Origin of the sequence: Sorangium sp. So ce887, from assembly GCF_051521455.1 — a bacterium.
GTDB lineage: Bacteria > Myxococcota_A > Polyangia > Polyangiales > Polyangiaceae > Sorangium.
The window spans coordinates 1,268,774-1,326,444 of the sequence record NZ_CP150354.1; the positions used below are offsets into that span (position 1 = coordinate 1,268,774).

The following is a 57,671-nucleotide window of genomic DNA, read 5'->3' on the forward strand; positions in this document are numbered from 1 at the left end:
GGCGCGTCCGCCGGTCGAGCTCGCACCGGTCGTCATATCGCCCTACTCGGACGCCGAGCTCGCGGCGGAGTTCGAACGGGCGCGCGCGCTGCTCCTGGCTGACAAGGCGCGCGAGGCGGCGCCTCTGTTCGATCGACTGGTCCGTCTCGCGCCTGACGGCGAGGTCGCGCCGCCGAGCCTGTTCAACGCCGGGCTCGCGCACGAGGCGCTCGGCGACCGCGCGCTCGCGGCCGAGCGCTACCGCGAGGTCGCGCGGCGCTTCCCGGACCACGCGGTCGCGCGCGGCGCCCTCTTCCGGCTCGCGCGCGCGGCGGCCGCCCTCGAGCGGTGGCCCGAGCTCGTCGAGGTCTCGCGCCGCCTGCTCCGCCTCGGCGATCTGAGCGTGTTCGAGGCGATCGAGGTGCGCGGCGCCCTCGCGCTCGGCCTCGTCGAGCAGGATCTCGTGGATGAAGCGGCGCGTCAGGTCGGGCTCGCGCGCGATCTCATCGAGGCGCACCGGCTGGGCGAGTCGGGCAAGCCGCCGATCGAGCTCGCGCAGGTGAGCTTTGCGCTCGGCGAGGTGCGGCGGCGCCGGAGCGAGGCCATCACCTTCGTGCCGGTGCCGGCGAGCTTCGCCGAGGCGCTGGAGCGGCGCTGCCAGGGGCTGCTCGATGCGCAGGGCGCCTACACCGAGGCCATGCGGAGCCTCGACGCCCACTGGTCGGCGATGGCGGGCTACCGCATCGGGCAGCTCTACAAGGAGCTCCACCGTGACGTGATGCGGGTCCCGCCGCCGCCGAGCGCCGACACCCCGCGGAAGAAGCAGCTCTTCGAGGGCGCGATGCGCCTGCGCTACCGCGTGCTCCTGGAGAAGGGGCAGAAGATGCTCGCCGGCACCGTCCGCCTCGGCGATCGCACCGGGGAGTCGTCGGGGTGGATCCTCCGGGCCCGCGACGCGCAGCGCGAGATCGATCTCGCGCTCGCGGACGAGCAGGCGGCGCTCGCGCGGCTCCCGTTCACCGAGGCCGAGCTCCTGGCCGCGCTCGACGCCTTGAAGACGGCGGCGCCGCGGCGGCCGTGAGCCCCGCGCCGACGGCCGGACGCGAGGCGCTCAGTTCAGCGTCGGTTCGCACCCGAAGAGCACGTCGAGCTTCGCCTGCACCTCGCCTTGCACGGTCGAGCAGGAGGCGGGGCAGAGGATGATCTTCTTCGGGAGCAGCTCGTCGTCGTAATACCACCCAGGCCCCCGGCCGCAGTCGGCCTCGTCGTCCGCCTTCGGGATCTCCAGCGCGCTGGAGCTCCCCGCCGCGAACCTGACCGCGACCCGGCTCGTGTCGAGGGTCGCGCCCGCGGGCGGCTCGGGGATGAGGAGCTCGCACGGGAGCGCCGACGCGCGGATCTCGGCCATCTTCGCCGAGAACGCGGCGACGTCCGCGGTGACGTCGAACGCGCGCGCCGTCCCGCCGGCGGCGGCGATCTGGTCCAGGTTGGCCAGGGTCGAGCCTTCCACGGCGATGACGTAGGTCTGAACACCGTTGTAGTTGAGCGCCCGCTGCGCGATCTCCGCGGTGCTCGCGACCGTGTTTCCGGCGCACCCGGACGGATCGCCGTCGGTCGCGAGCACGACGATGACCTTGTGGGACGGGTTCGCGTCCTTGTAGGCGGTCGCGTTTGAGAGCACCCCCTGGAGGGCCGGACGCATGGGCGTCCCGCCGCCCGGCGAGGTGCCCCGGATGGAGCCGGTGATCTCGGGCGTGTGCAGCGGCAGCTCGCCGATGGTGACCGCGAGCTGGTCGTAGGCCGTGTGGTCGCAGTCGTTCATTCCGTTGTTGCCCCGCGGGAAGTAGGTCAGCCCCACGTTCATCCCCGCGGAGGCGGCGTCGTTCACGAAGGTCGAGAGCGCGCTCGTGACGCCGCTCCATTTCGAGCCGAGCATGCTGCCGGAGCGGTCGAGCAAGATGAGCATATCGAGCGGCATCAGCGCGGCCGCTGCGCTCGTCTGTGCGCAGGAGGCCCCCTCGTCGAAGCCGCCCGCGCCGGTCGCGCCGAACCCTCCCGCGCCGAGCGACGCGCCTCCGCCCGTGCTGCTCGCCCCGAAGGCGAAGGCGCCGCCTCCGCCGCTCTCGGCGTCTTCCGGCGGGTTGGCGCGCGCGGGCCTCCTGTCCTCGGTGGCCGCGCAGCCGCCCGATAGAGCGGCCAGCGCGGCGGCGACGAGGAAAGGGGCAAACACGGAATGACGTCGGAAGGACATCTCTGCGCTCCTCTGCAAATGGATGCGACGTGGCTCGCGGCCGCGAGGGCTCCACGCGCGAAGTAGTCTGTCTATCGAGGGGTGGCCGAGCTCCGAGACGATCTCGTCAGCATACTGCATCTCTCGAACGCGGGGCGATAGGGGCTCTCCGGTTTGTGGGCCTTGCTTGTCTCGTGATGTCTTCGCTCTCGTCGCTGTCTTTGCTTTCACGGCTTCTCACGGCTTCTCACGGCTCCTCGCAGCTCTCTTGTCCTCGCCCGCGCCGCCGGCGCTGCGCTCCTCGCCGCCGTCGTTTGTCGTCGTTCGTCGCCCTTCGTCGCCCTTCGTCGTCGCTGACCGTTCCGGGTGCTCGCGCGTCGGAACATCATGTTTCCTTGCGCAGCCGCGAAGGACGCGTAATTCCCACGAGGTGCGTCACGATTGCTGGAAAGAGGCGAACATGACTAGGTGGATTCCCTGGGTAATTGCCGCTGTCGCCCTGACGGATCTTGGCTGTTCGACCGCGACGTCCGCTGGCAGCTCGGGCGCGGCGGGGGGCGGCGGCGGCGCTGCCGGGCCGGATGTCTCGAGCGGTGGGGGCGGCGGCGGGGCCGGCGCTCCGTGCCAGATAGACTGCTCGCTCGTCCCGACCTCGCAGTGCATGACGGCCGTGTGCAACGAGGCGACGCGCGCGTGCGAGCTCGTCCCCAGCGCGGGCGGGGAGCCCTGCGACGACAGGGACGCCTGCACGGTCGGCGAGACGTGCGAGGACGGCGTCTGTCAGGGCGGCGCGCAGGAGGACTGCGGCATCGCGCCGGACGGCTGTCACCTCGTCACGTGCGTCGACGCGGGCGGCGAGCCCCGCTGCGGGGTGGAGCCGAGGGAGAACGGGGCGTCGTGCGCGACGGAAGACCGCTGCGTGCTCAACGCGGCGTGCATGGACGGCGCCTGCGTCGGGACCCAGCGGGATTGCTTCTTCTTCCAAGTACCGGACTCCTGTCATGTCGGCGCGTGCAACCCGGCCACCGGTGCGTGCGAGGCGGTCCCGGGGAACGAGGGGACGCCGTGCGCGGACTCCGGCGACCTGTGCAGGGTCGGCAAGACCTGCCAGAGCGGCCGCTGCGAGGGGGGCGTCCCCAAGGACTGCAGCGCGCTGAGCGTCGGGTGCAACGGTGGTGCCTGTGATCCGGGCTCTGGCAATTGCTATGCTGAGCCGATCGCGCCGGGCGGCGCCTGTCTCTCCGGGACCGACGAGTGCAAACGTGGCGTCTGCGACGAGCACGGCGCCTGTATTTCCATCCCTACCCCCGGGGAATCGTGCTCCTCACAGACGGTCGGCTGCACGCGCGGCGTCTGCAGCGACGCCGGGGTGTGCACGCCGCGCTCGGTCCCCGACGGGGGCGTCTGCGTCGACAGCGACTGGTGCACCGTGGGGGAGTCCTGCCTGGCCGGGGTCTGCCAGGGCGGCGGCGACGCGGCGGCGCCGGCGGTCTACTTCCGGGATACGTTCGAGAGCAACGCGGCCGGGTGGGAGCTCGGTCCGACCTGGCAGATCGGCGCGGCGGCGGCCTCCGTCGGGCAGACCTACGGGCACGCCGATCCGGCGCTCGATCACACGGCGACCCCGGACAACGGGCTGGCCGGCGTGGTCATCGGAGGGAACGCCCCCCCCGGCGTTCACCCGTATTTCTACCTGACGAGCCCTGTCATCAACGCCGATGTCACGGGCGGCGTGTACCTGACGTTCTGGCGCTTCCTGAACAGCGATGAGGCGCCCCACATGACGAACCGGGTCGAGGTCTACGACGGCGTCCGGTGGAAGGTGCTCTTCGAGTCGGGGCCCTACCCCGGCGTCCGCGACTCGGCCTGGACGAAGATGCGCTACGACCTGACCCCCCACAAGAACGCGAGCCTGCGGATCCGCTTCGGCTACGAGGTCGGGCGGGATTCCTTCGTCGACACCGTGTCGAGCTGGAGCATCGACGACGTGGAGATCGCGAACGCGGCCTGTCCGTAGAGCGCGACTCGAGGGCTCGGACGACCGAGGCGCAGAGAGCACGGAGAGACACGGACGCGCCGCGTCCTCCGCAGCTCCTCTCGGAGGTTCGATGAGCCGCCGCCCCGGCTCAACGCTCCACGAACGGCCCGAGCGCGGCGGTGATCGCGCGGGAGACCTCCTCGACCGGGCCACCCCCGTCGATGTGGATGACGCGGTCGCCCGGCACGAGCTCCTCCGCCCGCCGGTACGCCTCCGCGAGCCGCGCCTGCAGCTCGGTCCTCTCGAACAGCTCCTCTGCCCCCCCGCGGCCGCGGCGCCGCTTCTCGGCGATCTCGGGCGCCACGTCGATCACCACCGTGGCGTCGGGCCGCCGCGCGTGGCGGTTAAGTGTTCGGATCCATTCCAGAATTTCCTCTGGATCCCCGCCGTCGGCCGCCGTCGTGGACTGGTAGGCCAGGCTCGACAGGTCGTAGCGATCCGAGATCACGATGTACCCGTCGCGGAGGAGCGGCTCGACCTCGGCGCCGAGGTGATCGAGGCGGTCGGCCGAGAAGAGGAGCGCCATCACCTCGGCCTGGCGGGCGCTGGGCAGCGAGATCCGGCGGGTCAGCACCTGCCGGAGCAGCGCGCCCACCGGCCCGGCGCTCGGCTCGCGGGTGACGTGGACGAGGCGCCGCGCGGCCCTGAGGTGCGCCGCGTAGCGCTCGGCCTGCGTGCTCGTGCCGGCGCCGTCGATGCCCTCGAAGACGATGAAGACGCCGCGGCCGGTCTCTCCGGCCGGGCGCGGGGAGGGCGCGGGGCCCTCCTGCTCGGAGCTCCTCTTCACCATCTAGCTGGCCTCCTCGCCCGCTACCGCGACGGGCGGCGCGTCCTCCCCGAGGACGACGTTGTCGATGAGGCGCGCCGTCCCGAGGCGGATGGCGACCGCGAGCAGGGCCCGGTCGCCGATCGCCGCTTCCTCGCTCCAGATCGTCAGCGACTCCGGGTCGGCGAGGTCCACGTAGTCGACGCTCGTCGCGACGGCCGCGAGGCGCGCGCGCGCGGGTCCGAGGAGCGCGGCGGGGCGCCGCTCGCCGCGGGCGAAGGCGCGGCACGCCTCGGCGAGGGCGAGCGGGATGGCGCGCGCCGCGCTCCGCTGCTCGGGCGACAGGTAGGCGTTCCGCGACGACATGGCGAGACCATCGGGCTCGCGCACCGTCGTCGCCCCGACGACCTCGACCGGCAAGAACAGATCGGCGACGACCCGCCGGATCACCTGGAGCTGCTGGTAGTCCTTCCGGCCGAAGACGGCGACGCACGGGCCGGCGAGCGCGAGCAGCTTCGTGACCACGGTGGCGACGCCCTCGAAGTGCACGGGCCGGTGGACGCCGCAGAGCGGGGCCGCGGTCGCGCCGACGCGCACGCGCGTCTCCTCGCCGGGCGGGTACATCGCCGCGGCCTCCGGCGCGAACATGCCCGAGGCGCCGGCCTCGGCGCAGGCGGCGCGGTCGCGCTCGAGCGGCCGCGGGTAGCGCGCGAGATCCTCGCCGGCGCCGAACTGCGTCGGATTGACGAAGAGGGTCACCGCCACGAAGTCCGCTCTCCGCCGCGCCTCCGCGATCAACGCGAGGTGGCCTGCGTGGAGCGCGCCCATCGTCGGAACGAGGCCGACGCGGCGTCCCGCCGCGCGCGCTCGCTCGCAGGCGTGCCTCAGCTCGCCCGGATGTCGCCAGAATTCCATAGGCGGACCCTATCAGACCTGGGCTAAAATCGGAGCTTCGACCATGGTTGACCTTCCCTCCTCCACGGATACCACCCTCGCCTCCGGCTCCGGCGGCGACACGGATGCTGACCAGACCGACAGGCCCGGAGCGGGCTCCAGCGACCCGACCGGAGCGAGGTCTGGAGGGAGCGCCGCCCCGGCGAGCGGTCCGGTGTCGATCCCTGTCCCCTCGGGGCCGATCCCGATCGAGGGCGACCCGGCGCACTACCTGAACCGGGAGCTCTCGTGGCTCGAGTTCAACGCGCGGGTGCTGGCGGAGGCGAGATCGCACGAGGTGCCGCTGTTCGAGCGCCTCAAGTTCCTGAGCATCTTCTTCGCCAACCTCGACGAGTTCTTCATGGTGCGCGTCGCCGGCCTCCAGGCGCAGACGCAGCGCACGATCGCGGAGGTCCCGCCGGACGGGCTCACGGCCCACGAGCAGCTCGTGGCGATCGGCGCGCGGGTCCACGCGCTCGTCGACGACGCCTACCAGCTGTGGAACTCGGACCTGATCCCGGCGCTCCGGCGCGCCGGCATCGTGATCGTCCGGCCGGACGAGCTCGGCCCGACCGAGCTCAGCGCGCTCGACGATCGGTTCCGCACGGACATCTTCCCGATCCTCACGCCCATCGCGATCGATCCGGGGCACCCGTTCCCGCACCTGCGCAACAAGATGATCAACCTCGGGATCATGTTCTCCCGAGAGCATGAAGCGCAGGAGCCCGGCTTCGCGGTCATCCAGGTGCCGCCGATGCTGAGCCGGCTGATGAAGGTCCGCCTGGAGGGCGCGACGCGCGCCTTCGTCCTGCTCGAGGACGTGATCGCCCGGCACGTGAAGGACTTCTTCCCCTCGGGCAGGCTGCGCGGGACGTACGCCTTCCGCGTCACCCGGAACTGGGACCTCGAGATCGACGAGGAGGAGGGCGAGGACCTCCTGGAGACGATCCAGGCCGAGCTCCGCCGGCGCGATCGCGGCAACGCCGTGCGCCTGGAGATCGGCATCGGCGAGGGCGCCGGCACCTCGGTCCAGCGGCTCTGCCGCGCCCTCAAGGTCGACGCGTCGCTCGCCGTCTACAGGGTGCCGGGGCCGCTCCACATCGCCGACCTCATGGGCATCGTCGCGGACGACGAGCGCCGTGAGTACCGCGACGAGCCGTTCTCGCCGCAGGTCCCGCCGGTCTTCCGGGACGTCGAGGACATCTTCGCCGTCATCCGGGAGCAGGACGTGCTCCTGCACCATCCGTACGAGTCGTTCGATCCGATCGCCGAGTTCGTCTCCCGCGCGGCGGATGATCCGAACGTCCTCGCGATCAAGCAGACGCTCTACCGGACCGGCGGCGACTCGCCGATCCTGAAGGCGCTCGCCCGCGCGGCCGAGAGCGGCAAGCAGGTGACGGCCATCGTCGAGCTGAAGGCGCGCTTCGACGAGGCGAGCAACATCCAGTGGGCGAGGATGCTCGAGCAGAGCGGCGTGCAGGTGATCTACGGCCTGCTCGGGCTGAAGACGCACGCGAAGGCGCTGCTCGTCGTGCGGCGCGAGAAGGACAAGCTGCGCCGCTACGTGCACCTCTCGACGGGCAACTACAACCCGCAGACGGCGCGGCTCTACACCGACATCGGCCTGTTCACGGCGAACCGGGAGATCGGCGAGGACATGACGTCGCTCTTCAACCTCCTGACGGGCTACAGCGCGCCGCCCAAGTGGAACCGCCTCCTCGTGGCGCCGCTCGGCCTGCACGCGGCGGTGCTGGGCCTCATCGCGCGCGAGACGGCGCACGCGCGGGCCGGGCGCAAGGCGGAGATCGTGGCGCAGATGAATGCGCTCGTGGACGTCGACGTCATCGACGCGCTCTACGCGGCGTCGCAGGCCGGGGTCGACATCAAGCTCGCGGTGCGCGGCATCTGCTGCCTCCGGCCTGGGATCCCTGGGCTCTCGGAGCGGATCCAGGTGCGCGCGATCATCGATCGCTTCCTCGAGCACAAGCGCCTGTTCCGGTTCGCGAACGGCGGCAATGAGGAGATCTACATGTCGAGCGCCGACTGGATGCCGCGCAACTTCCATCGCCGCGTCGAGCTGATGGTCCCGATCATCGAGCCTGCCATCCGCGCGCGCGTGGAGGACATGCTGAGCACCGCGACCTCCGACACGGCGAAGACCTGGGAGCTCGCGAGCGACGGCAGCTACCACAAGCTCCAGGTGCCCTCCGGCACCCCCGCGCTGCGGTCGCAGCAGCGCTTCATCGAGATCGCGCGCGAGCGGGTGAAGCTCAGCGATCCGCTGGCGCGCGGCGGCGGGCGTTTCCACATCCTCCGCATGCCTGTGAACGCGTCGGACGGAGAGTCGCGGCACCGCAAGGGCGGCAAGAAGAAGAAGGGCCTCTCCTGAGCGACGGGCGCCCTGGCGGCCTCGAGCGCGGGCAGGCGGTGAAGCGGGCGAGGGGAGCAGCTCGGGGCGCCGGGAGCGGGCGAGGGGGCGCTATCAGAACCGCGTCTGCAGCGCGGCGGACCCGGGGCCGAGCGAGAGCGTCGTCTGGGCGGGCGCCTCGGGGGCATCGGCGGTGGCCGGCACCTTCTTGCCGCCGATGATCCAGAGCGGGATGCCCACGGCGAGCATGATGCCGCCTCCGATCGAGACGAGCGCGCCGGCGACCTGACGGGGGCCGTCGGTGCGCGTGTCGCAGATGCCGGTGTAGCCCCCGAAATCGCAATAGATCTCGTAGCGCTCGCTCGCCGAGGCGAGCAGGCCGGTCCCGGCGAAGAACGCGATCGTGCCGCCGGCGGTGAGCGCGATGCCGCCCAGCATCAGGCTCGGGCTCTTTCGACGCAGCGGAGCCGGGGGCGGCGCAGGCGGGATCTCCGCCGCGCGCGACGGATAGCCCGGCGGCAGCGGAGGGTAGGCACCGCCATAGGGAGCGTAGCCGCCCTGGTAGCCGGGGGGCGGGTAGCCCGGCGGCGGGTAGCCAGGCGATGCTCCCGGCGCGGCCTGAGGGCCCCCCTGCGGCGGCGCGGCGCCCGGAGCCGCGGGGTAGGGCGCCGCGGGGTGGGGCGCCGCGGGGTAGGGCGCCGCGGGGTAGGGCGGCCCGGCGGGAGCTGGCGGAACGGCCTGTGGCGTCGCGGCGCCAGGCGGCGCGGGGGGAGCGCTGCCGGGCTGCGGCGCCGTGGCCGGCGGCGCCGCAGCCGGCGGAGCCGCGGCCGCGCCGGGCTGCCGCGGAGTCGCCCCAGGCTGCGCCGGCGATGCCGCAGGGGGTTGTCGTTGCGGCGCCGGTTGCGCGACCGCCGTCGTCGCGGCGAGGAGGCCGGACAGCGCGACGCCGAGCGGCAGGGCGAACGTCCGCCCGCAGGAGAGCGGCGAGCGGCGCGGCGTTCGGGCGGCGTCGGGCAAGGCATTCAAGCGAAGCATCTCGGACGTCCTTTCATCGCGGCGTTTTTGACCCTTCGAGGGGAGCCTCGGCGGGCCGTGGCGCCGCGGCCGGCGGCGTTGTCCCCGCTGGCGGCGTCGCCGCGGCCGGCGGCGTCGCACCCGCTGGCGGCGTTGTCCCCGCTGGCGGCGTTGTCCCCGCTGGCGGCGTCGCACTGCTCGGCGTCGCGCCGGTCGGCGTCGCACTGCTCGGCGTCGCGCCGGTCGGCGTCGCACCGGTTGGCGGCGTCGCACCGGTCGGCGTCGCACCGCTCGGCACGGCGGCCGGCTTCGTCGCGCCTGCTCGCTTCTTCGGCGTTGCTGCTGCCGCGGACGCGGCGCCGGTCGCTGCTCCCTGCGGGCCGGCGCTGGCCGCTGCGTGCTGCGAGGCCGCGGCGCTCGCCGGCGCCCCTGCGGCCGCCTCGGCCGTGACGATGGTCGGCGGCGACGAGTCGACGGGAGGTCGCGCCGGCAGCTCGCCCGCTTCGGTCGGCGCAGCGGGGGCCGCGCTGGAGGGCTCCGGCGCCTCGCGCTCCTGCGGCGTCCGAGCCGTGCTCACGGGCTCCTCCCTGGCGCGCTCCGGCGCGCGGGGCGACTGCGCGGCGAACACGATCACCGCGGCGAGCGCCACGAGGCCCAGGAAGACCAGGAGCACGCGATCTCTCCCCGCCTTCGTGCGCGTGCCTCCGCCGCGCGCTCGCGCCGGTTGCTCGCCCTTCGCAGCGGCGCCGCCGCGCGCTGTCGCGCGGAGCGCGTCGTCCCCCTGGCGGCTCGTCGTGCGATCGAGGCGCGCCGCGGCCGGCCCTCTCTCCGTCGCGTTGTCGCCCGGGTCGCTTCGCGACGAGGGCCCCACGACCCTCGTGTCCAAGCGGGACGCAGCCCCCGACGCGGCGCCGCTCTGAGGCGCCTTCCGCCGGCTTTCTCTACGCTGAGAGCGTGAAAGCTTCTTCGCCACGCAGCGACCGTACCGAACCGCCGCCGGGCCGCCAAGAGCCGCCGGCGCGTGTCAGCGTCCGCCTCGTGCCGCGCGCGGGCGCGACGCGCAGCCCCACGAGCGCCCTGGAGCGCCGTCGGCGCGCGTCAGCCACCGCTCCGGCGATGCGCTCCGCGACGCGCCCGACCCCCGCGCGCAGCGCCGAAGACCCGGGCGCGGACGCATCCAGCACGAACGGGTCTCGTACCGCTTGACATGGTTTGGCTCCTGGGTATCCTGCGCGTCCCCATCCCTCAGGTGGAAATCCGCGTCCCTATGCCGACCATCAGCCAGCTCATTCGCCAAGGCCGCGAGGCCGCCCGCTACAAGACGGCCTCTCCTGCGCTCAAGTCCTGCCCGCAGCGCCGAGGTGTGTGCGTACGTGTTTATACCACGACGCCGAAGAAGCCCAACTCGGCGCTCCGCAAGGTCTGCCGCGTCAGGCTGAGCAACCAGATGGAAGTGACGAGCTACATCCCGGGCGAAGGCCACAACCTGCAGGAACACTCGGTCGTCCTCATCCGTGGCGGCCGTGTAAAGGACCTGCCGGGCGTGCGCTACCACGTCGTCCGCGGCACGCTCGACGCGTCCGGTGCCGCCGGGCCGAGCTCCACCAACAAGGCAACCCGCAACCGCAAGCGCTCGAAGTACGGCGTGAAGCGCCCGAAGGCCTGATCTGGCGAAAGCCGAGCAGAGGAACGAAGAATGCCCCGTCGTCGCGAAGTCCCGAAGCGGAAGATCATTCCGGACCCGAAGTACAAGGACAAGCTCGTCGCCAAGTTCACGAACTCCCTGATGCAGTCGGGCAAGAAGGCGACAGCCGAGGGGATCCTCTACGGCGCGTTCGACATCGTGCGCGAGCGCTTCAAGGAGGAGCCGATCGACGTCTTCCGCAAGGCGCTCGACAACGTGAAGCCGAAGCTCGAGGTGAAGAGCCGGCGCGTCGGCGGCGCGACCTACCAGGTCCCCGTCGAGGTCCGCCCGGAGCGCCGCGTCGCGCTGGCGATGCGGTGGCTCGTGACCTACTCCCGCGGGCGTGGCGAGAAGACGATGCGCGAGCGGCTCGCCGCCGAGCTCGTCGACGCAGCGCAGAACCGCGGCAACGCGGTCAAGAAGCGCGACGACACGCACAAGATGGCGGAGGCCAACAAGGCGTTCGCCCACTACCGGTGGTAGGTCCGCGAGGCGGCCAGCGCAGATCCAGGGTCTGCGCTGGTTCGTCCATTTCACGTATGTCACGTCGCATTTCCAGGCGAGGAGACGCGTAGAGCGAGATGGCACAGTCGACATAAGGATCGGGTTACAGAGCCGGTCTTCTCGAGGGAGCGCGACAGCGCTCGCCTTGGCGAGACCTATAAAAGCTGCTGCTGTACCCCGACACCCTCTCCAGGTTCAAGTGCCCGCCACAATGGCGGTGGGCCGGGCTGGAGAGGGTGTTTTGCATCCTGAGTCCTAACCCCTCACCCCACGCATCACACGACGGAGAAGGAAAAGTGGCACGCGAGTACAGCCTGGAACGGACGCGCAACATCGGGATCATGGCCCACATCGATGCGGGCAAGACCACGGTCACCGAGCGCATCCTCTATTACTCGGGTGTCAACTACAAGATCGGCGAGGTCCACGAGGGCGCCGCCACGATGGACTGGATGGTTCAGGAGCAGGAGCGCGGCATCACCATCACGTCCGCCGCGACGAACTGTTTCTGGACGCCGGAGCAGGGATCTCAGAAGGGCGTCCCTCACCGGATCAACATCATCGACACTCCCGGTCACGTCGACTTCACCATCGAGGTCGAGCGGAGCCTGCGGGTGCTCGACGGCGCGGTCGCGGTGTTCGACGGCGGCAACGGCGTCGAGCCGCAGAGCGAGACGGTGTGGCGGCAGGCGGACAAGTACGAGGTCCCGCGCATCGCGTTCATCAACAAGATGGACAAGGTCGGCGCAGACTTCGACATGTGCGTCGACTCCATCCGGGAGCGCCTCGGCGCGAATCCGGTGGCGATCCACTACCCGCTCGGCTCCGAGGACTCGTTCCGCGGCGTCATCGACCTCGTGACCCTCCGGGCCGCCGTCTTCGACGACGAGACGAAGGGCCAGCAGTACGAGTGGAAAGACATCCCGGGCGATCTCCTGCCGCGGTGCAAGGAGCTCCGGGAGAGGCTCATCGAGGCGTGCGCCGACTCGAGCGACAAGGTGATGGAGAAGTTCATCGCCGGCGAGCTCGACAAGGTCACCGAGGAGGAGATCCACGCGGCGATCCGCGCGGGCACCCTCGGCTTCAAGATCGTCCCCGTCCTGTGCGGCTCGGCCTTCAAGAACAAGGGGGTCCAGCTCCTGCTCGACAGCGTGGTGAACTACCTGCCTTCGCCGGTCGACATCCCGGCCGTCGAGGGGACGCTGCCCGACAAGAAGGACAAGACCGTCCTGCGCAAGGCGAGCGACGACGAGCCGTTCGCGGCCCTGGCGTTCAAGGTCATGAACGACCAGTTCGGCAACCTCACCTTCTTCCGTGTCTACTCCGGCACGACGAAGAGCGGTGTCAGCGTGCTCAACTCGACCCGCGGCAAGCGGGAGCGGTTCGGGCGCATCCTCCGGATGCACGCGAACAAGCGCGAGGAGATCGACGTCTGCTACGCGGGTAACATCTACGCCGCCGTCGGGCTCCGCGACACCCGCACCGGGGACACGCTCTGCGACGAGAAGCAGCCGCTCGTCCTGGAGCGGATGGAGTTCCCCGACCCCGTGATCTCGATCGCCATCGAGCCGAAGACCAAGGTCGATCTCGACAAGCTCGGGCTCAGCCTGCAGAAGCTCGCCTACGAGGATCCCTCGTTCCGCACCTTCACGAACGAGGACACCGGGCAGACGATCATCGCCGGGATGGGCGAGCTCCACCTCGAGATCATCGTCGACCGCCTGAAGCGCGAGTTCAAGGTCGACGCCAACGTCGGCAAGCCCGAGGTCGCCTACCGCGAGACCATCTCGAAGAAGGCGACCGACGTCGAGGGGCGCTTCATCCGGCAGTCGGGCGGGCACGGCCAGTTCGGTCACGTCCGGATCGACATCGAGCCGGCCGAGCGTGGCGCGGGCTTCGTGTTCGAGAACGACATCGTCGGCGGCATCATCCCGAAGGAGTTCATCCCCTCGATCGAGAAGGGCATCCGGGACGCGATGGGCCGCGGCGTGCTCGCGGGCTACCCGGTCGTCGACATCAAGGTGCGGCTCCACTTCGGCAGCTACCACGAGGTCGACTCCTCGGGCCCCGCGTTCGAGGTCGCCGCGTCGATGGCCTTCCAGGAGGGCGCCAAGAGGGCGGGCCTCGTGCTCCTCGAGCCGATGATGTCCGTCGAGGTCGTGTCTCCCGAGAATTACCTCGGGGACGTCATCGGAGATCTCAACTCGCGACGTGGCCGCATCCTCGATATGGGGCAACGCGCGAACACCCGGGTGATCCGCGCGGAGGTCCCGCTCGCCACAATGTTCGGTTACGCGACCGACGTCCGTTCAAAGACGCAGGGCCGCGCGACTCATTCGATGCAGTTTTCCCATTACGCACCGGTTCCAGCCGCGATCCAGGAAGAGATCGTCGCCAAGCAGCGAGGTTAAAGAGACGCCATGGCCAAGGAGAAGTTCGCTCGTACGAAGCCGCACGTGAACGTGGGCACCATCGGTCACATCGACCACGGCAAGACCACGCTCACGGCCGCGCTCGTGAAGGTGCAGTCGAAGCGCAACCTGGCGAAGGCGATCTCGTACGCCGACATCGCGAAGGGCGGGACGGTCCGTGACGACACCAAGACGGTGACCATCGCGGCGGCGCACGTCGAGTACGAGTCGGTGAATCGCCACTACGCGCACGTCGACTGCCCCGGACACGCCGACTACATCAAGAACATGATCACCGGCGCGGCGCAGATGGACGGGGCGATCCTCGTCGTGTCGGCGCTCGACAGCGTGATGCCGCAGACGCGCGAGCACGTGCTGCTCGCCCGACAGGTCGGCCTGAACCACATCGTCGTGTTCCTCAACAAGTGCGACGCCGTGGACGACCCGGAGATGCTGGACCTGGTCGAGATGGAGGTCCGCGAGCTCCTGTCGAAGTACAAGTTCGACGGCGACAACGCGCCGGTCATCCGGGGCGCGTCGCTGCCGGCGCTGCAGGGCGACCCCAAGTGGGAGGAGACGATCCAGCAGCTGCTCGGCGCGCTGGACAGCTACATCCCCGAGCCGGTGCGCGACATCGACAAGCCGTTCCTGATGGCGATCGAGGACGTGTTCTCGATCAAGGGCCGCGGCACCGTGGCCACGGGCCGCATCGAGCGCGGCATCATCAAGGTCGGCGACGAGGTGCAGATCATCGGCTTCAAGGACACGAAGAAGTCGATCGTCACCGGCGTCGAGATGTTCCGGAAGCTGCTCGACCAGGGGCAGGCGGGCGACAACGTCGGATGTCTGCTCCGCGGCGTGGAGAAGGAAGAGATCGAGCGCGGCCAGGTGCTCGCGAAGCCCGGGTCGATCACGCCGCACACGAAGTTCACCGGTGAGGTGTACGTCCTCAAGAAGGAGGAGGGCGGGCGCCACACGCCGTTCTTCACCAACTACCGGCCGCAGTTCTACATCCGGACGACGGACGTGACCGGCACGGTGAACCTCCCCGAGGGGGTGAAGATGGTGATGCCGGGCGACAACATCACGATGACGATCGAGCTCATCGCCCCGGTCGCGCTGGAGGAGCAGATGCGCTTCGCCATCCGCGAGGGCGGCAAGACGGTGGGCGCCGGCGTCGTCACCAAGATCCTCGCGTAGGAAGAGCACCATGGCTGATACAACGAAGATCCGGATTCGCCTCAAGGCGTTCGACCACCAGCTGCTCGACAAGTCGACGAGCGATATCGTCGAGACGGCGAAGCGGACCGGCGCGCACGTCGCGGGACCCATCCCGCTGCCCACCGAGATCCGCCGCTACACGGTGCTCCGGGGGCCCCACGTCGATAAGAAGTCGCGCGAGCAGTTCGAGATCCGGACTCACAAGCGGCTTCTCGACATCATCGAGCCGACTCAACAGACCCTCGACGCGCTGATGAAGCTCGACCTTTCGGCCGGCGTCGACGTCGAGATCAAGAGCTAGGAGTCCAGGTACCATGAAGGTTACCGTCTACAACCTCAAGCGGGAGCAGGTCGGCGAGCTCGACCTCTCGGACGAGGTCTTCGGGACCGAGGTGAAAGAGCACCTCTTCTACGAGGTCGTGAAGGCGCAGCTCGCCTCCCGTCGCTCGGGCACCAAGGCCACCAAGGAGCGGAGCGCGGTCTCCGGCTCCTCGAAGAAGCTCTATCGCCAGAAGGGCACCGGTCGCGCTCGCCAGGGCTCGATCCGCGCGCCGCACCACGCGGGCGGCGGTATGGCGCACGCCCTGGAGCCGAAGGACTGGTCGTATCGTCCGCCCCGCAAGGTGCGGATCGGCGCCCTGAAGAGCGCGCTCTCCCTCTTCGCGAAGGAGGGTCGGCTCATCGTGCTCGACAGCCTGGAGGTCCCCGAGATCAAGACCCAGGCGATCGCTGCCACGCTCTTGACGCTGCAAGCGGATCGCAAGTCGCTGGTCGTCGACACGGCCGGGAACGACAAGCTGGTGAAGAGCCTCCGCAACCTGGAGAATCACCAGTATCTGCCGCCGGAGGGGGTCAACGTTTACGACCTCCTCAGGCACGACCACCTCATCGTCTCGAGGGACGCCGCCAAGGCGCTCGAGGCGCGTTGCCTTCGCTAGTCAGGGGAGTCCGCCATGCAGCCCGAGCAGATCATCCGCCGGCCGATCATCCTCACGGAGAAGTCGAGCCGGCTCCGCGACCAAGGCAACAAGGTCATCTTTGAGGTCCGCCGCGAGGCGAACAAGATCCAGATCAAGGACGCTATCCAGACGCTCTTCAAGGTGGGCGTGGTGGACGTCAACACCATGATCATGCGCGGCAAGGAAAAGCGCATGGGGCGCGGCTACGCGAAGCTGCGCAATTGGAAGAAGGCGATCGTCACCCTCAAGGAAGGCGACGAGATCCAGTTCTTCGACGAGAAGGCGGAATAGCCATGGGAATCAGATCCTTCAAGCCGACCTCGCCGGCGCGGCGTTACTACTCGGTCAGTGACTTCAAGGAGCTCACGAAGGTCGAGCCCGAGCGGTCGCTGCTCGAGCAGCAGACGTCCAGCGGCGGCCGGAACAACAACGGCCGGATCACGTCGCGGTTCCGCGGCGGCGGTCACAAGCAGCGCTACCGGATCGTCGATTTCCGGCGCGACAAGATCGGCGTTCCGGCGAAGGTCGCCTCCATCGAGTACGACCCGAACCGGACGGCGCGGATCGCGCTCCTGCACTACGTGGACGGCGAGAAGCGCTACATCCTGGCGCCCGACGGCCTCGCGGTCGGGGCGACGCTGCTCGCGAGCCGTAACGCGGACATCAAGCCTGGCAACAGCCTGACGCTCCGCTTCATCCCGCCCGGCACCTCCATCCACAACGTGGAGGTCAAGAAGGGCAAGGGCGGCCAGCTCGTGCGCTCGGCCGGCGTCGCCGCGCAGCTCATGGCGAAGGACGGCGACTACGCGCAGGTCCGCCTCCCGAGCGGTGAGATCCGCAAGGTGCACCTCGACTGCCGCGCCACGATCGGGCAGGTGTCGAACTCCGACCACGCGAACATCAGCCTCGGCAAGGCGGGGCGGTCGCGCTGGCTCGGACGCCGGCCGCACAACCGCGGTGTTACGATGAACCCCGTCGATCACCCGATGGGCGGCGGTGAGGGCCGGACGAGCGGTGGGCGCCACCCGTGCTCGCCCTGGGGTCAGCTCGCCAAGGGGCTCAAGACGCGGAACAACAAGCGCACCGACGGCATGATTGTCCGGCGGCGCGGGACCAAGGGTTAGTCATGCCGAGGAGCGTTAAGAAAGGGCCCTTCATTGACGGTCACCTGCTGGAGAAGATCCAGGCGGCCCAGGCGACCAATGCCAAGAAGGTGATCAAGACATGGTCGCGCCGCTCGACGATCCTGCCCGAGTCGGTCGGTCTGACCTTCGCCGTGCACAACGGGAGGAAGTTCGTCCCCGTGTTCGTGACGGAGAACATGGTCGGCCACAAGCTGGGTGAGTTCGCCCCGACGCGCACGTTCCACGGCCACTCCGGGGACAAGAAGTCCAAGGTCGGCAAGGGCCCTGGCGGTCGCTGATCGCTCCGCGGCCACGCGAGAGCATTGACGACAGGCGGGCGGGGTCGCAGAAGCGATCCCGCCCGTTCGTTTTTTCGGTCGAGCTCGGGCAGCCGGCCCGCGCGAGGGCGCGGATCGAGCGATCGCCATGACGCCAAGGGCGCGAAAAGGCTCAGGAATTTATGTTCCTGACGCGCCTTTCGCCCCGGCGGCCCGCCCCCTCCTCGATGGAGCGGCGGTCTAGAACGTGCCGCGCAGGCCGGCGAAGCCGGGACCGACGAGCAGCTGCGTCGAGGCGGTGGTGCGCTGGGGTTCGCCAGCGCTGCCGCCGGTGAAGCTCAGGACGAGCAGCGTCGTGCCGGCGACGAGCCCGATCGCACCGACCACCACGCCGACGTTCGCGACCGTCTTCTGGGCCTTGCCCGTGTCGACGTCGTCCTTGCGGTCGACGGGGCAGGGGCCCCGGCAGGTCTCGGCGAGATCGCCGTAGGTGCTGTTCGCCATCAGCCCGGCGACGGTGAACACGGCGAGCCCTGCCACGCCGACGCCGCCGGCGGCATAGGCGTAGGGACGCAGGTGCGCCCTCGCCGAGGGCGCCTCCGACTCGGGCAGGCCCGCGCCCTCGTCGAGGAGCACCGGATCGCCGACGGGGTCGGTCTGATCGGCGTCGAGCGCGACGGTCTTCGCGTCGCCCGCCGAGAGATCGAGGGTCTGCGGGATCGAGGTGGTCCTCGTGCGCAGGACGACCTCGGTCTTGCCGGGCTTGACCGGGAACGGCTTGCCCCACCGCTCGCGCGGGACGTCCTTGCCGGCGATCGCGAGCGAGGTCGCGGCCTCCGGGTGCGCCACCGTGACCGTCACGAGCGCGATCTTGCGCGCGAGGTCGTCTCGCTCCAGCTGCGCCGTCTGCTCCGTCTGGACGTAGCGCGGCTCGTCCTTGGCCCGGGACGCGGCCTCCGCCGCGACCTGATCGAACTCGAGGTACGCCTCGGTGTGCTCGCCCAGATCCGCGAGGCAGCGCGCGATGTAGAGATGGGAGTTCGGGCTCGCCACCGCGGCGTACGAGGCCCGGAACTGCTCCAGCGCGAGCGCGTAGCGCTTGCTCTCGTAGAGGGCAGCGCCCTTCTTGAAGAGGCTCTGCGCCTTCTCCACCGCGTCCGGCGCCGGCGTGGCCGCGGCGTCGTCCGCGCCCGCTGCGGGCCCGGGGAGCGTGCACAGGCAGAGACAAGAGACCGCACCGAAGAGCAGCGCACGGAGCCAGGGTCGAGATCGCACGGTGGTCAGATACCCGAAGGGTTGTACTTCTTTTGGGTGGTCGATTTGGCGGTCGATGCCGGCTTGGGCGCGGGCTTCGTCGACGTGGACGTCGTCCGAGGGCGCGCGGTCGACGCTGGGCGCCCCGTCGACGTCGGGCGCGCAGGCTGCTGCGTCGCAGCGGGAGCCTTGGCCGTCTGGGGAGGCGGCGCCGTCTGGGGAGGCGCCTCCTCGGGAAGCGGGGCCGAAGGCGTCGGCGCCTCCTCGGGAGGCGGCGGCGAGGGTGGCTGCGCCGCCTGCGGAGGCTCCGCTGTCGCCGGGGGCACCGCGGGGATGGCCTCCGCCGCGCCCGTGGCCGTGACCGTGGGCGCGGCGGTGCCCGCCGTCGCGGGCGCGGGCAGCGCGTCGACGCGCGCCTTGCCGATCTCCGAGGGAGAGCGCTCGTCGCCGCTGCGCACGACCAGCGCGGCGGCGCCGAGCGCCACGCAGAACATCGCCGCGCCGGCCACGATCAGCTGGAGCCGCTTGCGTCGTTCCCCGGTCTCGAACGACCTGTCGACGACCGTGACCTCGCCGGTGTCGTTGGCCAGGTTGCGGGAGCCGCCCCTCGCGAAGCGCGCAGCGAGCGCCGCCGCCCTGGAGGCGGGCGGGTCCGCCGCGGCGAGCACCTTCGTGGCAGGGCTGCCGGCCGCCGGGAGGACCCGCGGCACGGACGAGCCGAGCGGCTTGCCGTCGCGGGAGGAGGGCCGCGGGCTCGCCGGCTCGACCGGCTCGACGGGCGGGATGTTGGCCTGCAGCGAGGGCGCGATGATGAGCCGCGGCGCTCCCTCGGCAGGCTTCGCCGGCACGGCGATCTCCTCGAACGAGATCGGCTCCAGGCTGACGGGGCCCTCCTCTTCGTGCGCTGCCGCCGAGGACGTCACCGCGGCCTTCGAGGCCGGCTTGACGCCGGCCGGCCCCGTTGTCGCGAGGGCCGCTGCGCCGGCAGCGAACGCGCTCCCGCGGGCGCCCGCGCCCGCGTCGGCCGGCGCGGTGTGGGGCTCCGGGGCGGCGCCGGAGCGCGGCTCCGAGTTCACGGCCGCGCCGGCGTCGACGGCTGCGATCGCATCGCGGAGCTCCTGCGCGCGCTTCGACTGGATCTCGCCGATCGCTTGCCGCACGAAGGCCGCCACGTCCTCGTCGGTCGTGGGATCGCCGAGCGTCGACGCCACCTGATCGATGGCCCGCTGCATCTCGGCGCACGTCGAGAAGCGGTTCTCGCGATCCTTCTCGAGCGCCTTGAGGATGATCCTGTCGAGCTCGGGGTGGATCGCGCCGTTCAGCTCGCGCGGGGGGAGCGGGTTCTTGATCGTGATGTTCTCCACGGTCGAGAGCTCGGTCTCGGCGCGGAACGGGTGCAGCCCCGTGGTGAGCACGTACAGCAGCGCGCCGAGCGAGAAGATGTCGCTCCGGCGATCGATGGAGAGCCCGCCCAGCTGCTCGGGCGAGAGGTACGGCGTCTTCCCCTTGATGATGCCGCCGGCGCGCGTGACGTGCAGGCGCCCCTTCGACTTCGCCACGCCGAAGTCGACGATCTTCACGAAGCCGGCGGTCGAGATGAGCACGTTCGCCGGCGAGATGTCGCGGTGGACGAGGTCGAGCAGCGCGCCGCTGTCGTCGCGGAGCTCGTGCGCGTTGTGGAGGCCAGCGCAGATCTGGGAGGCGATGCGGAGCACGATCCGCTGCGGGATGCCGCCGAGCCGCTTCGCGGCCTTCTGCAGCGTGCCGGCCGTCTCGCCGTCGACCCACTCCATGACGATGTAGAGGACGTCGTCCTCCTCGCCGAGGTCGAGGATCTCGACCACGTTGGGGTGCCGGATGCGCGCGGCGACCCGCGCCTCGTCGAGGAACATCGACTCGAAGTCGGGGTCGTCGGAGACGTCGGGCAGCATCGTCTTGATCGCGACGATCTTCCTGAAGCCGCGGGTGCCCTGCAGGCGCGCGGCCCAGACGGCCGCCATGCCTCCCTTGGCGACCGGCATGAGGATCTCGTACCGGCCGAGGGTGCTCCCCGGCCCGAGCCGGTCCACGGCCGATGCCGCGCGACCCCACAGCTTCATCGGGCCCTGGGCGCCGGTCGGCGTGAGGAGCGTCCTGCCGGAGGTCGATGCCGGACCGCCGCCGAGCGCGATCTCCTGCGTGGCAGCCGCCGCCCCACCGCCCGCGGAGGCGGCCGCCGACGGGAGCGGTGGACCCTTCAGCACGGCGGCGATCGCAGGCGCGGTGGCCGACGCCGGCGCAGGAGGGATCGGCGTCTGACGAGGGCCACGCGCCGCGGCGGGCACCACGGGGACGCGATGCGCGGCCGGGGCCAGCGGCGCCGCGGGCGACACAGGGGCTCGCGGCGTCACCGGGCTGGACGCGGTCGCAGGCCCGGCAGCCACGGACGCCGCGGCGCCGACAGCCGTGGACGCCGCAGCGGAGGTCTTGCCGGGGACCTCGGGCGGCGACGGCTGCACCACCCGGGGCGGCGGCGGGCGCGGCGGCCTCGCGTGCGGCCCGGCCGGGATGGGCGTCGGCCGCTTCGGCACCGTGCCCTCGGCCGGCGTCGGCGTTACCCGTACCGCCACGAGGCTGTCGCCCGGATCCCCGGGCCGCGGCACGGCTGGCCGCGCAGGAGGCTGCTCCTTCCGCAAGGCCGCCGCCGGCGTCGCCGACGCCGCGGGGACCTCGGGTCTCGCCACGGCGGCGTCGCGGTTCTCCGTCCTCTCGCTCGACGGCTCGATCTGCGGCAGCGTGTCCGCAGGAGGGCGCGGCGCGGGCAGGCCGCGCGCGGCGACGTCCTCCGCCGAGCCCCATTCGGCGTCGATGCCGGCGTGCGCCGCCGGCACGGCGCCGTTCGACGCGCCGGCCCCCGTCTTGGCCGCCAGGCCGTTCTTCAGCGCCGCGGCCTCCTTCGGCGCGGTCGCGCCGCTCGACGGGCGGAGCTGGCTCGCGGTGACCGCGGCCGGCGGCGGGCCCGGAGTCCCGCGCGGGCGCGGAGACGGCGCGGTGATCGCGTGACGCGGGCCGTCTCCCTGGGGGGAGAGCGCGCCGTCGGGGATCGCCAAGCCCACCAGCGTCGCGCCGCGCGCGCGCGGCGGCGGCCGCGAGCTCGCCGCATCGGCGAGGCCCGCCATCGCCGCCGCGACCATGGTCCTGCGCGGCTCGATCGTCTTGCCGGCCAGCCTGCTGAGCGCCGCGGTCACGTCCGCCGCCCCGGCGATCCGCCCCGCGCCCGCGGCCTCCAGGGCCGCGAGCATCGCCGACGCGCTCTCGAACCGGCGCGCGGGATCGCGCTCGAGCGCCGTCCGGATCACCTCGCCGACCTCGGCCGGGACGGCGCTGCCGGCGGCGCCTGCGAGCGGCGGGATGGGCGCCGTCAGCACCTTCTGGATGACCGCGGACTCCAGCTTCGACGAGAACAGCCGCTGCCGCACGAGCAGCTCCCAGAGGAGCACGCCGACCGAGAAGAGATCGGCGAGCGGATCGAGCGGGGCCGCCGTGTGCGTCGCCATCGCCTTGACCCGCTCCGGCGCGGCGTAGGCCAGACGATCGGGGTTCCTCGTCCCCATGGGCGCGAGCCCGGCGATGGCCCGCGCGACGCCGAGCCCGCTCACCCGCGTGACCCCGTCGACGCCGACGGTGACGTGGGTCGGGTTCAGCTCGCCATGCACGAGCGGCGCCGGCTCCGCCGCGTGCGCGGACGCGAGCGCGCGCAGCACGTCGGCCCCGATCCGGAGGGCGACGGGCAGCGGCAGCCCCTCGGCGCCGGCGGCCGAGACGAGCGCGCCGAGCGGCTCGCCCTCCACGTACTCCGAGACGATGAAGACCTCGCCGTCGGCGACGCGGGCATCGAGCACCGAGAGCACGCTGGGGAAGCGGACCTGCTGCGCCATCGCGGCCTCGCGCAGGATGCTGTCCGTGATCTCGGCCCTCTTCGTGAGATGCCGGTAGATGCGCAGGATCGTGACAGGCGACGCGCTCGTCGCCTCGCCCTCGTCGGACGCCGTCCGCGCGAGCCACGTGGACCCGATCCCGCCGCCGGAGAGCTCTTTCAGCAGCTCATAATTGCCGAGTCGCGAAGCAGAGCCCGCACCGGGCGGCCTGTCGAGCGCCATGGGACTTGCATGCTATCAGGACGTCAGAAGCTGGATCCAGCGTTCACGCCCGATAAAACGCGAGCTTGGCCGTGTCCGGAGCGCCCTGTCAGGCGAGCTGCCAGCGCGGTCCGAGCGGACGCCCGGCGACCTGGCCAGCGCCGCGCTCGCCTCGAAATGCCCTGGTTTCGGCGCGATCTCGCCAGCGCGCCGCGGGCGCTCTCGCGGCTTGACACACGTCCGCGACGAGCTCCAGGCCGCGACGAGCTCGCTCCCGAGGCGATCGTGGCCACGGCGCGCCCGTGCTCGCAGCGAGGGGTGCGAGCTCCTCCGCGCGCACACACGTGCTCGAGTGTGGGGGGGGCCGACGTGGGCCGTCCCGGCCGACGCCGCGCGCGGCGGAGCGCGAAGCGCCGGCGCACGCCCGGAGAGGAGAGCGGTCCGTCATGGATGCTCCAGAGATCGACGGCCCGGCCAGCTCAGGGGCGCGGCGCGCCGATCGGGCGCGGCACGCCGATCGAGACGGGGTGAACGGTCAGCGTCACGAACCTCGTGCGGCGCTCGTGGCTCGAGAACGCGCTCGCGGCGACCGGGATCCCGTGCCGGAGCGCCACGGCCACGTGCGGACCCGGATCGACCCGGATCGCCCGCGACGACGGCGCCACCTCGCCGTCGAGCAGCAGCGTCACGCCGTCGGTCGCGCCGGCGAGGTTCAGCACGATCCGGGGCATGCGCCCCTCGAGGTCCTGGAGGCGCGCGTCGATCTCGGCGAGCACCGCCGGCGCCGCGGCCCGCGCCGTCGCGCGCGCATCCTGGTACGTCCGCTCGGCCGTCCGCAGCCGGCCGAGCCGCTCGTGGCAGAGACCGATGTGGAACGCCACGTTCGCCGTCGGCCGCTGGCGGGCGATCGCCTCGAACCGATCGAGCGCGTCGGCCCAGCGTCCGGCGACTTCAAGGGTCAGCCCCTGCGCGAACTGGAGCCGCAGCGCGCGCGTCGGGCCGTCGTCCTGCGCATGTCCCCAGGACGGCGAGAGCAGCGCCCAGCCGGCGAGCGCGAGCGCAGCGGCGCGCCGGCGAGCGCGCCTGCGCAGGGCGGAGATCGGTGCGGCGCTGCTCATCAGAACCCGGGGCTCGTGATGCGGGATCGCGAGGGACCGCGCGGCGCCGGCGCGCGCGGGGGCTTGTCCTCCGGGGCCGCGGTGATCTCGGGCCTGCCTGGCTCCGCCGAGGCGAGCTCGGGCGAGCCCGGCGCGCCGTCGCGGCTCGCCGACTTGCCGGCCGGCGCGTGCGGTGCGTGCGGTGCGTCGAAGCCCGCCGGCTCGGGCGCGCCCGCGCCGCGTCGCCACGCGGCGCCGCTGTCGGCGAAGGCCGCGGCCAGCACGGGGCGGAGGCTCTCGCGCGCCGCGTCCCCGGCCTCGGCGTCCGTCTGCTCCCGCAGCGCGCCCGAGCCGAGCGCCGCCGCGAGCACCGCCGCGCCCGCGAGCTGGAGCGCCGTGATCGCCCGCACGCGCCGCCGCGCCTCCGGCGGCGACCCGGCGCCCTGCATGCGCCCGAGCGTCGTCGCCTCGCGCCACCGAGGCGCCCGCGACCCCGCGGTCCAGAGCCGCCCGAGGGCGCGAAGGGCGAGCCGCGGGGGCGCGGCGAGCGCGCCGCGGGGGCGCGTCGTCGCGAGCGACCGCGGGCCCGTGGCAGCCGGCGAGAGGATCACGATCGGCGCGGGCGCGCTCGCGCCGAGATCGCCGAGCGCGGCCTGGAGATCCGCGCGCAGCGAGGCCGCGTCCGGGTAGCGCCGCGCCGGTTCCTTCTCGAGGCAGCGGCCGACGATCTTCCGGAGGCGCTGCGGGATCGAGGGCGGGAGCGGCGCGGGCTCGGTCTCGAGGATGCGCCGGAGGATCGCGTGGTGGTTGCCCCCGCTGAACGGCTGCGCGCCGCTGAGCGCCTCGTAGAGCATCACGCCGACCGCCCAGAGGTCGGCGCGCGCGTCGATGGTGCGCTTGCCCAGGGCCTGCTCGGGGCTCATGTACGAGGGCGTCCCGAGCAGCTGTCCGTCGATGGTGATCGCGTCGCCCGCGTCGGTGAGCTGGCTGATGCCGAAGTCGACGATCTTCGGCACGATCCCCTCGCCGGGGACCATGGCCATCACGATGTTCTCGGGCTTGATGTCGCGGTGCACGACGCCCTCGGCGTGGGCGGCGGAGAGCCCGCTGCAGACTTCGATGAGGACGGGCACGACCTCCTCGGGCGGCAGCGGCCGGTTCGGGATGAGGCGATCCGCGAACGGCGCGCCCCGCAGGAGCTCCAGGGCCAGGAAGAGGTAGCCCTCCTCCGGGAGCTCGCCGGCGTCGACCACGCCGACGATGTTCCGGTGCTGGAACTTGCCGATGATCTTCGCTTCGCGGATGAACCGCCCGACGACCTGCTCGTCCCGGTGCGCCGGGGACAGCTTGAGCGCAACGTCCCGGCCGATGAGCTCGTGGCGCGCCCACCAGACGCTCGCCATCCCGCCCGAGCCGATCGGCCGAATCAGTCGGAAGCGACCTCCTGCGACGTCCCCGGCATGCAGCATGTGCCCCCTTCGCCCATCGCGCGTGAGAAGCCTTCACGCCGATCGAGCACCGAGAGCCGAAAAGCACGAGCAAGGCCACGGGCTCGGCGATCCGCCGTCGCCGTCGAACGGAGCCGCTGGGTCGATCCGCTCGTCAGGGGCGATAGCGCTCGAGGAGGTCGTTCGAGAGCTTCACGCCGAGCTCCCGGTAGCCGCGGAAGGTCAGGTGGACGCCGTCGCGCGACGCGCGCGGCGGGCGCTCGCGGTACCAGGTCTCGATGGAGCCCCTCCCGCCCATCGCCTCGTACGTGTCCCAGAACGCGCAGCCGCCCTCCCGGGCGGCGTCGCGCAGCACGTCTCGGACGACGGGCGTGCGCTCCGCCGTGTCCTTGCGATCCGTGGGCGCGAGGACCAGGCAGTCGGCGTCGGGCTCGACCCTGCGGGTGCGGGCGAGCAGCTCGGCCAGCTGCTTCGCGTAGAGGGACGGATCCGTGGTGACGTCGCCCGCCTCGTTCGTGCCGTACTCCAGCACGACGAGCTCGGGCGAGCGCCGCGCGAGCTCGGCAGCCCATGCGAGCTCGTTCCACCGCAGCGCCGTCGCCAGGCGGGCGCCGTTGATGCCGAGCGTGTCGAGCACCACCCCGGGCTGGACCTCCGGATCGGTCTCGACGACGAGCCCGCAGAGCTCGGGCGCGCCCGACGGCACGACGCCGAGCTTCGTCGCGCCCACGCTCGCGAGCTTCGCGTGCTCGAGCGCGCCGGGGGCGTCGCCCGCGGCCCCGCGGAGGACCTCGCTCGGGCCGCCCTCGATCGTCACCGCGAGCTCGTCGGTCGGCGCGCTCGATCGGAAGCACACGTCCCAGAGCAGCCGCGTGGAGGGCCCGGCCCCGGTGACCGTGATCTCCGCGCGCGCGGGGCCCTTGTGCGCGCTGAAGAGGATCCCCCCGAGCCCGAAGACGCCGTCGTCGATCGGCGTTGAGCCGCCCGGCGTCTTCGGGCGGGTCCGCCACTTGCCGTCGGCCGTGAGCCGCGCGCCGTCGTGGCGGTAGGCGGCATAGCCGAGGTGCACGAAGCCGACGCCGCCGTCGCCGAAGCGCCGCTGCAGCGCCGAGCGGACCGCGCCGCTCCAGAAGTCCGCCGCGGCGTGCGAGTCGCCGAGCCAGGCGATGCGCACGTGATCCTTGCGGCGCCCCTGCTCGAGGGCGCGGAGCGCCGCGAAGAAGTGCGCGTAGGGCCCGTCCTCCGGGCGCAGCAGCGCGAGCTCCGGCGGGGGCTCAGGAAGGCGCGGCGCGGCCGCGCGATCGCCGCCGGGCGCGGCGACCTCCGCCGGGCGCGACGGGGGCGCCCCGGCCGGCGTGGGCGGCGAGGCCCCCACCTCGGGCGACGGAGGCGCGACGTGCTCGCGCGTCGAGCTGCAGCCGAGCGCCGCGGCCGCGAGCAGCGCCGCGACGAGGCGCCGAGGAGGCGCGGAGCTGCTGCGCTCCGGGGTCTCCGCGCGAGCCGCGGAGCGGGCTGCGCCGCTCACGAGAGCGGATCCTCGATGTCGAGCTCGGCGTCCGCGCTGGCCTCGAGCTCCTGGCGCTCGCGCCGCTCGCGGACACGCTCCTGCACGGCGCCGACGAGCACGTCGACGTACGACTCGAAGGGGGGGCAGGCGAGCCCGGCGCCGCTCAGTACGAGGTCCGCGTTCCGGGCGTCGTAGCGCACGGGGGTCATCAGCTGCTCGACGAACGCGCGCGGGCTGCGGAGGAAGCGCTCGATCCCGGGCGTGCGGAGCAGCGCCTTGGCGAGGTTCGACGGGATGTGACCGCGCGCGGCGCGGCGGCCGCTCGCCCGCGCGATGAGGTCGAAGACCCGCCGCGCCGACAGCGGGTGCGGGTCGGCGATGTGGAACGTGCGGCGCGGCGCGAGCCGGTGCAGGCCAATCGCGTGCGTCGCGCGGACCACGAAGTCGATGGGGACGATGTTGAGCGGCACGTCGCCGCGGCCGGGCATCGGGATCGCCATGTCGGCCGGCGCCGCCATGATGAGCAGCACGAGGAGGTACAGGCCGTCGAGCCGGTCGATCTCCCCGGTCACCGAGTCGCCCACCACCGTGGTCGGCCGGACGACCGCCACCGGTACCTGGCGCATCGCCCGCCGCACGAGCACCTCCGCGCGCATCCGCGTCTCCTCCACAGGGTTGCGGAACGCCTGACCCGCCTCGAGATCCTCCTCGTACACCGTCCCTGTACGATCTCCGGCCACGAACGCGGTCGATTGATGCACGAGGCACTGGAGCGAGGCGCAGGCGCGGGCGAGCTCGAGCACCTCGGCGGTCCCGACGACGTTCAGGGCGTGGGCGGCGCTCCGGTCGGCGCCGGCTTTGCTCACGTACGCGAGGTGATGGATCCGGTCGACCTCGCGGGCGAGCTGCCGGAACTCGGCGCCCGACAGCCCGAGATCCATCGCCGCGACGTCCCCCTCGAGCAGCACGACGCGCTCGCGGTCCGCCGCCGGGAGCGCGTCGCGCTCCGTGGTCGCCTGCGCCGACGAGTTCGCGAGCACCACGGCATACACGAGCGTGCGCGGCTCCGAAGCGAGGATGTGCTGCAGCATCCTGCGCGCGATGAACGAGGGGAAGCCGGTGATGAGCACCACGCTGTCGTGGCCGGGGCGAGGCATCGATCGAAGCTTACCGCAGCAGTGTGCCTGCTCCGCAGCTTTCCGCTGACGCCGCCTCGGACGAGCGCGGAGCGATGGGGGCATATGCGGCAGCGCGCGCCGCGCTCCGGCGGGGGGGGCGCGCGGCCGAGGGCTGCCCCTATCCGCGACCGCGGCCCCACGTATAATCGCCCGGTTGATGCGCCCGGGAGTCACGGTCGCGGACCGGTTCAGGATCGAGGGCCTGGCGGGATCGGGCGGGATGGGCTCGGTGTACCGGGCCACCGACCTGACCGACAGCAGCCGGGTCGCGCTGAAGATCCTGCACCGCGGGGCCGAGCATCAGGAGAGGCGGCTCGAGCGCGAGGCGCAGCTCCTCTCCGTGCTGCGCCACCCGGGGATCGTCCGCTATGTCGCGCACGGGGTCACCGCGGATCAGCAGCGGTACCTCGCGCTCGAGTGGCTCGACGGCGAGGACCTCGCCGCCCACGTGGCGCGCGCGCGGCTCAGCGTGGACGGCGCGGTGACGCTGCTGCAGCGCCTCGCGGGCGCGCTCGGCGCGGCGCACGAGCGGGGCATCGTCCACCGCGACGTCACGCCCGGGAACATCTTCCTGCCGGGCGGCGCGCTGGGGGGCGCCAAGATCGTCGATTTCGGGATCGCTCGCGCCGGCGCGGACGCCGGGGCTCCCGTGGGCCTGCCCGCGCGCGGGCACGACGCCGGCGTCCTCCGGGACGGCGAGGTCGCGCGCGACGGGGTGACGCTCGGGACGCCGGGGTACATGGCGCCCGAGCAGGCGCGCGGCGACGCGCACGTCGACGCCCGCGCCGACGTGTTCTCGCTCGGGTGCGTGATCTGGAACTGCCTCACCGGCCGGCCTCCCTTCGCCGGCGATCAGGTGATGGCGATCCTCGCGAAGGCCGCGCTCGTGGGCCCGCGCCGGCTCTCGGAGCTGCGACCCGACGTGCCCGCTGCGCTCGACGATCTGGTCGCGTGGATGCTCGAGAAGGATCCGGACGGCCGGCCGCGGGACGGGAACGAGGTCCTCGCGAGCGCGGCGCAGCTCCGCGTCGCCCGGGAGCAGGCCAGGGACACCGGCGAGAGCGGGACGCCGAGCACGCGGCCCGCCCGGGCGCTTGCCGAGAGCGCCGCGGGCGAGCCGCGGCTCATCAGCGTGGTGCTCATCCACGGCGCGCTCCCGGGCGACGCCGCGGCGGCGGCGCCCGCCGCGGGCGCCGGGCCCGGCGCGCCGGGCGCCGCTCTGCAGCCGGCGCACCCCCAGGAGCCCGCGCCGAGGGCCGCGATGGAGGCGGCGGTCCGGGCCGCGGTCGCGCCCTTCGGCGGGCGCGTCGACCGGCTCGCTGCCAGGTGGCTCCTCGTCACGATCGCCGGCGGCGGCGAGGCCAACCTGCAGGCGGAGCCGCCGCGCCCCGCCGGAGCGCAGGCGAGGACGCCGACGGACCAGGCCGCCCACGCGGCGCGCTGCGCGCTCGCGCTGCGCTCGCTGCTGCCCGCGGACGTCTCCATCGCGCTCGCGACCGGCCAGGACGTCGCCTCCGGCCGCTGGCCTGCGCGGCAGGTGATCGATCGCGCCGCGGCGCTGCTCGGCGCCCGGTCGCGTGCGGAGTCGCGCGCGGAGGGTGAGCGCCCCGCCGGCGCCGGGAGCGACGGCGCGCCGCCGCACGGCGGTGTCCTGATCGACGACGTGACGGCCGGCCTGCTCGCGATCGGCCGTCACGAGATGGAGCGCCTCTTCCCCGAGCTCTGGGCCGCGGGCGCCCCCCTCGATCCTCGGCCCGGCGAGCGCGCTCCCCGTGCCCCGGGGCAGCTCGCCCGCGAGGTGATGGGGCCGGGCGCCGCCGCGGAGGCGCGCGCCGACGGCGGCGCGGCGGTGCGCGCGTTCTACCTCGAGGAGCTGATCCGGTCGGTGGCCCGCGGCGACGCCGAGGGCTCGCCCGAGACGGTGCTCGCGATGGCGCACGCCCGCCTCGACGACCTGCACCCGGCGGTGCGCCGCATCCTCCGCGCGGCGAGCATCTTCGGCGAGGCGTTCTGGCGCGGCGGCGTGGCCGCCCTGCTCGGCGGGGCGCAGGGCGCGCCGGACCTGGACAGGTGGCTCCTCGAGCTCGTCGCGCGCGCGCTCGTCGAGCGGCGCCCCGCGTGCAGGCTCGCCGGCGAGGAGGAGTACGCGTTCCGGCACGCGCGCCTCCGCGAGGCCGCGTACGCGACGCTCACCCGGGGCGACCGGCTCCTCGGCCACCGGCTCGCGGGCGCGTGGCTCGAGCAGTCCGGGGAGCTCGACCCGATCGTGCTCGCGGAGCACTTCGACCACGGCGGAGAGCACGGCCGGGCGATGCAGTGGTTCCTGCGCGGCGCCGAGCACGCGCTCGATCGCGGCGATCTCGGCGCGGCCATCGCGCACGCGGAGCGGGGCGCGCGGCACGGAGATCTCTGCGATCGCCTCGCGGACGAGGACCTCGCCGGGGAGCGCGGCGCCTCGGCCGACCCGCACGGCCTGCGCGAGGGCGAGACGCTGAGCGCGCTGCGCCTGGTCCAGGCGGAGGCGCACCGCTGGCGCGGCGAGTTCGAGCAGGCCCAGCGCTGCGCCGCCCAGGCGGCGCGGCGCCTGCCTCGCGGCACGCCGCCCTGGTTCCGCGCCGCCGACGAGCTGATGAGCGCGAGCGGCCGGAGGGGCGACTACATGCTCACGACCGCCTGGGCGAAGGAGGTCGCCGCGTGCGGCGATGCCGGGGCCACGGCGGGCGGTCCAGGCGACGCGGGCGCGCCCCGGAGCGAGCCGTCCGGGGCCCGGGCCGCGGCCGACCTCCGCTCGGCGCGCGTCATCGCCCTGTGCTCGGCGGCCCGCCAGCTCTTCCCCGCGGGGCGCTACGCCGAGGCGGACGCGCTGATCGCGCGGGTGCGCGCCCTCGCGGGGGATCTCGCGTCCCTCGCGCCGCGCGCCGCCGCCGAGGTGCACCGGCTGCGCGGCGCGCGGGCGCGGCACCTCGGCGATCCCGCGGGCGACATGGCGGGCTACGCGGCCGCGGTCGACGCGTTCGAGCGGGCCGGCGACGTCCGCGACGCGTGCAACGCCCGCGTCAGCCTCGGCTGCGCGCTCCTCGAGCTCGGCGATTTCGAGCGGGCCGGCGAGGAGCTCACCGCCGCGCTCGCGGCCGCCGAGCGCATGGGGCTGCGCACCGTCGCCACGCGCGCCCGGCAGAACCTCGGCCGTGTGCTCGCGGCCAGCGGTCGGCTCGACGACGCGCTCGCGCTCTCGCGGCAGGTCATCCTGGAGGCCCGCGCACAGGGCAACCTGCGCCTCGAGGGCGGCACCCGCATTTACGCCGCCCTCATCGCCCACGCCGCCGGGGACTTCGCCGCGGCGGAGTCCGACGCCCGCGACGCCGCGGAGCTCCTCCAGGTGGTGCCGCCCTCCCGCGCCGGGGCGCTCGCCGCGCTCGCGCGCGCCCTGTCCGCCCAGGGGCGCGCCGACGACGCGCTCTCGGCGGCGCGCGAGGCCGAAGGCATCCTCGCGCGCCACGGCGGCCTCGAGGCGTTCGAGTCGCTGGTCCTCGTCGCCGCCGTCGAGGCGGCGCGCGCCGCGGGGGACCTCGAGGGCGCCCGCGCCGCCGCTGCCCGGGGCCGCGACAGGCTCCTCGCCCGGGCCGCGGAGATCCCGGAGCCCGCCCTGCGCGAGAGCTTCCTGCACCGCGTCCGCGAGAACGCGATGCTGCTCTCGCTCGCGCGCATCTGCCTCGGGGAGTCCGCCGTGGTCGTCGCCGCCCGCCGCTCCCCGAGGTCCTGACGCGCCGCTGCGCCGCGGCGCGGCGGCGCCTCGGGAACCCCAGCGCGCGGCGGTTTGCAGGTTCGTGGTCGACCGCGGCAGGAAGGCGCTACCGTGCGGTCGTGATCGTACGACCGACCTCCGCCGTGCACCGCCGCGCCGCCGCGCTCCTGGCCCTCGTCCTCGGCCTCGGCCTGAGCGCGGGCGCCCTCGGCTGCAAATCGCCGGGCGCGCCGGCCGACGCCGGCGTCGCGGGCCTGAGCCCCGTGCCCGCGCCGGCGGGGCTCATCGCCGAGGCGTTCCTCCCGACGCCCGACGCCACGTGGGCCAAGGTGCGCGCCCTCCTCGGCGGCCCGGCGGCGCTCCTCCCGGGCAGCGCCGGCGCCCTCGCCGCCTCGCTGCTCGGCCTGCCCATCGCCGTCGCGTCCGAGATCGACGGCAACGTGCCGTTGCTCGGCGCGGCCGTGGAGTCCCCCGACCGGCCGCGCCCCCGGGCCGCGCTCGGCATCCACGTGAAGGACGGCGGGCGTCTGATCGACCAGCTCACGCGTGGCGAGGGCGCGCGCTTCCGCGTGAAGCCCGACGCGGCGACCTCGATCGCGCTGCTCGAGCCGCTGCAGGGCGCGAGCCCGGTGGCCCTCGGCGTCCTCGGCAACTACCTGCTCGTCGCGGAGAGCCCGGGCGACCTGACCACCCTGGGCCCGTACGTCGCGCGGACGATGCCGCAGGCGCAGGTGCCGAAGGAGGATCTCGCGATCGAGATCCCGCGGCCCGCGATCGAGGGCCCGGTGCTCAGGGCGGCGCGGAGCGCCTGGGACAAGGCGCGCGGGCCGGACGGCGCGCCGGCCGCCACCGCGGTCCCGCTCGCCCCGATGATCGAGGGCGGGCTCGCGGTGCTCGGCGATCTCGAGCGGGCGCGCCTCACGCTGGTGCTGGACGAGAGCGCGCACCTGCGCGTCTCCGGGACGCCGAAGGCCGGGGGTGGCCCGGCGTCGAAGGCGTCGACCGAGCTCGCGGTCGGCGACGTGAAGCCGCTGCTCGAGCTGCCCGCCGACGCGCTCGCCGGGATCCTGGTCCGCGACCGGGCCGCGTCGCGCGCCGAGAACGTCCCCAAGCTCGTCGACGCCCTCGCGGGGCTCATCGAGGGCGGCCTCCCGCCCGCCGAGCGGGAGCGGCTCGGCGCCGCGATCCGCGCGGCGTCCGACGCGCGCGGCGACTGGTTCGCCGGCGGGCTCCGCTTCAACGGTGGGGGCCCCACGGCGTTCGTGCGCGCCGCCGTGGGCGACCGGGCCAAGCTCGAGGCCGCGATCCAGGACCTGCTCGGCGCCGCGGAGCTCCCGCCGATCAAGGCCGCGCTGCAGCGGGAGGGGATCCGGGCCTCCACGGGCAAGGCCGAGCTCCCGCAGCTCGAGGGCGAGGTGCGGCGCGTGCGCTTCGAGCAGACCGCCGCGGCGAGCCAGCCCGGCGGCGCGGGCGCGTCGGCGGCGCGGCCGGCGCGGAAGGGAGCGTCGGGCGCGGCGCTGCCGCCGGCCACGATCGAGCTGCTCTACCTGATCCGCGACGATGGCCTCTTCGCGTCGGTCGGCAACGATCCGGGCGCGGGGCTCCGCAGCGCCGTCGCCGCGGCCCAGGGGGAGAGCCTCGGCGACGTGCCGGCCATGAAGGCCGCGCTGGCCCCGCTCGGCGCGGACATCGCGTTCGCGCTGGTGGTCGAGCCGCTGCGGCTCGTCGCGAGCCGCCTCGGCCAGCCGGGCGCGGGCGATCCGGCGCCCGTGGTGGTCGCCGCCGGCGCCGCGCCGGCCGGCGCCGGCGCTCCCGCCGCGATCTGGGCGCGCGCCGACATCGCAGCCGCGGCGATCCGGGAGCTCGCCCGCCTCGGAGGCGCCTTTTGACGAGCGTGGCGCGCGCGGGCGCGCCCGTCGTCCGCGGGCTCGGTGCGTTGCTGCTGGCGCTCGCCGCGGGGTGCGCGGCGAAGGGGGGCGCGGACTGGGCCGAGGACGGCTCGAGCGCGCCGCAGATCGCGCGCGGAGGCGCCGGCTGGCTCCATGCGCCCCTGCCGGAGGACGGCGATCGCGGCCCGACCGCCGGCGCCGCCCGCGGCCCCGAGGGCCGCCGCGCCGCCGGCGCGCCGGACGGGGCGGCCGACGCGGCGCATGCCGACCGGCGCGGCGCCGCGGGCGAGGTCCCCGGGCACGACGAGCCCGCGATCCTCGTCCGCGAGCACGGCCGGCCCGCGCGCGCTGCCGACGCGGCGCGCGCGCCCGCGGCGCCGGGGCTCGCGCCCGGGCTGTTCCGGAACACCTACTACGACTTCCCGAGCGAGGGCGGAGGGTCGAAGGATGCGGTCCTCTACGACGCTGCGTGCGCGCCGCTCGCGAGCGTCCCGCGCGCGTTCCACGACCAGGTCTGCGTCCAGGGGAGCGGCCGCCTCGCTTCGGGCGACACGGTGAGCTTCGCGCGTCGCGGCTGCGCGTGCGCCGACGCCTGCCCGCGCACCGGCCAGCAGGTCTGCTTCGAGCGGCTCGACCCGCGGCGCTTCCCGTACGGCCGCGGCGCCACCGGGCGCGCCATCACGCCGCTGCGCACGGTCGCGGTCGACTCGAGCGTCATTCCGCTCGGCACGGCCCTTTACGTGCCCGAGCTCGTCGGGCTGCCGCTCCCGGGCGGGGGCCGCCACGACGGCTGCTTCGTCGCCGAGGACCGCGGCATCAAGGTCGTCGGCCGCCAGATCGACGTCTTCACCGGCGATCCCGCGGTCACCGCGCGCCTCAACGCGCTCTTCCCGTCGAACCGCGGCGTGCGCCCCGTGCTCGATGACGCGCGCTGTCGCACGATCGTCGCCGCGCGGGGGCCGTCCTGACGGCGCTCCACCCGCGGAAACGCCGGGAAGCCGAGGGAAACCGAGGGAGGGCGCGCGACGGACCGTAAGCCCGGCCGCGCTCCCGCGTGAAATCCGGAACCTGGCGAGGGCGCGGAGGTGATACGATTTCCCGCCTTCTGGTGGCCGAATGACCTCACGTGGCGTCATCCCCGAGTCCGTCCTTCCTCCTCCCTCGGAGGTCTCGGACGCCCCGGACGAGAAGCAGCGGGCGCGCGCGCGCGTCGGGATGACCCTCAAGAACAAGTGGCGGATCGACGCGCTCCTCGGCGTGGGGGGCATGGCGTCCGTGTACGCCGCGACCCACCGGAACGGCTCGCGCGCCGCGCTGAAGATCCTCCACGCCGAGTTCGCGCGGGACGTCGGCATCCGCGACCGGTTCCTGCGCGAGGGGTACGTCGCCAACAAGATCGATCACCCTGGCCGGGTCGCGATCCTCGACGACGACATCACCGAGCAGGACGAGCCGTTCCTCGTGATGGAGCTGCTCGACGGCGAGACCGTGCAGCAGCTCTGGAAGCGCAAGAGCCGGAAGCTCCCCGCCGCGGAGGCGCTCTGGATCGCCGGGGAGGTGCTCGAGACGCTGGAGAGCTTCCACGGGGAAGGCATCGTCCACCGCGACCTGAAGCCCGCGAACATCTTCGTCACGAAGGACAACGTGGTGAAGCTGCTCGACTTCGGCGTGGCGAGGCTGCGCGGCGCGCCCGGCGACAAGACCAAGGCGGGCACCGCGCTCGGCACCCCCTCGTTCATGGCGCCGGAGCAGGCGATGGGGCTGACCGAGGGGGTCGACGGGCGGGCGGATCTCTTCTCGATCGGCGCGACCCTGTACGCCGTGCTCAGCGGCCAGCGCCTCCACCAGGGGCGCTCGGACAACGAGGCGTTCATCCTCGCCGCGACGACGCCGGCGCCGTCGCTCGCGCGGATCGCGCCCGAGCTGCCCGCCTCGGTCATCGGCCTCGTCGACAAGGCGCTCGCCTGGGACCGGCGCAACCGCTACGACTCGGCCGCGCAGATGCGGCAGGAGGTGCTGCGCGTCCTCGAGGAGACCGGCGCGTCCGCCCCGCGCCGCCCGGAGCCGCAGAGCACGCGGCGCCCCCCGCCGGACGACTCGCCCACGGCCGTCGGGATGCGGCCGCCGGAGGAGCCCGCGCCCCAGGAGGAGCCGGGCGACGCGGAGCCGGACGATCCCGCGGTCACGCGGCTCACCGAGGTGTTCCGCCGCGTGGAGCGGCTGCTCCCGGCGGTGCGCCACTACGGCTTTCGCCATCCGGACGCGGACAACAAGCTCCGCGCGACCTTCCAGGCCATCGTGGAGGCGCTGCGCGCGGACGGGAGCCTCGTCCACTGGGCGCTGACGCCGTACGCCTTCGAGCACCGCGGGCGGACGGTGTGGGAGCCGCCGCACCCGCTCGACCTGGTCCCGTACAACCTCTTCGCGGCCGGCGTGCGGCGCGTCCAGCTGCTGCCGGGCATCACGGAGGAAGAGCTGCGCTCGTTCTGCGAGGTGCTGCTGCTCGACCCGCTGCGCGACCTCGCCCCCGAGGACGACGTCGCGGCCGCGCTGTGGGAGCGCCGCCTCGAGCACGTGCGCTACGACGTGGTGAGCGTCTTCGCCGAGGGGGACGCGGCCGATCGCGAGCAGTTCTGGCACGAGGCCGACGACCTCGAGGGCATGGCCCGGCGCGCCGCCGAGGAGAAGGCGAACCGCGCCGAGGCGGCCGCGATGGTGATCGACACCGACGCGGCCGCGCTGCGTGCGGCGCGCCGCGCCGCGAGCGCGCTCGCCCTCGACCCGGTCGCGCAGCGCGCGCTCGGCACGCAGCTCGTGCTCAGCCCGGACCGCTGGAGCGAGCGCTTCGTCGAGATCGTGGCGGACGCCTTCCTGAACGCGAAGCGCTACCAGGACGTCGCGCTCGTGACCGAGCCGATGGCCGCCTCGGCGCGCGATCTCATCCTCGCGCGCCGCTTCGACATGCTCTTCGGGATGCACGATGCGGTCGAGAAGGCGCTCGACTCGCTCGCGCCCAGGCAGCAGGGCGGCGCGCTCGCGACGGAGCTCGCCCGGGGCATGTTCCCGCCCGACACGATGCGGCTGCTCCTCCGCGAGGCGACGCGCGTCGTCATGACGGGCACCCCCGGCGCCGCGGCGCAGCCCGCCTCCGTGGATCTCGATCTCGTCGCGCAGCGCCTCGCGCCCATCCTGCACAAGCTCGGCAGCGACTACTTGCCCGTCGCCATGGAGGTCGTCGGGCACATCGGCCACGAGCCCCTGCGCCGCGCGCTCCTCGGCTACTTCGAGCGGACGCTGCCCGGGCACGAGGAGGGGGTCGTCGACGCGCTCATGACGCTGGATCTCGACGTCGCCCGTCCGATCCTCAAGATGTTCGCCGCGTCGCGGACGCAGGGCGCCCTCGGCGCGCTGAAGCGGCTCTCCGGGTGCGCGAACGCGGCGCTCCGCTGCGAGGCGATCGCCCACCTCGCGGCGAGCCCCGAGCAGATCCGGGACGAGCTGCTCTCGCTCGCCGAGGCGGCGCCGCCCGAGGTGCGCGTCGCGGCGCTCCGCACGCTGGCGCACCACCAGGTCCGCGCGGCCGGCCCGCTGCTCGTCCGCCGCGTGCAGGACGGCTCGTTCCACCAGCTCGCCCTCGACGAGCGGCGCGAGTTCCTCGGCGCGCTCTACACGCTGAACCCGGCGCGCGGCGAGTCGATCGCCGTCGAGCTGCTCCAGCGGCACGGCCTGCTCGCCGACGACGCCGCGGAGCAGACCCGCTGCCTCTCGGCGGAGCTGCTCGGCCGCGAGGCGAGCTCGCAGGAGGCGCTCGACGCCGCGCTCGCGGCCTCGAAGCGGCGGCCCTGGAACAGCCAGGCGCTGCGCGACGCCGCGAGCGCCGCCGCCGAGGCGATCGCCGCGCGCCTCGGCAAGCGGATCTCGACGGCCGGAGATCTCCCGTGACCGCTCCCCAGGTCGACGTCATCAGCCAGAACGTGTCCGAGAACATCCGGCGCGAGCAGGCGCGCGATCTCGCCGCCAGCGTCGTGCAGGCCCTCTTCCGGCTGGTGAAGCTCTCGACGCTGCACGCCATCGACAACCAGGCGATGGTGCGGCAGGTCGAGGAGACGGTCTCGCTGATCCAGGACTTCGGCCAGCGCTCCGGCCACAACGTCTCCATCCTGTTCACCCGCGGCTCGGTCTTCGTCTCCGGGCAGCTCCTCAAGGCGAACCGCGCCGTCTACGAGGGCGCGCTCGAGCTCGGCGACGTCCTGAGCCGCTGCGGCTACTCCGAGATCGGGGTCGCGAAGGACGTCCGCGCGAGCGATCTCTACGCGCTCGCCTCCGCGCTCGCCGAGGCCCTCCGGAGCGGCAAGCCGGCGCTCGCGGACCGCCCGGCGCCGCGCGTCCGCCTGCGCGCCGTGGACGAGGCGGTCCTCCGCCGCGAGGTGGCGGCCGATCGCGAGGGCGACGAGACCTCGGCGATCGTGCGGACCTACGCGACGGCGATCGTGATCCTCCGCCGGTTCTATGACGACCTCCGGCACGGCCGTTACACCCTGCGGCAGGGCGTCAAGCGCATCACGCAGCGCCTCGTCGACCTCTCCGCGAACGAGACGCCGGCGTTCCTGGGCGTCACCGCGCTCCGCAACCAGAACCACGACGACGCCGGGCGCGCGGTGAACACCGCGATCCTGAGCCTCGCGATGGCCCGGCAGATCACGGGCGACGTCGTCCTCCTGCAGCGGCTCTCGATGGCGGCGCTGCTCTTCGACATCGCGCGGCCGCGGCTCACCGGCGCCGCGGCGAGCGGCGCGGGCGGGCTCGTCCCGCAGCTGAGCGAGCAGCAGGAGGCGGACGTACCGGCGGGTACGGCGGTCGTGCTGACCGCGCTCGGCCTCGTCAACGAGCCCAGCGTCATGCGCACCGTGGTGGCCTACGAGGCGCACTGGGTGCGCCGCCAGGCGGCGCTCGGCCCGGTGTACCGCGGCCTCCGCCAGCCGACGCTGCAGGCGCGCATCCTCGCGACCGCCCGCGCCTTCAACGATCTCCTGACGCCCGCGCCGGGCGAGACGCCGCTCTCCGCCGACGAGGCGATCGCCAAGCTCGAGCAGGAGGCGACCGATCCGGCGGACCGCACGGTGCTGCGGCTGCTCGTTGGCGCGCTCGGGATCTTTCCGACCGGCACGCTCGTGGAGCTCTCGACCGGCGAGGTCGCGCTGGTGGTGCAGACGCCGGCGCACCCGGCCCGCTACTCGCAGCCGCGCGTCCGCCTGGTCCTCGACGCCTCGGGCGGTCCTATCGCCGCGCGCGCGCTCGAGGTCGATCTCGCCGAGCGGCCCCGCCAGGGCGAGCCGACGCGGCACATCCGCCGGATCGTCGCGACCAGCGACGACCCCGCCGCCGCGTCGATGCGCGCCCACGCGGCCGTCCAGGAGGCGCCGCAGGCGTCGCTCCGGTCGCCGGCGATCGCGGCGGAGCCGCCCATCCGCTCCGCGCCGGCGCCGGCGTCGCCGCTCGCGAGCCTGCGCATGCCGCCGCCGCAGCAGATCACGCGGCCCTCGTCGCCCACGCTGCCGATGACCAGCTCGCCGGGGAGCCGGAGGACGCAGCCGCGGTCCAGCGACGCCGGCCGCGGCCCAGCCTCGCCGGCCGAGGCTGCGCCGGCGGCGCTGGCCGACGACGGCGGCGAAGAGGCCAGGATGCTCGCGGACCTGCCGCCGGCGCCGTCCGGCAAGCGCTCGCCGACCTTGCGGCCCGGGCGCACCACGGCGCGCTGGCCGGATCCACCGCAGCAGCAGGAGCCCGCCGCGGCGGCGGACCGGTACTCGCCCCCGCCGGGCGCTCACGGAGAGGAGTCGTGGTCGGTGCAGACAGACAGCGATCCAGACGAGGTTCCCGAGGAGAGCGCGCGGCCGCTCGCGCTGCGCGCCCGCGGCTGGGGAGAGCAGTCACCGCGGCGCGAGCGCACCCCGGTGTCGGACCTGCCTCCCTCGGCCATGGCGGGCCCCATCGCGGTGCTGTCGCTGCCGGGCGAGACGCCGACCGCGGAGGGCGCGCTCGCGCGCACGCCGCTCGTCCACCTGCTCGTGTACATGCTCGACCGGCGCCTCACCGGCACCACGTGCTTCACCGACCCCGGGGGCGTCCGCCACGGCATCTTCTTCAGCGACGGCGTGCCGGCCAAGATCTGGACCGGGACGATCATCGCCCCGCTCGACCGGGTGATCCTCGATCTCGGCCTCCTCGACGAGGCGACGCTCCGGGAGACGCTCCGGGACATCACGAAGCGGAGGGTGCTGCACGGCCGGCTGCTCGTCTCCCGGGGCCTGCTCGACAGGGAGACGGTCTACGCCGTGCTGCGCGAGCAGCTCGTGCGCAAGCTTGTCGCGCTCTACGACCTCTCGCCCGAGACGCGGTACGCCTACTACGACGGCCAGAACCTGCTGTCGTCCTACGGCGGTCCGGAGCTCATCGGATGCGAGCCGCTCGCGGTGATCGTGGCGGGCGTCCGGCTCCACGCCGACGATCCGCTGATCGATGCGACCCTCGACCGGATCCAGAGCCGGCAGCTCGGCCTCCACGTCGAGGCCGAGATGAAGCGGTTCCAGCTCCACCGCGACGAGGCGGCCGTCGTCGACCTGCTGCGGACGCGGCGCATGACGCTCGCCGAGCTCCTCGGGGCCGGCGTTGCGCAGGAGCGCGTCGTGCGGCTGACGATCTACGCGCTCGCGATCACGCGGCACCTCGATCTCGGCGCGCCGGGCCGTCGCCCTGTGGGGCTCGGCGGGTCCGGTGGATCTGGCCGGGAGCGGGCCGCCGGCGCCGTCCCGGCCGACGCGGGCCAGGCCCCCCAGCGCGAGCCGGCCGGCGCGGCGGCGCGCTCGCCGCGCCCCACCTCGGGCTCGACGATGCCCGGGCCGCGCCCGGCGCGCGGCGAGGCCGACGGCCGCGCCTCGCCGCGGCAGACCGAGGCCCCCCCGGCGCCGTCCAGCAGGCGGCCGGGATCACCGTTCGCCGAGCCGCTCGTCCCGCGCCGCTCGACCGTGCCGCCCCCGTCCGGGGCGCTGGACGGCCGCGGCGCGTCGATCCCGGGTCCCGCGGCGCCGTTCGATCCGCGCGCGTCCGGCGGCGATCCGGGCGGCGCGCTCCGCGGCGCGGATCCGAAGGGGCCGAAGCAGCCCCCTGTGCCGTCCTTTGCCGGCGCCCGCGCGCAGCCGCCGCAGCCGCAGGCGCCCACCGTCAAGATGGCGGCCGTCGGCCAGGAGGGCAGGGCCGCGCGGGCGGCGGGGCGCGCCGAGTCGGCGTCGCCTCCGCCGGCGCGCGCCCCGGAGCCCGCGGCGCCCCCGCCCGATCTCCCGCCGCTGCCGCGCGCGGCGCCGAGCCCCGAGCTCGCCGCGCGCCGCGCCGAGATCGAGGCGCGCGCCGCCGCGATCGACGGCGAGAGCTTCTTCCAGATGCTCGGCGTCGCGGAGGACACCCCTCCTGAGCGCGTGCAGGGCGTCTATTTCGCGCTCGCCAAGCAGTGGCACCCCGACCGGACGCCGGCGGAGCTCCACGACGTCAAGCCGCTCGTCGCGCGCGTGTTCGCCCGCATCAGCGAGGCCTACCAGACGCTGAGCGATCCGAAGCGGCGCGCCGAGTACATGCAGGCGCCGAAGGAGGCCGCGGCCCCCGCGGAGGACGACGAGAAGATCGCCCGCGTCGTCGACGCCGCGCTCGATTTCCAGAAGGCCGAGATCCTGCTCAAGAAGAACGACCTCGTGGGCGCCGAGATCCGCGCGCGGCGCGCGCTGAGCGCCGACCCGGAGCAGCCCGAGTACATGACGCTGCTCGTCTGGATCCAGGCGCAGCGGCGCGGCGAGCCGCCCGCGTTCGCGGAGGGGGCCACGAGCGCGCACTACGACGACCTGATCGAGACGCTGGACGTCGTCCTGGGGAAGGAGCCCCGCTACGAGCGGGCGCTCTTCTACCGCGGCATGCTCCTCAAGCGCACGGGGCGGGTCGATCGGGCGAGCCGCGATTTCCGCCTGGCGGCCGAGATCAACCCGAAGAACCTCGACGCCATCCGCGAGGTGCGCGTGCAGGAGATGCGCAGCCGCGCGAGCAACGACCCGACGCCCGCGGGCGGCCTCCTCGGCAAGTTCTGGAAGCGCTGACGCGCGTCAGAGCGCCGCCGCCCGGACTGCGCCGAGCGACCGCAGCGCGCGGCAGACCGTCTCGTCGCGGCAGGGCCCCACGCGCCCCGCGTGCGCCGACCACGGCACCTCGCGCACGCGGTGCAGATCGCGCACGTCGGGGCCGCGCCACGGACCGAGCGCCCGGTCCACGCGCGCCTCCCGCTCGTTCGTCGCCGGCAGCGAGAGCTGCACCTGCGGCACGATGCCGACCTTCTGCACCGGCGCGCCGTCGGGGAGCGCGTAGAGCAGCGTGGTGAGGCGCAGGACGCCGACGTGGGCGTCGTCGTCGAGGTACTCCTGGGCGCACCCCTTGCCGTAGGTGCGATCGCCGATGACCACGCCGCGCCGGTAGCTGCCGATCGCGCCGGCGATCATCTCCGCCGCGCTCGCGGAGTCGCCGTCGACGAGCACCGCGAGCGGCCCGCTCCACCCGCGCCCCTCGGGCACGTCGGGCGAGCGCTCCACCTCGACGCCGCCGTCGCGGCGCCGCATCGGGAACAGCGGCACGCCCGGCAGGAACAGCCCCAGCGCGGCGATCGCCCCGTCGGTCGAGCCGCCGCCGTTCGCGCGCACGTCGAGCATCACGCCCCGCGTGTCGCTCTGCGCGCGCGCGCGGAGGAGCGCCGCCGCGACCCGATCGCCGAGGTCGTCGGGGACGTCGGGGATGGTGATCACCGCGACCTTGCCGTCGCCGAACCGCACCAGATCGAGCGGCAGCGAGGCCGGCGCGGGCTCCGCCGGCTGCGGTCCGATCGGGTGCGGCGCCACGGCCAGCTCGAGGGGCGCCGCGGCGCCGCGCCGGAGCAGCGCCACGCGCGCGGTCGTCCCGGGGCGCACGTCGGCCAGCACGGCGAGCTGCTCGGCTTGCTCGACGCTCATGCCGGAGATCGGCAGATCCTGGATCCGGATCACCACGTCGCCGTCCGCGAGCGGCGCGAGCGCGCCGCGGTCGATGCGCACCCCGATCGCGGTGCGCGTCATCTCCTGCCAGAGCCGGGCCGGCGGGCGCGCCTCGAGGTCGAGGTCGTAGATGGAGACCTCCTCCTCGAGCGGCGCCCAGGCGCCGTGGGCGTCCAGCTGGGGCACGTAGGCGCGCACCGCGGCCGCGATCACCGTGCGCGCCCAGCCGTCCTCGCTCAGCGAGGGCGCCGCGCGCTCGCGCACGGCGTCGGCGTAGCGGGCGAGCGGCTCTCCGAAGCGCGCGCGCAGCCCGCCGACCTCCCGACCGAGCTCGCGCGCGAGATCCCGGGCGCTCCGCGTCACCTCGCCGTCCTCGAACGGCGCCGCCGAGATCAGCTCCCACGTCTGGGCCGGGGTCGCGGGCGGGCTGGCCAGCCCGCGCCGGTAGCCCTCGTCAAAGAGCCCATCGAGCTCGCGCGACCACCGGGAGAGCTCCTCGCCCACGCGCAGCGCCGCCGAGCACGGCCCGCTGCCCACGGGCGCCTGCAGCTCGGCGAGGAGCGCAGCAGCTTCCCGCCCCAGCGATGCCCCCACGGGCGCGTCGGGCGCGACCGACCAGAGCCCGTGCGGATCGAGCCAGTCGGAGGTCGCCTCGGCAAACTTTGCGGGATCGACGCGGAGCGGCGGAGCGGCCAGCGTGGTGCGCGCCTGGGCGACGATGGCGCGCGCCTGCTCGCAGCCGAGCGAGGTCGGCGCCCCGGTCGGCACCGCGATGCCGCGGTCGAGGGCGTTCGGATCGCAGCCGGCGCCGTCGATCTCCTCGTCGTCGGGCGCGATGGCGTGGAGCAGGGGCCGAGCCAGCCCGCGCCGCGCCTTCGCGAGGGGCGTCTCCGCCTCGCGCGAGAGCAAGGCGAGCGCCGCAAGGCTTGCGGCGATGCACGCGACGGAGCTCGCGACGCGTGTCCTCACTGCTCTCCGAATATCACGACGCGGGTGGCGGGGGCAGAGGCGACGGCGGCGATCGGGGCGCGCGCTCGCGGGGCGCGGAGGGCGCCGCGGGCGCTGCCCACGCCCGAAACCTGGAAGCCACGTCCTGTACTCATTCGCCGCTCGTGCGCCATGGATCTGGGCTCAGCGCCGCGCATCCGTGCTCCTCCGCTTCCCGCAAAGCTTTCGCGTCCCTCGGGAGATCCGAACACGTTGCGCATTCCAGCGCAAAAAAAGGCGATTTTGTAGGGTTTACCCCGGCATCGCGCCTGCATCTGGCCGGGTGCCGCCCACCGGCTTGCAGGGGTCTCCCAACCCAAGGCCTCCTTGATCGGCGCGCGCGGCGGAGAACGAAGAGACCATGAGCACCACCTGGGATCGTGCGGCATTCTCGGCTTATCGTACAGAGCTCGCGAACTACGCCACCCTGAGCCCAGAGGCCGAGCGGGAGCTCGCGTTCCGCTGGCGAGCTGGCGACCGGGATGCTGGCCGGCGCCTCATCGAGGCGTGCCTGCCCTTCGTCATGACGATCGCGCTCGAGTACCGCCGGTGGGGGCTCCCGATGGAGGACATCGTGCAGGAGGGGAACATCGGCCTCCTGAAGGCCGCGGAGCGCTTCGATCCGGACCGCGGCTGCCGCCTGGCGACCTACGCGGCCTACTGGATCCGGGCGGAGATCCGCGAGCACGTGGCGCGGGGGTACCGGATCGTGCGCCTCGGCTCGTCGAAGAGCGAGCGCCGCGCGCTGCGCATCTACCGCAAGACGCACGAGAAGGACCCGGCGGTGCTGGCGGAGCTGAGCGGCCTGTCGGAGGAGCGGGCGACGGAGCTGCTGCCGCTGCTCATGGCGCGCGACGTCAGCCTCGAGCGCTCTCCGAGCGACGACGGCGTGGCTCCGGTGGAGCGGCTCGCGTCGAGCTCGCACACGCCGGAGGAGGAGGCCTGCGCCGCCGACGAGCGCGAGCAGCTCTCGCGCGCGCTGCTCCAGGTCGTGAACGAGCTGTCGCCCCGCGAGCGCCGCATCATGAACCAGCGCTGGCTGACCGACAGCCCCGTGACGCTCGAGCAGCTCGGCGCCGACTTCGGCGTCAGCAAGGAGCGCGTGCGTCAGATCGAGGAGCGCGCGAAGAAGCGGATGCGCGCGCGCATCGAGGAGATCACCCGCGAGCCCGTTGCGCCGCTGGCGAAGAGCGCCTGAGGCGGCGCAGCGCTCCGCCGCCTGGACGGCGCGCTCTCGGGTAGGCGAGCCGTCGCCGACCGCGGCGCGCCGAGAGGGGCGCGCCGCGAGCCCGGCGGGGCGCTAGATCTCGATGACCGTGCCTTCGCGGGCGGCGATGGTGTTCGGGAAGAGCTCGCGGGCGCGCATTTCTTTCTCGCGCACCATGGCATCGGTCTGGTTGGGGTCGTGGTGGTGCAGGACGAGCTGCTTGGCGCCCGCCTCCTTCGCGAGCTGGCAGCCCGCGACGAACGTGGCATGGCCCCAGCCCGTCTTCGGACCGCCGCCGACCTCGCCCGCGTACTCCTCGGGCGTGTACATGGCGTCGAAGATCAGCACGTCGGCGCCCATCGCGAGCTTCTTCAGCTTCGGATCCACGATGGCGTAGTGCTCGGAGTCGGTGATGTACACGACGACCTTCCCCTCGTGCTCGACGCGGTACGCGTACACGCCGTTCGGATGGTTGCCGCGCGCGTTGGTCACGCGCACGTCGTCGTTCGGGCCGATCGTGACGACCTCGCCCTCGTAGAGATCGCGGAAGGTCATCGCCGCGCCCATCTCCGTGAGGTGCACCGGGAAGCTCGGGTAGTCCATCTGCCCGGCGAGCGTCTCCTCGAGCGTCCGAGAGACGTTGAGGCCGCCGTACAGATGGATCTTGTTCCCGCGCACGAACGCGGGGGTGAAGAAGGGGAAGCCCTGGATGTGATCCCAGTGCACGTGACTGAAGAACATCCAGGCTTCGAAGGGCATCTCCTTGACCAGATCCTGGCCGAGGAGACGGAGCCCCGTCCCGCCATCGAGGATGACCAGCGTCTCGCCGGCACGAATCTCATAGCAGCTCGTGTTGCCGCCTACTTCGACCGTGCCTGCACCGGGCGTGGGGATGCTTCCGCGAACCCCCCACATCTTGATCCGCATCCTGCCTCGCTCGCTGAACCCCGCCCGTTTCAAGGTAGAGCTATTAGATTCCGAGCGCGGGCAGCGTCAAGCTGCCTGGTGCACCGGGAGCAAGGAAGGTCGCAGACGTGGAGACCTGGCCGGGGGAGCAGGGCCAGGGCGCCAATGTAGTTGCGGGGTAGGTTGCAGGCCCGCGGCAGGCCCGCGGCAGCGGCGGAAGGGCGGCGAAGGCGGCGGCCGGGGGGCGCCGGATGGGCGCGGGCTGCGGTGGCGCGGGAGCCCCTGGCAGGCGGCCACGGCTCGGCCCGGAGACGGCGGCGCGGGAGGTCGCGGCGGCGCGGCGGCGGCGGCGCGGCGGCGAAAGGTCGCGGCGGCGAAAGGTCGCGGCGGCGCGGCGGCGGCGGCGCGGCGGTGGGAGGTCGCGGCGGCGCGGCGGCGCGGCGGCGGCGGCGGCGACCTGGTGGTCGGCGGGAACGCCACCGCGCAGCAGACGCGCGACGGCCACGGCCGATGGGCTATGGTCGGGCGCATGCCGCTCCACGCGGACGCCATCGTCGTCCTCGGCTGCAGGATGCTCCCGTCCGGGCGCCCGGCGGCCCCCGGCGCACGCCGCGCGGCGCGCGCGGCGCAGGCTTACCGCGACGGGGTCGCGCCGTGGGTGATCGCCAGCGGCGGGCGCCGCTGGGGCGCGCAGATCGAGGCGCGCGTGCTCTCCGCCGAGCTGCGGCGCGCCGGCGTCCCGGCGCACGCGATCCTGCAGGACCTCTGGTCGCTGACGACGCACGAGAACGCGATCTTCAGCGCGGCCCTCCTGCGCCGCATGGGCGCGCGGCGGGCGGCGATCGTCACCTGCCCCTGGCACATGACGAGGGCTCTCCAGAACTTCCGCGAGGTCGGGATCGACGCCTGCGCGCTGCCGGCGCCGCACGTGAGCGCGTCGGTGGTTGCGCGCGCGTGGCAGCGCGGTCACGAGGTGGTCTCGATGTGGCTCGACGCGCGCGCGATGCGCCGCCGGCGGATCCTCTGCGAGAGCGCCGCCTGGCTGCTCGACAGCGCGCGCCGGGGTGAAACGTGATCATGCCGAGAAGGCGCTCCTCCTTTCTCCTCGCTCTGCCCCTGTCTCTCGCGGCCTGCACCGGACAGCCGGCGCCCGGCCCCGCGCCGGACGCGGGGAGCACCGCGGCGGCTCCGGCCACGAGCGCCGGGGCGCAGGCGCGGTTCGATGCCCTCCTCGCCGCCGAGCAGCGCCGCGCCGCCCTGGAGGTGAGCCCCACAGCCCAGCAGAGCCGCGACGTCGACGTGCGGCGCGCCGCCGCGCGGGCGCTCGCGCGCATCGGCGGCGACGCGGCGCGGCCCGGGCTCGGGCGCGCGCTCGCCGACGAGGACGACGAGGTGGTCGCGTGGGCCGCCTACGGGCTCGGGTTCTCGTGCAAGGGCCACGAGGGCGAGACGGTCTCGGCGCTCGTCGCGCGCTCCCTCGCCCGCGACGCCCGCCCGGGCACGACGGCCGCGCCGAGCGCCGCCGCTGCCGCGAGCGGCGGCACCGCCGCGGGAGCGCCGCCGCGCGACGCGGGCGGAGACGCTGCCGCGAGCGGCGGCGCCTCCGCGGGAGCGCCGCCGCTCGACGCGGGCGGCGCGCTCGCCCGCGCCATCGGGCGGTGCGGCGCCGAGGCGTCGGAGCCGACGCTTGTCGCGTGGCTCGAGGGGCCGCGCGAGCGCGCGATCCACGCGGCGTACGCGCTCGGCGACCTCGCCGCGATCAAGCTCAAGCTGCGCGAGGAGACGCTCGTCGCGTTGCTCAACCTCGCCTCGGGCAGCGCGGCCAGCCCGCCGGTCCCGGAGGCGCTCTACCCGATCGGACGGCTCGAGCACGTCCCGCTCACGGTCATCCCCCGCATCCGCGACGTCGCGACCGCGCGGCTCGCGGAGGCGGGCGACGCGCGGCTCTTCGCGGTGCGCGCGCTCGGCCGGGCAGGGGAGGCGGCCGCCTCCGAGCTCGCGCGCGTGCTCGGCACGAAGGGCGTGTTCACCGCGAGCGAGCGCGCCGAGGCCGCGCGCGCGCTCAAGCGCCTCGGCGCGCCCGGCCAGCGCGCGCTCGCCGACGCGCTCCCCGCGCTCGTCCCGAGCGCGGACCCGATCGCGCTCACGGGCCTCGTGAGCGAGGACTTCGGCGTCCTGCTCACCGCCCTCGACGCGCTCGGAGCTGCAGGCGCCGCGCGCAAGCCGCTCCGCGAGCTCGCCGCCCTGCCTCCGCCGCCGAGCGCGCCCGCGGCGATCCTCCGTCGCGTCGCGTGGCTCCGCTGCGGCGCGGCCAGGCTCCTCGCGGGCGCGAACCACCGCGAACCGTTGCTCCTCGGCTGCGACGTCACGGCGCCGGCGGATCCGGCGAGCAAGCCGGACGCCGCCGCGCCGGTGCGCGGCTCGATCGGCGCCCGGGCGGTCGTCGAGGTGATCGGCCGCGGGGCGATCACGGGCGCGCGGCTCGCCGCGCTCCGCGCCTACGCCGAGTCGGGCGAGCTGCGCGCGCGGGAGGCCGCGATCGAGCTCATCGCCTCGCACGAGGAGATCGCCGGTGCGCCCGACCTGCTGGCGAAGGCGCTCGCCGCGGAGGAGCCGGGCCTCGTCGCCGCCGCGGCGGAGGTCATCGCGCGGCAGCCCCAGCGCGCGTCGGAGGCGCCGGGGCAGGGGAAGCGGAAGCGCAAGCGGCGGCGCGACGACAAGGACGCGCCCGCCGCGGTCACCTCGCCGGCGATCGAGGGCGCGCTGCTCTCGCTCCTCGATCGCCCTGGCGTGCGCGACGATCCGGAGCTCATCGGCGCGGTCATCGACGCCGTGGGGGCGCTCGCGCTCAAGCCGGCCGAGGCTCGCCTGGAGGATCTCTGCCGCTCGAGCTACCCCACGACGCGGGCGCGCGCGGGGACGGCGCTCGGCGTGCTCCGGGGCCGCAAGATCGCGTGCGACGCCGGGCTGCCGGGCGACGCGGGGCGGCCGGCCATCGCGCCGCCGGCCGGCGAGCTGCCGGCCGAGGCCTCCGCGCTCGTGCGCGCGCCGGCGGTGCTGACCTTCGACACGGACGCCGGCGAGCTCACGATGACGCTCGACCCCGCGCTCGCGCCGGTCGCGGTGACCCGCTTCGTCGATCTCGCGCGCTCCGGCTACTACGACGGCAAGATCGTCCACCGCGTGGTGCCCGGCTTCGTCACCCAGTTCGGCGCTCCGTTCGGCGACGGCGCCGGAGGTCCGCCCGGCAGGCCGGCGCTCCGCTGCGAGACGTCGCCCGTCCCGTTCGAGCCGCTGCGCGTCGGCGTGGCCCTCGCCGGCCGCGACACCGGATCGAGCCAGCTCTTCGTCATGCACGCTCGCGCGCCGCACCTCGACGGCCAGTACGCGGCGGTCGGCGTCGCCGCCGGGCCGTGGGCTGCGCTCGTGGATGGGGACGTCGTCCGGAGCGTGAAGGTGCGGGACTGATCGCGGCGTGTGATGTGCGCCGCGCGACGCTCGCGCGACGCGCGTACGCCGCGCGACGCTCGAGCGACGCGAACCGCTGGGTCGCGGCGGCGCTCATCCATGTCGATTGACAACCGCCCCCGACCGGCGCTCTACAGTTTAGCGTGGTCATTGCCTCCTTTCTGGCCGTCGCGGTGCTCGTGTACACGTATTTCGGGTACCCGATCGTTATCGGCATCCTGGCGCGCCTCTGGCCTGCGCAGCGGATGGAGGATCCGAGCTACGTCCCCACCGTGACGGCGTGTATCCCCGTCTACAATGCGGCGTCGTATCTCCAGGCGAAGGTCGAGAGCCTCTTCGCGCTCGACTATCCCAGGGACAAGCTGGAGGTCCTGCTCTACTCCGACGGCTCGACCGACGACACGGTGCTCGTGGCCCGGCAGCTGGCGGAGCGCGACCCCCGGGTGAAGGTGATCGTCAACGAGGCGCGGCGCGGCAAGCCGATCGGCGTGAACACGATGCTCGGGGTCGCGACGGGCGAGGTGCTGCTGATGACGGACATCCGCCAGCCGCTCGTGCCCGGGGCGCTGCGCGCGCTCATGCGGCTCCTGGCCGATCCCAACGCGGGCTGCGTCTCCGGCAACCTGGTCCTGAAGGGCTCGGCGGGCTCGGGGGCGTACTGGCGTTACGAGAACTGGATCCGCCTCCAGGAGGGGAGGTTCAGGAGCATGGTGGGGGTGACCGGTCCCATCTACGCCATCCGGCGCGCCGACATGAGCCAGCTCCCGGAGGGCGTCATCCTCGACGACATGTGGGTGCCGATGCGGCTCCGGCTCGAGGGCCGCTCCATCCTCTTTGCGCAGGACGCGATCGCGTACGACGACGCCTTCGGTGACGAGCGCGAGTTCGGCCGCAAGGTGCGCACGCTGGCGGGCAACTACCAGCTCTTCTCGCTGCTCCCGGCGCTGCTCGTCCCGTTCAGGAACCCGTCGTGGTTCGAGATCTTCTCTCACAAGCTGCTTCGCCTCGTGTGCCCCTGGGCGCTCGTCGCGCTGCTGATCGCGTCGACCGCCGCGTGGATCGGCGCCGAGGCCAGCGGCGATGTCTCGTGGACGCTCTACGCGACGCGCGCGATGTTCGGGGGCCAGGCGGCGTTCTACCTGCTCGCGGCGCTCGGGGGCGCCGCGGGCAAGCTCGGCTCGCTCGCGCGCACCTTCGTGGTCCTCAATGCGGCGGCCGTGGTCGGTCTCTGGCGCTTCGTCCGCGGCTCGCAGAAGGTCACCTGGTAAGCGCGACGCGCGAGCGCTCGCCGTGATCTCTGCGGCTACGGCTCGAGCAGGCCCACGAGCTCGTGGACGGCGCGCTGCGATCGCTGGAGGGTGAGCGACGATGGGATCAGCTGCCCCGGCCCGTCGTGCGGCAGGGCCTGGAACCTGATCGGCGCGGGGAGGACGTCGAGGCCCGCGCGCTCGAACATGCGGATCGAGCGCGGCATGTGGAGCGCGCTCGTCACGACCACCACGGCGTCGGCCGAGAGGCTGCGGGCGATCCTGGCGGAGTAGATGGCGTTCTCCCGGGTGTCGCGCGACTCGGTCTCCAGGAGGATCTTCTTCCTCGGCACGCCCAGCTCGACGAGCAGGTCGGCCATGGCGCCGGCGAGCTCGGTGCGCTCGAGCCGGACGTCCTGCCCCGAGACGATGACGTGGCCGAAGCCGTAGGTGCGGTAGACGCGCGCGGCGCCGAGGCCGCGCTCGATGCCAGGCGCCGACTGCCGTTCCATGGCGGGCGTGCCGAACTCGTCGGCGTCGATCCCGGCGGTGAGGATGACCAGGACCCGCCGCTCGGGCGAGCTGCCGGCGAGCTCCGCGCGCAGATCCCTCGGCTTCGTGCTCATGCGGCGCACGATCCCGCTGGAGACCCAGGGCATGGAGAGGAGCCACAGCGTGAGCCAGGCGCTCCACGCGAGCGCCCGCCCGACCTTCGCCCGGCGCGCACGGTAGGTCCACCCGCCGCCGGACAGCACGAGGCCGAGGCCCGCGGCGACGAGGAGCACGAAGAGGGGATCGACGAGGCGGGCGATGGGCAAGGCGAGGCTCGCCGTGAGGCGCTCGGTGGAGCCCTATCTATGCTGTCGCCGGGGAGCGAGGCGAGGGAAAAGAGGCGCGTTGCGAAGGCGGGACGGACGCGGGCGGCGATGCGCCCGTTCCGTCGCTGCGTTTCATGGCGGGTGGGTGCTCAGCGCCGCCGGTGCGCTCGCCGCCGCCGGGCTGCGGCGGAGGCGAGGACGAGCCCAGCGAGGCCTGCGGGGAGCCATCCGTCGTGGCCGTCGCCGGGGGTCCGGCAGCCGCACCCGCCGGCGTCGCGCGCGCCGTCGGTGCCGCCGCCGGTCGGGCTGTCGCCGCCGCCGCCGCCGCCGCCTCCGCTGCCGTTGCCGCCGCTGCCGTTGCCGGCGGTGTCGGGCGGCTCTCCCAGATCGATCGGCGCATCGGCGCTCGCGACGAGGATCGGCGGCGCCTCGCCGGTCTCCTCGTAGATCTCCAGGAGCCGTTCTCCCGTGTCGTCGGTGACGTTCTCGGATCGCAGGAACTCGATGTACTCCCTCGTCATCGACTGGTAGTAGACGCGCGCCGAGAGCGTCTGGGCACCGAAGGTGCCGGCGGGCACGGTGAGCGTGAAGCGCGCCTCATCGTAGTTGCGGAATCCGCCGTTCCCGTCGCTGAAGTCGATCTCCGGCGTCGGCTGGGTCGTCGTCGACGGCACGAAGCCCTTCGGCGGGATGCGCGTATCGGAGATGATCATGTCGTGGAGCGCGAGGTGCTCCTCTTTCTCGCCCACGCCCGCTCCGCTGTTCCAGAGCCCGTGCACGGCCCGGTACTCGTGGGTGGGCGGCTCGTGCTGGATCTCGCCGGTGTCCGCGTCATAGCCGCCGAGCAGCGGCCGCTCGCGCCCGTCCTCGTCGACGAGGACCACGGCGATCCAGGCGCGCCGGCTCTCGGCGTAGCCGGTCGGGAACTTGTGTCCGGTGAGGTTCTCGACGCGGACGGTGAGGGTGATGTCGTCACCGGCCTCCGCTTCCCGAGGGGCTTCGATGAGCGCGACGGAGGCGGCCGAGGCGAGGCTCTCGAGGGTGCGGTCGAGCGCGAGCTGGAAGGCGCCGGCGCGCTCCGCGGCGAACTCCTTCTCGGCCGCCATGACGGCCTGGATGCCCCAGTGATTGCCGCCCACGAGGACGTGGTCGCGCGGCTCGGCGCGGATCGGGCCGAGATCGGCGATGGTCCACTCGCCGGGTTTCCTGCGCATGTGGCAGTCGACGCAGCTCTTCTCGCTCGATCCACCATCACGAAAGTCGCTGGAGGCCCACTCCTCGAAGGTCGTATCGAGCGGAAACTCGAACGTGGTCTCGGTGCCGTCCGCGTTCCTCAGCATGACCTCCGGGTTCGTGACCTGGTGACATTGCCCGCAGAACTGCGATCCGGCGAGCGTCGGGTCCTGCTCGCCGATATGGGAGTTCGAGACCACGTTCTCGTACGGCCCATACATCACGGGCGTGCTGGTGAACCCGGCGGCCTCCGGCGTGGTATCGAACACGAGCTGAGCGTTGCCGATGAGGTACGATCTCGTATCGTCGGGGCCGAGGGTCGTCATCGCGCGATGGCACACGCTGCAGCTGACCCCCTGGCCATCGACGATCTTTCCGTCGGATGCGGCGTTGGGGTCGAATCCAGAGCCATCCGGGGGCGTCGCCCTCCCGTTCACGAAGCCGATCGGGGAGTGGCAGCGCAAGCAATACGTGCCGACCCCCGGAGCGTCCTGGTTGGCGATGGTGAGGGCGGCCTTGAAGACGGGATCCCGCCACGCGTTCGCCATCATGGTACCTGCCCACGTGTCCGTGGGCATGTAATCCATGGCGCTCTCGTCCTCGGCGCGATGGCATCCAGCGCAGCGCTCGGCGGTGCCGAGGTTGTTCTGCTCCGGCATCTCGCCCGCCTTCGTCCCCTGGAGGTCATCGATTCCAGCCGCCGCCTCGCGGCTCAGCAGCCCGAACGCGAGCACCCAACCTACCCCGAGTCTCGACCTTTTCTGCATGGCTTGAATTCAGCTCTGGCAAGCTGCCCTTCGGAGAGCGTGAACCGATGACAAACGGCGTTACGGTGCTGCGTCCGCGGAGCGCCCTATTCCGGATCGATCCGGAAAATCGTGCCTCCATAGGAGACGATGTAGAGCTCGCCCGCGGCGTCCTCGCCGAAGGAGGCGAGGCCTTCGATGGTGCTCACGGAGTCGAGATCCTGGCTGAGCGACGTCCCCAGCTCGGTCGGCATCGCGGGCGTGGCGACACCGTCCTTCCACGTGAACATCCACACCCTGTCCGATGCGAAATCGCCGTACAGGTACTTCCCACGGAGCGCGGGGATCTTGCTGCCGCGGTAGACATAACCGCCTGTCACGGAGCCATCGCCGTTGTCGTGATCAAATCGCTTGACCGGCGGCGTGATCGCCGGCGAAGCGCAGCCCGGCGCCTGGCCGTCCTTCAGGCATGTCGCCCCCTCGGTGACGCTCCATCCGTAGTTCTTGTTGCCCTGTCCGCGCGGCTCGATGTTGATCTCCTCGAACAAGCGCCCACCGACATCTCCGATGTAGAGGTCGCCTCGGCAGCGGTCGAAGCTGAAGCGCCAGGGGTTGCGCAGCCCGTAATCCCATACGTAGGGGTCTCCACCGGAGACGTTCCCGGCAGGCGGCGTCGGATGGTTGTTGACGTCCAGACGAAGGATCTTGGCGTACTTCACCTCGATGTTCTGCCCGTTGTTGTCCGGGTCCGGGTTCGAGCTGTCCCCGCCGCCGTCGCCGACGCCTACGTAGAGCATTCCATCGGGACCGAACGCGAGCATCCCGCCGTTGTGGTTGCCCACCAGGACCGGGATCGAGAAGAGCGTGTTTTGATCCTTCTCCTCCTGCCCCTGCTGCGGCTCAGCCTGGTCCGGGTTGGTCGCTGAACGCTTGAACTCTCGGAGGGCCAGCGTCCGTGACCTCGTGTTGTGGTAGACGAAGAACCTTCCGTTGGTCGCGTATTGCGGGTGAAACGCGAGCCCGAGGAGCCCTCGTTCATCCTGGTCGTACTGGACCTGCTGGACGTCCGCTGTGATATCGAGGAACGGGGCGCTCTGCAGCACGCCTCCGGTGATGAGCCGGATGGTTCCGCCCTGCTCCACCACGTAGAGTCGGCTGGGGTCTTCCGGCTCGCTCGTCACGAAGAGGGGATGACTCAGGCCGCTGGCCACCTCGGTGAGCTTGAGCGGCGGCACGGTCCCGCCCGGCTCGTCGCACTCGATTGTCCCATGCCCGCCTGCGCCGGTTCCGGTCGCAGGGCCGGCTCCCGCCCCCGTCGTTCCACTCGTGGCCGGACCGGCTCCGCTGCCAGTCGTGGGGGTGCCCGTGCCCGTGCCCGTGCCCGCGCTTGTGCCCGTGCTCGCGCCCGTGGTAGCGCCGCCGCCGGTGCCGGTTCCGCCAGGACCGGCTCCTCCGCTGCCCCCTGATCCTGGTCCGGCGTCGTTGCCCCCGCAGCCATTCAAGGTGAAGCTCAGACCGACGACGGCGGCTGCGATGGGCACGAAAGACAAAAGGAAACGCTTCTGGTCCATCATGGCTTAGGAGACTATCCGAAGCGCGCGCCCCTTGGTATAACTTTCCACCTCATGGCGCCGCGTCTGCGGCTTCCCACGCCGCCGGGACCGGTGAACGCGATTACAATGCAAGACCCTTCCCTACCGCTGCTCGAGATCCTGTCACGCCGGATTCCTCCTGCGGCCGGCTCCTGGCGAGAGCGCGCCGAACAGGTGACCGGGATTGGCGTGCGACGTGGCGAGGTGCCTGACGCAGGGGCGAACGAGACGTCTACCTGGTTCGATCGTGACCGCTTCCTGTCGACGTTCACTGCCGCCGCGCGGGTGCTTGGCAAGACGCCGCTCGGGCTCCACGCCGACGAGCGGGACGCCCTGGAAGCTGCGGGGGCCGCCAGAACGGTGGATGGCTGGCTGCTGGACGAGCTCGGCCGGGTCACCATGCTGGCGCTTGTGTCGAGGCGCCTGCCCGCAACGGAGCTCGAACAGCTGCTCTCGATTGGCTACCAGCAGGGCGACAGCCGGGAGCGGCAGGCGCTCCTGCGGGCCCTGCCGTTCGTGACTGGAGCGGAGCGCTTCCTCCCGCTCGCGGTCGATGCGTGTCGCACGAACGAGCTGCCTGTCTTCGAGGCGATCGCCTGCGAGAACCGTTACCCGGCGGCGTATTTTCCGGAGCTCAATTTCAACCAGATGGTCCTCAAGGCCATGTTCATCGGCGTGGCGCTCGCGCGGATCGTCGGCCTGGAACAGCGGCGGTCGAGCGAGCTCGCCAGGATGGCGGAGGACTTCGCGAGTGAGCGGAGGGCGGCTGGCCGGAGCGTTCCGGCCGACATCGGCCTGCTCTCCCCGGAGCACGAGCACGAGCGCGCAACTCGGATCCCTGAGTGAGGCCGCGCGAGGCGGAGAGACAAGTGAAGCTATTCGATCCCCATATCCACATGACATCGCGGACGACCGACGACTACCAGGCGATGGCCGATGCCGGCATCGTCGCCGTCCTCGAGCCCGCGTTCTGGCTCGGTCAGCCGAGGGCGCACGTCGGCACGTTCGAGGACTACTTCGCGTCCCTGCTCGGCTGGGAGCGCTTCCGGGCCAGCCAGTTCGGCATCCGCCACCTCTGCACGCTCGCGCTCAACCCGAAGGAGGCCAACAACCCCCGCGTGGCGCAGGGCGTCATCGATCTCTTGCCGCGCTATCTCGACAAGGAGGGCGTGGTCGCGGTCGGCGAGATCGGGTTTGACGACATGACGCCCGAGGAAGAGAAGTACTTCGTCCAGCAGGTCGAGCTCGCGCGAGAGCACGATCTTCCCGTCCTCGTGCACACGCCGCACCGCGACAAGAAGCGGGGAACCGAGCGGACGCTCGCCCTGGTGCGGGAGCTCAAATTCCCCGAGGAGCGCGTGCTCATCGATCACAACAACGAGGAGACGCTGCCGCTCGTGCTCGCGACCGGCTGCTGGGCCGGTCACTCCATCTACCCGAACACGAAGATGGACGAAGACCGGATGGTCGCGCTGGTCAAGAAATACGGCGCGGAGCGGATCCTGATCAACAGCGCGGCGGACTGGGGCGTGAGCGATCCCTTGAAGGTGCCGAAGACGGCGGCGCGGATGCGCGAGAACGGCATCGCGGACGAGGTGATCGAGCGGATCGTCTGGAAGAACCCGCTCGCCTTCTTCGCCCAGAGCGGCCGGCTCGACCTCGCGGAGTTCGGCGAGGCGCCTGCGGTGGACCAGCGCGCGCTGTTCGAGGGGAACTCGGTCTTGCGCGGGCAGGCCCCCATCGTGCAGAGCTGACGAGCACACTTATGCACCGCACCGTCGTCCTCAACGTCGTCGGGCTCACCGGCGAGCTCCTCGGCGACGCCACGCCGAACCTGCAGCGGCTCGCGCGAGAAGGCGTGATGCGCCCTCTGGAGACCGTGTTGCCTGCGGTCACCTGCACGGTCCAGTCGACCTTCACGACAGGCCTCCTTCCGAGCGGGCACGGCTGCGTCGCGAACGGCTGGTACTTCCGCGAGATCGCCGAAGTGAACCTGTGGCGCCAGGCGAACCAGCTCGTGGCGGGGGAGAAGATCTGGGAGGCTGCGCGCCGCCGCGATCCGACGTTCACCTGCGCCAAGCTGTTCTGGTGGTACAACATGTACAGCTCGGCGGATTATGCGGTGACGCCGAGGCCGATCTACTTGGCGGACGGGCTCAAGCTGCCGGACATCTACACCGACCCGGCGTCATTGCGCGATGAGCTCGTCTTCCGGCTGGGTGAATTCCCGCTCTTCAATTTCTGGGGTCCGAACGCGGACATCCGATCGACGGAGTGGATCGCGCGGTGCGCGCGCCATGTGTACGACACGCGGCGGCCGACGTTGACGCTCGTCTACCTCCCGCACCTCGACTACAACTTGCAGCGGCTGGGACCGGATCATCCCGCGATCAAGGAGGATCTCCGCGCCGTGGATGCCGTATGCGGCGAGCTGATCGACCACGTGCGCAAGGACGGAGCGCGGGTGATCGTCCTGTCCGAATACGGTATCGTGCGAGTCTCTCGCGCAGTTCATATCAACCGCGTACTTCGAGCTCATGGATTCCTGCGGGTCCGCGTCGAGCGTGGATTGGAGAAGCTCGACGCCGGGGCGTCCGATGCCTTTGCTGTGGCAGACCATCAGGTAGCGCACATCTATGTACGGAGCCCGCATCGCGTCGGAG

General features: G+C 73.1%; 40 protein-coding genes (2 of these 40 running past the window's edge). 24 read left to right on the forward strand and 16 right to left on the reverse strand.

Going from position 1 to position 57,671, the window contains the following annotated elements:
• On the forward strand, positions 1-1,060 hold the 3' portion of the coding sequence (locus WMF36_RS04760) for a tetratricopeptide repeat protein (RefSeq protein ID WP_437578424.1). It extends 131 nt beyond the left edge of the window; only the last 1,060 of its 1,191 coding nucleotides appear in the window; the start codon falls outside the window, past its left edge; it ends in the stop codon at positions 1,058-1,060.
• A gap of 30 nt (positions 1,061-1,090) precedes the next feature.
• Here the strand turns inward: WMF36_RS04760 and WMF36_RS04765 are convergent, their stop codons facing one another.
• Entirely contained in the window at positions 1,091-2,230 is a 1,140-nt protein-coding gene (locus tag WMF36_RS04765; protein ID WP_437578425.1) for a vWA domain-containing protein, read from the reverse strand.
• A gap of 439 nt (positions 2,231-2,669) precedes the next feature.
• Here WMF36_RS04765 and WMF36_RS04770 point away from each other — a divergent pair, with 439 nt between their 5' ends.
• The gene (locus WMF36_RS04770; RefSeq protein ID WP_437578426.1) at positions 2,670-4,226 is read left to right on the forward strand and encodes a hypothetical protein; all 1,557 of its coding nucleotides are present in this window, start codon (positions 2,670-2,672) and stop codon (positions 4,224-4,226) included.
• A gap of 109 nt (positions 4,227-4,335) precedes the next feature.
• Here the strand turns inward: WMF36_RS04770 and tmk are convergent, their stop codons facing one another.
• Positions 4,336-5,037 (reverse strand): dTMP kinase, encoded by a 702-nt coding sequence (gene tmk, locus WMF36_RS04775; protein ID WP_437578427.1) that lies wholly within the window; start codon positions 5,035-5,037, stop codon positions 4,336-4,338.
• Positions 5,038-5,928 carry a pantoate--beta-alanine ligase gene (gene panC, locus WMF36_RS04780; RefSeq protein ID WP_437578428.1) on the reverse strand — a complete coding sequence of 297 codons (891 nt, stop codon included), beginning with the start codon at positions 5,926-5,928 and terminating at the stop codon, positions 5,038-5,040.
• A gap of 43 nt (positions 5,929-5,971) precedes the next feature.
• On the opposite strand from panC, the gene ppk1 reads away from it, so the two are divergent.
• A complete protein-coding gene (gene ppk1 / locus WMF36_RS04785) occupies positions 5,972-8,335 on the forward strand; it encodes a polyphosphate kinase 1 (protein ID WP_437578429.1) in 2,364 nt (787 codons plus the stop codon).
• A gap of 93 nt (positions 8,336-8,428) precedes the next feature.
• Here ppk1 and WMF36_RS04790 read toward each other — a convergent pair whose 3' ends face one another.
• Together WMF36_RS04790 and WMF36_RS04795 are read right to left on the reverse strand one after the other, a co-directional pair.
• The gene (locus WMF36_RS04790) at positions 8,429-9,349 is read right to left on the reverse strand and encodes a hypothetical protein (protein WP_437578430.1); all 921 of its coding nucleotides are present in this window, start codon (positions 9,347-9,349) and stop codon (positions 8,429-8,431) included.
• Positions 9,350-9,362: 13 nt separating this feature from the next.
• Positions 9,363-10,214 (reverse strand): hypothetical protein, encoded by an 852-nt coding sequence (locus WMF36_RS04795; protein ID WP_437578431.1) that lies wholly within the window; start codon positions 10,212-10,214, stop codon positions 9,363-9,365.
• Between the two features lie 381 nt (positions 10,215-10,595).
• Here WMF36_RS04795 and rpsL point away from each other — a divergent pair, with 381 nt between their 5' ends.
• The 9 genes from rpsL (at position 10,596) to rpsS (ending at position 17,530) form a co-directional block, all read left to right on the forward strand.
• The gene (gene rpsL, locus WMF36_RS04800; protein WP_012233473.1) at positions 10,596-10,994 is read left to right on the forward strand and encodes a 30S ribosomal protein S12; all 399 of its coding nucleotides are present in this window, start codon (positions 10,596-10,598) and stop codon (positions 10,992-10,994) included.
• Between the two features lie 30 nt (positions 10,995-11,024).
• Positions 11,025-11,495: a 30S ribosomal protein S7 gene (rpsG, locus tag WMF36_RS04805; protein ID WP_437486970.1), complete on the forward strand. Its 471-nt coding sequence runs from the start codon at positions 11,025-11,027 to the stop codon at positions 11,493-11,495.
• A 317-nt stretch (positions 11,496-11,812) separates the two neighbouring features.
• The gene (gene fusA, locus WMF36_RS04810; protein ID WP_437578432.1) at positions 11,813-13,927 is read left to right on the forward strand and encodes an elongation factor G; all 2,115 of its coding nucleotides are present in this window, start codon (positions 11,813-11,815) and stop codon (positions 13,925-13,927) included.
• Positions 13,928-13,936: 9 nt separating this feature from the next.
• Positions 13,937-15,127 carry an elongation factor Tu gene (tuf, locus tag WMF36_RS04815; RefSeq protein ID WP_437578433.1) on the forward strand — a complete coding sequence of 397 codons (1,191 nt, stop codon included), beginning with the start codon at positions 13,937-13,939 and terminating at the stop codon, positions 15,125-15,127.
• Positions 15,128-15,137: 10 nt separating this feature from the next.
• Positions 15,138-15,449 carry a 30S ribosomal protein S10 gene (gene rpsJ / locus WMF36_RS04820; RefSeq protein WP_012233476.1) on the forward strand — a complete coding sequence of 104 codons (312 nt, stop codon included), beginning with the start codon at positions 15,138-15,140 and terminating at the stop codon, positions 15,447-15,449.
• 13 nt (positions 15,450-15,462) lie between these two features.
• Positions 15,463-16,086 (forward strand): 50S ribosomal protein L4, encoded by a 624-nt coding sequence (rplD, locus tag WMF36_RS04825; RefSeq protein ID WP_437486973.1) that lies wholly within the window; start codon positions 15,463-15,465, stop codon positions 16,084-16,086.
• A 15-nt stretch (positions 16,087-16,101) separates the two neighbouring features.
• Positions 16,102-16,398 carry a 50S ribosomal protein L23 gene (locus tag WMF36_RS04830; RefSeq protein WP_020733177.1) on the forward strand — a complete coding sequence of 99 codons (297 nt, stop codon included), beginning with the start codon at positions 16,102-16,104 and terminating at the stop codon, positions 16,396-16,398.
• A gap of 2 nt (positions 16,399-16,400) precedes the next feature.
• A complete protein-coding gene (gene rplB, locus WMF36_RS04835; protein ID WP_437578434.1) occupies positions 16,401-17,231 on the forward strand; it encodes a 50S ribosomal protein L2 in 831 nt (276 codons plus the stop codon).
• A gap of 2 nt (positions 17,232-17,233) precedes the next feature.
• A complete protein-coding gene (rpsS, locus tag WMF36_RS04840) occupies positions 17,234-17,530 on the forward strand; it encodes a 30S ribosomal protein S19 (protein WP_437486975.1) in 297 nt (98 codons plus the stop codon).
• Between the two features lie 219 nt (positions 17,531-17,749).
• Here the strand turns inward: rpsS and WMF36_RS04845 are convergent, their stop codons facing one another.
• The 6 genes from WMF36_RS04845 to WMF36_RS04870 all read right to left on the reverse strand — a co-directional run bounded on the left by WMF36_RS04845 (position 17,750) and on the right by WMF36_RS04870 (position 28,090).
• The gene (locus WMF36_RS04845; RefSeq protein WP_437578435.1) at positions 17,750-18,784 is read right to left on the reverse strand and encodes a tetratricopeptide repeat protein; all 1,035 of its coding nucleotides are present in this window, start codon (positions 18,782-18,784) and stop codon (positions 17,750-17,752) included.
• 5 nt (positions 18,785-18,789) lie between these two features.
• Positions 18,790-22,902, reverse strand: a complete 4,113-nt coding sequence (locus WMF36_RS04850) for a protein kinase domain-containing protein (protein ID WP_437578436.1) — start codon at positions 22,900-22,902, stop codon at positions 18,790-18,792.
• 458 nt (positions 22,903-23,360) lie between these two features.
• A complete protein-coding gene (locus WMF36_RS04855; RefSeq protein WP_437578437.1) occupies positions 23,361-23,999 on the reverse strand; it encodes a tetratricopeptide repeat protein in 639 nt (212 codons plus the stop codon).
• Positions 23,999-25,447 (reverse strand): protein kinase domain-containing protein, encoded by a 1,449-nt coding sequence (locus tag WMF36_RS04860; protein ID WP_437578438.1) that lies wholly within the window; start codon positions 25,445-25,447, stop codon positions 23,999-24,001. Before WMF36_RS04860 ends, WMF36_RS04855 begins: the two co-directional genes overlap by 1 nt.
• Positions 25,448-25,580: 133 nt before the next feature.
• Positions 25,581-26,951: a GDSL-type esterase/lipase family protein gene (locus tag WMF36_RS04865; RefSeq protein ID WP_437578439.1), complete on the reverse strand. Its 1,371-nt coding sequence runs from the start codon at positions 26,949-26,951 to the stop codon at positions 25,581-25,583.
• On the reverse strand, positions 26,948-28,090 hold the full coding sequence (locus WMF36_RS04870) for an SDR family oxidoreductase (RefSeq protein WP_437578440.1): 1,143 nt from the start codon (positions 28,088-28,090) through the stop codon (positions 26,948-26,950). Before WMF36_RS04870 ends, WMF36_RS04865 begins: the two co-directional genes overlap by 4 nt.
• A gap of 178 nt (positions 28,091-28,268) precedes the next feature.
• Here WMF36_RS04870 and WMF36_RS04875 point away from each other — a divergent pair, with 178 nt between their 5' ends.
• The 5 genes from WMF36_RS04875 (at position 28,269) to WMF36_RS04895 (ending at position 41,883) form a co-directional block, all read left to right on the forward strand.
• Complete coding sequence (locus WMF36_RS04875) at positions 28,269-31,874, forward strand: protein kinase domain-containing protein (protein WP_437581853.1); 3,606 nt, start codon at positions 28,269-28,271, stop codon at positions 31,872-31,874.
• A gap of 101 nt (positions 31,875-31,975) precedes the next feature.
• Complete coding sequence (locus tag WMF36_RS04880) at positions 31,976-33,745, forward strand: hypothetical protein (protein ID WP_437578441.1); 1,770 nt, start codon at positions 31,976-31,978, stop codon at positions 33,743-33,745.
• A gap of 5 nt (positions 33,746-33,750) precedes the next feature.
• On the forward strand, positions 33,751-34,713 hold the full coding sequence (locus WMF36_RS04885; RefSeq protein WP_437581854.1) for a 3D domain-containing protein: 963 nt from the start codon (positions 33,751-33,753) through the stop codon (positions 34,711-34,713).
• A gap of 148 nt (positions 34,714-34,861) precedes the next feature.
• Positions 34,862-37,687: a protein kinase domain-containing protein gene (locus WMF36_RS04890; protein ID WP_437578442.1), complete on the forward strand. Its 2,826-nt coding sequence runs from the start codon at positions 34,862-34,864 to the stop codon at positions 37,685-37,687.
• Positions 37,684-41,883, forward strand: a complete 4,200-nt coding sequence (locus WMF36_RS04895; protein ID WP_437578443.1) for a DnaJ domain-containing protein — start codon at positions 37,684-37,686, stop codon at positions 41,881-41,883. The genes WMF36_RS04890 and WMF36_RS04895 overlap by 4 nt, the downstream gene beginning before the upstream one ends.
• A 6-nt stretch (positions 41,884-41,889) precedes the next feature.
• Here the strand turns inward: WMF36_RS04895 and WMF36_RS04900 are convergent, their stop codons facing one another.
• Complete coding sequence (locus WMF36_RS04900; RefSeq protein ID WP_437578444.1) at positions 41,890-43,773, reverse strand: S41 family peptidase; 1,884 nt, start codon at positions 43,771-43,773, stop codon at positions 41,890-41,892.
• Positions 43,774-44,152: 379 nt separating this feature from the next.
• Between WMF36_RS04900 and WMF36_RS04905 the strand changes: the two genes are divergently transcribed.
• A complete protein-coding gene (locus WMF36_RS04905) occupies positions 44,153-44,989 on the forward strand; it encodes a sigma-70 family RNA polymerase sigma factor (protein ID WP_437578445.1) in 837 nt (278 codons plus the stop codon).
• A gap of 102 nt (positions 44,990-45,091) precedes the next feature.
• Here the strand turns inward: WMF36_RS04905 and WMF36_RS04910 are convergent, their stop codons facing one another.
• Positions 45,092-45,925 (reverse strand): MBL fold metallo-hydrolase, encoded by an 834-nt coding sequence (locus WMF36_RS04910; protein WP_437486994.1) that lies wholly within the window; start codon positions 45,923-45,925, stop codon positions 45,092-45,094.
• 508 nt (positions 45,926-46,433) lie between these two features.
• On the opposite strand from WMF36_RS04910, the gene WMF36_RS04915 reads away from it, so the two are divergent.
• The 3 genes from WMF36_RS04915 (at position 46,434) to WMF36_RS04925 (ending at position 50,640) form a co-directional block, all read left to right on the forward strand.
• Positions 46,434-46,979: a YdcF family protein gene (locus WMF36_RS04915; RefSeq protein ID WP_437578446.1), complete on the forward strand. Its 546-nt coding sequence runs from the start codon at positions 46,434-46,436 to the stop codon at positions 46,977-46,979.
• A 2-nt stretch (positions 46,980-46,981) separates the two neighbouring features.
• Positions 46,982-49,372: a peptidylprolyl isomerase gene (locus WMF36_RS04920; protein WP_437578447.1), complete on the forward strand. Its 2,391-nt coding sequence runs from the start codon at positions 46,982-46,984 to the stop codon at positions 49,370-49,372.
• Positions 49,373-49,515: 143 nt separating this feature from the next.
• Positions 49,516-50,640 (forward strand): glycosyltransferase family 2 protein, encoded by a 1,125-nt coding sequence (locus WMF36_RS04925; RefSeq protein ID WP_437578448.1) that lies wholly within the window; start codon positions 49,516-49,518, stop codon positions 50,638-50,640.
• Positions 50,641-50,675: 35 nt separating this feature from the next.
• On the opposite strand, the gene WMF36_RS04930 is transcribed toward WMF36_RS04925, so the two are convergent.
• From WMF36_RS04930 to WMF36_RS04940, 3 genes are all read right to left on the reverse strand, one after another.
• On the reverse strand, positions 50,676-51,437 hold the full coding sequence (locus WMF36_RS04930; RefSeq protein WP_437578449.1) for a YdcF family protein: 762 nt from the start codon (positions 51,435-51,437) through the stop codon (positions 50,676-50,678).
• Between the two features lie 149 nt (positions 51,438-51,586).
• Complete coding sequence (locus WMF36_RS04935) at positions 51,587-53,437, reverse strand: MYXO-CTERM sorting domain-containing protein (protein WP_437578450.1); 1,851 nt, start codon at positions 53,435-53,437, stop codon at positions 51,587-51,589.
• A gap of 86 nt (positions 53,438-53,523) precedes the next feature.
• A complete protein-coding gene (locus WMF36_RS04940; protein ID WP_437578451.1) occupies positions 53,524-54,990 on the reverse strand; it encodes a PQQ-dependent sugar dehydrogenase in 1,467 nt (488 codons plus the stop codon).
• 51 nt (positions 54,991-55,041) lie between these two features.
• On the opposite strand from WMF36_RS04940, the gene WMF36_RS04945 reads away from it, so the two are divergent.
• The 3 genes in view from WMF36_RS04945 to WMF36_RS04955 are tightly spaced (at most 23 nt apart) and all read left to right on the forward strand, a layout consistent with a single transcriptional unit that may run on beyond the window.
• Positions 55,042-55,854, forward strand: coding sequence for an EboA domain-containing protein (locus WMF36_RS04945; RefSeq protein WP_437578452.1), 813 nt, complete (start codon positions 55,042-55,044; stop codon positions 55,852-55,854).
• A 23-nt stretch (positions 55,855-55,877) separates the two neighbouring features.
• Complete coding sequence (locus tag WMF36_RS04950; RefSeq protein ID WP_437578453.1) at positions 55,878-56,762, forward strand: TatD family hydrolase; 885 nt, start codon at positions 55,878-55,880, stop codon at positions 56,760-56,762.
• 11 nt (positions 56,763-56,773) lie between these two features.
• Positions 56,774-57,671 carry the 5' portion of an alkaline phosphatase family protein gene (locus tag WMF36_RS04955; RefSeq protein ID WP_437578454.1) on the forward strand. The gene runs 482 nt beyond the window's last position, so 898 of the gene's 1,380 nt are visible here — the first part of the coding sequence; it begins with the start codon at positions 56,774-56,776; its stop codon lies off the right edge, out of view.

Coding starts and splice junctions, on each gene's coding strand:
- WMF36_RS04765 (WP_437578425.1), bottom strand. CDS start 2,230: ATGTCCTTCCGACGTCATTCCGTGTTTGCCCCTTTCCTCGTCGCCGCC.
- WMF36_RS04770 (WP_437578426.1), top strand. CDS start 2,670: ATGACTAGGTGGATTCCCTGGGTAATTGCCGCTGTCGCCCTGACGGAT.
- tmk (WP_437578427.1), bottom strand. CDS start 5,037: ATGGTGAAGAGGAGCTCCGAGCAGGAGGGCCCCGCGCCCTCCCCGCGC.
- panC (WP_437578428.1), bottom strand. CDS start 5,928: ATGGAATTCTGGCGACATCCGGGCGAGCTGAGGCACGCCTGCGAGCGA.
- ppk1 (WP_437578429.1), top strand. CDS start 5,972: ATGGTTGACCTTCCCTCCTCCACGGATACCACCCTCGCCTCCGGCTCC.
- WMF36_RS04790 (WP_437578430.1), bottom strand. CDS start 9,349: ATGCTTCGCTTGAATGCCTTGCCCGACGCCGCCCGAACGCCGCGCCGC.
- rpsL (WP_012233473.1), top strand. CDS start 10,596: ATGCCGACCATCAGCCAGCTCATTCGCCAAGGCCGCGAGGCCGCCCGC.
- rpsG (WP_437486970.1), top strand. CDS start 11,025: ATGCCCCGTCGTCGCGAAGTCCCGAAGCGGAAGATCATTCCGGACCCG.
- tuf (WP_437578433.1), top strand. CDS start 13,937: ATGGCCAAGGAGAAGTTCGCTCGTACGAAGCCGCACGTGAACGTGGGC.
- rpsJ (WP_012233476.1), top strand. CDS start 15,138: ATGGCTGATACAACGAAGATCCGGATTCGCCTCAAGGCGTTCGACCAC.
- rplD (WP_437486973.1), top strand. CDS start 15,463: ATGAAGGTTACCGTCTACAACCTCAAGCGGGAGCAGGTCGGCGAGCTC.
- WMF36_RS04830 (WP_020733177.1), top strand. CDS start 16,102: ATGCAGCCCGAGCAGATCATCCGCCGGCCGATCATCCTCACGGAGAAG.
- rplB (WP_437578434.1), top strand. CDS start 16,401: ATGGGAATCAGATCCTTCAAGCCGACCTCGCCGGCGCGGCGTTACTAC.
- rpsS (WP_437486975.1), top strand. CDS start 17,234: ATGCCGAGGAGCGTTAAGAAAGGGCCCTTCATTGACGGTCACCTGCTG.
- WMF36_RS04850 (WP_437578436.1), bottom strand. CDS start 22,902: ATGGCGCTCGACAGGCCGCCCGGTGCGGGCTCTGCTTCGCGACTCGGC.
- WMF36_RS04855 (WP_437578437.1), bottom strand. CDS start 23,999: ATGAGCAGCGCCGCACCGATCTCCGCCCTGCGCAGGCGCGCTCGCCGG.
- WMF36_RS04860 (WP_437578438.1), bottom strand. CDS start 25,447: ATGCTGCATGCCGGGGACGTCGCAGGAGGTCGCTTCCGACTGATTCGG.
- WMF36_RS04870 (WP_437578440.1), bottom strand. CDS start 28,090: ATGCCTCGCCCCGGCCACGACAGCGTGGTGCTCATCACCGGCTTCCCC.
- WMF36_RS04875 (WP_437581853.1), top strand. CDS start 28,269: ATGCGCCCGGGAGTCACGGTCGCGGACCGGTTCAGGATCGAGGGCCTG.
- WMF36_RS04890 (WP_437578442.1), top strand. CDS start 34,862: ATGACCTCACGTGGCGTCATCCCCGAGTCCGTCCTTCCTCCTCCCTCG.
- WMF36_RS04905 (WP_437578445.1), top strand. CDS start 44,153: ATGAGCACCACCTGGGATCGTGCGGCATTCTCGGCTTATCGTACAGAG.
- WMF36_RS04910 (WP_437486994.1), bottom strand. CDS start 45,925: ATGCGGATCAAGATGTGGGGGGTTCGCGGAAGCATCCCCACGCCCGGT.
- WMF36_RS04915 (WP_437578446.1), top strand. CDS start 46,434: ATGCCGCTCCACGCGGACGCCATCGTCGTCCTCGGCTGCAGGATGCTC.
- WMF36_RS04920 (WP_437578447.1), top strand. CDS start 46,982: ATGCCGAGAAGGCGCTCCTCCTTTCTCCTCGCTCTGCCCCTGTCTCTC.
- WMF36_RS04935 (WP_437578450.1), bottom strand. CDS start 53,437: ATGCAGAAAAGGTCGAGACTCGGGGTAGGTTGGGTGCTCGCGTTCGGG.
- WMF36_RS04940 (WP_437578451.1), bottom strand. CDS start 54,990: ATGATGGACCAGAAGCGTTTCCTTTTGTCTTTCGTGCCCATCGCAGCC.
- WMF36_RS04945 (WP_437578452.1), top strand. CDS start 55,042: ATGGCGCCGCGTCTGCGGCTTCCCACGCCGCCGGGACCGGTGAACGCG.